Raw genomic sequence first — 55,153 nt, 5'->3', positions numbered from 1 at the left:
ATATTCAATACGCGCTGGACGAACTGGCCTATGCGCAGCAATTGCTGAACGGCCTTGTCGCCGAAGGCTTGCAGGCCTACCTGCCCGAACCGCTGGATGGCTGGACCATGACCATCGACCAGGAAGCGGGGCAAGGCATGGCGTTCATGGGCGGCGGCACCATCGCGCGCGGTGAATATACCGGGCCGGGGCGCGGATTTACCATCACGCTGATGGCCGATAACCCGATGGTCACCTCGATGGGGGCCATGTTGGGCAATTCGCAGATGATGGCCTCGATGGGTCAGATCGTGCGGATCAACCGCCAGAGCTTCCTCAACCAGGACGGCAACCTGTCGGCGCTGGTCGGCAACCGCATCCTGATTCAGGCCGAGGATGGCGACACCGACACCATGCAACAGACGCTGGAAAGCATGGACTTTCGCGAGATGATGTCTTTCGGCATGTGACCTTGGTCGCGGCCCGCCCCGTGGCGCGGCGGGCCGACCCGGTCATCAGGGCGCCAGCTGGATCTTTGCGTCCTTCGCCGCCAGGGCCTCGGGCAAGCGATCCAGCGCGTCGCGCAACGGCAAGACCGCCGAGATATCGGTGGTCCATTTGCCGCTGGCAAACCGTTCCTGCACTGCCGCGACAGCCTTGCCCACCTGCTCGGGCGGGGTGGTGGTGAACCACTTGGCCAGCCAGAATCCCTGCACCGATTTGTCCATGAAGATGAACTGCCCGATCTGGTCCAGACGGGGGGCCTCGGTCGACAGCCGCCCATAGGGAATCCAGCGCGCGCCGCGCGGCATGGCAAAGAACAGGTCGGCTGAAATCTGGTCGGCCACCGCATCCAACAGAATGCGGGGTCCATAGGTCTTCATCACGTCGGCCATCCGCTCGGGGAAATCGGGGTCGGTCGTGACCAGTACCTCGGCCGCGCCAAGTGCCTTGAGCGGGCCAACCTGCGCCTCGCGCCGGACCACCGGGATCGGGGCCACGCCACTATCTCGGCCAAGCGCAGTCAGGAATTTCCCCAGTTGCGAGCCCCCGGCGGTGAACAGGAAGCCGTCAGCCCCATCTTGCTGCACGATGTCGAACATCGCCATCGCCGTCAGCGGGTTCACGATCAGCCCGGCGGCATCTTCATCCGTCACATCCGGGCGCAGGGGGATCAGGCCGCTGACATCGGCCAGTGCATAATCCGCCCATGTGCCCAGCCCCGCGCCGGAAAAGCTGACCCTTTGCCCCATCAGCGGGGTATCGCCCGCGACGACCTCGCCCACGGCTTCGAACCCGGCGGGCTGGCCTGCCTTGCGGGGTTGCCCGTAAAGCCCGGCCACGAACATCACGTCGGACGGGTTCACCGCGGCCCGCGCCACCTTGATCAGGGCCTGCCCTGGCCCCGGCTGCGGCACGGGCACCTCTGCCAGCTCAAGGAAAGGCGACAGGTCTGTCGGCGTGCCGGTCGAGCGATCCTTGGCATAGCCATCATGGCGCAGGATCAGGGCGGTCATCGTATCGGGAAGGGGCATTGGGGGCCTCGCGTCGGTTCCTGTGAAGGTTCGATATAGGACCGCAGGCATTCCCGGAAAAGGAAACCCCCGGCCTGACATCACGTCAGCCGGGGGCAATCCGATGATGCGGGCAGAGCGGCCTTAGTGCAGGCGCGCGCCAACCTCGTCGATAGCAGCGTCGATCAGCTTGTTCTGATCGGCGGCGCTGGTTTTTGCGGCGATCACATCGGCGGCGGCTGCCACGGCGATGGAAACGGCACGGTCACGCACTTCGCGCAGCGCGCCAGCCTCGGCCGAGGCGATCTGATCCTCGGCGGCGGCCAGACGGCGCGCAATCGAGTCCTTCAGATCCTGCTTGGCCTGTTCGGCCGCCAGCGTCGCCTCTTCACGGGCATGGGCGATGATGCGGTCGGACTGGTCAGCCACTTCCCGTTGCTTGCGCTCATACGAGGCGAGGATGGTCTGGGCTTCTTCCCGCAGAGCGCGGGCTTCGTCCAGTTCGGTGCGAATCTGCTCGGCACGGGCATCGAGCATCTTCGTCAGCATGCCCGGCACCTTGAAGTAGAACAGCACGCCGATGAAGCAGAGGAACGCCAGCAACACCACGAAGTTGGTGTTGTAAAGCGAGAAGGACAGACCGGTCGCCGCCATGGCGGGCGAGGCGGTCAGTGCAAAGAGAACAGCAAGGCGTTTCATGGCACTTATCCTTTCAACCGCTCGGAAACGGCTGCCGCAAGCGCCGCGTCGTCAGAGGCGGTCGGCGCAAGCGCCGCAACCAGCTCGGACGCGGTGTCCTTGGCAACGATTTCGACTGCCGCGAGGGCGCCTTCACGGATTTCCGCGATGCGGGCCTCGGACTCGGCGGCCTTGGCTGCGATTTCTGCGTCGGCCTTCGCGGTGGCATCCGCCAGTTCCGCCATGATCTCGGCGCGGGCTTCGGCGGCGATGGTTTGCGCTTCCGACCGTGCTTCGGCGAGGGCCTTGTTATAGGCGTCCTCTGCCTCTGCGGCCTGACGCTTCAGGTCCTCGGCGGCGGCGATGTCATTCGTTATGGTTCCCTGACGCTCGGCCAGGACAGCCCCGATACGGGGCAGCGCGACGCGAGACAGGATCAGGTAGATCACCACGATGGTGACCACGAGCCAGAAGATCTGGTTCGGGAAGGTAGTAATGTCGAGCTGCGGCATGCCGGGGGCAGAAGCAGCTGCGTCGTGTGCGTCAACGGCCATCTTGTCCTCCGTGGAACCTGGTTACACCGGACCGCTCGCACGCATGGCAAGCGGCCCGGCCGTAAGGATGGTTCGCGAAAGGCTTAGACGGCGAACATCAGCAGCAGAGCGACGAGGAACGAGAAGATCCCCAGTGCTTCTGCAAATGCGATGCCGATGAAGAGAGTCGCGGTCTGACCGGCCGCGGCCGAGGGGTTGCGCAGGGCGCCGGCCAGGAAGTTGCCTGCCACATGGCCCACACCGATTGCCGATGCGCCCGAACCGATGGCTGCAAGGCCGGCACCGATGAATTGACCCAGTTGTGCGATATCGCCTTCCATTTCCGTTTCTCCTTACGTTGGAATTGGCTGTAGATTTCTATCCCGTCCGCCGCTCAGTGCGACGGATGCAGCGCGTCTTTCAGATAAACGCATGTCAGGATGGTGAAGACGTAGGCCTGAATGAAGGCCACAAGAATTTCGAGACCGTAGATCGCGGTGATGGCGGCGATCGGGGCGACGGCGCCCACGCCCAGCACACCCGCAAACCCGGCGAACACTTTGATCACGGCGTGACCGGCCATCATGTTGCCTCCAAGACGAATGGAGTGGCTGACAGGACGGACGAAGTAGGAAATCAGCTCGATGATTGCGAGGATCGGCCGCAGCGGCAGCGGCGCGGACGACACCCAAAAGAGCCCGAGGAACTTGGTTCCGTTCTTGACGAAGCCGACAATGGTCACGGTCAGGAACACGGCCAGGGCCAGCATCGCGGTAACGGCGATATGGGCGGTGGTCGTGAAGCTCATCGGCACAAGACCAAGGAAGTTGGCGAAGACGATGAACATGAACAGCGTCATGATATAGGGGAAGAAGGGCAGCGCATCCTTGCCTGCCACATCCTCGACCATCTTGCGCACGAAGCCATAGGCCAGTTCGGCGATCGACTGGAAGCGCGAGGGCACGATCGCGCGGCCACGGGTGCCGACAACCATCATCAGCGCGATCAGCAGAACGGCAATGGCCATCCAGAGGGTCACGTTGGTTGGGGTATACCAATGGATCGGGCCGTCGCCGAAGAGCGGGTGCACAACGAACTGATCCATCGGGTGAATCTGAAGACCGCTATTCGCGGAATGGGCCGCGTCGGCGCCATGCGCTGCTGCGGCATCCGCACCGGTTGCGGCCAGGGCGTCTTCACCGTGAGTCTCTGCTTCTCCAGACACGTCTCATTCCCTCTCATCGCGCGCGGCATTCGCCGCTTCGTTCTCTCGCTGCATTTCCTGCGCGGATCGCATCATCGTCTTGATGCCCGCCATGAAACCCAGCACCGTAAACACCACCATCAGCCAAGGCAGGGTTCCCAACAGGGTATCCAGCCCAAAACCTATGGCGAACCCGATCCCAAGACCGGCCACAAGCTCGATCACCATCCGCCAGGCGTGCTGCGCCATGGAATAGTGCTCCTCGGTATGGGGTTTCGCGGTGCCTTGGCCAGACTTCAGGCGGCTCAACCGAGCATCCAGGTCTTTCAGCCGGTCGGGATCAGGCCCATCGGACATCACAAAACGCACCCCTTCGAGGTTCGGGCGGAACCTAGGCAGGTCTCCCCCCTGAGTCAACGCGTAGTTTAACCGTGCGGGAAAGTTTTAAATAGTTGTTTTTAAATGATTTTATTTCCGTGCGACAATCGCGTCGCGGCCCATGGCGGCGCTGTGGGGCCATTTCCCATATTCAACCATATGGTTGATGATATAATCAACCGAACGGTTAAGTTTGCCCTGCCGACGGAGTCCCCCTGATGCCCGCCGATCTCGACACGGTCTTTTCGGCCCTCGCCGACCCTACCCGCCGCCGCATCCTGTCGATGCTGCTGGAAGACGACATGGCGGTCAGCGATGTGGCCGATCCTTTTGAAATGTCGCTGGCCGCGATTTCCAAGCACCTTGTCATCCTCGCGGGGGCGGGCCTGATAACCCAGGAAAAGCGCGGTCGGGTGAAATGGTGCAAACTGGAACCCGACGCCCTGCGCGACGCCTCGATCTGGATGCAAAGCTTTGGCCAGTTCGAAGCCGTGAACCTGGACGCGTTCGAGGCGTTTCTTGAACGCGAATTGCCAAGCGACGGGTAACACGCGCCAACGCCTCCACCCCTCGGTCGGGCCCTGGGCGGGGCGATCTCGGCGTCCCTAGGTCCGCTCATGCCCGCGCCGCAGCGATTTCTCCAGCCGCCGCAACCCGAGCGACAGCGTGATCGTCATCGTCAGGTAGATCAGCGCCACGACGTTATAGGTCTCGAAATAGCGGAAATTCCCCGCCGCCGTGACCTTGCCAAGTTGTGTGATATCCAGAACACCCACCACCGAAACCAGCGAAGAGTCCTTCACCATCGCCACGAAATCATTGCCGAGCGGCGGCAGGATAACCCGGATCGCCTGCGGAAACACGATCAGCCGAAAGCGTTGCCGTCGGTTCAGGCCAAGCGCCTCGGCCGCCTCGATCTGGCCCTTGTCAATGGATTGAAGGCCAGCCCGGAACACCTCGGCCAGAAAGGCGGAATAGCCGATGGACAGCGCCAGGATGGCCCGCCACAGCAGGCTGAAATCCCGTGTGCGGATCGTGCCAGCCCCGATGCTTTCAGCCACCCAATTGTAGGCCGCCACCAGTGCCGGCGCCAGAACGAAGGCCACGTAGAGCAGCAGCACAAGGATCGGGATGCCCCGTATGATCTCGACATAGACCCGCGCCGCCTGCCGCAGCACGCGCGAACGCGACAGCGCCGCCAGCGCAAGGCCAAGCCCGGTCGCGGCCGCAAGCCCGTAGGACACCAAGGTGACGAAGAGCGTGATCCACACGCCGCGTTTCAGCGTGGTCAGAACCTGCCGATACTGCTCATCGGCCAGCACTTGCCAAAAGGCGAACAGCCCGAGCGCGGCCACGATGACCAGCCACCACGGGAAGTCCTTGTCGGAATCGGGGGAATGCATCATGCGAAAACGGCGCCCGGCCCCACGCAATGCGGGCCGGGTGCCTGGCCTGTTACTGGCCCATGGAGTAATCGACGAACCAACGCTGGTTCAACTCATCCATCGTCCCGTCCGCCTGCATCGAGGCGATGGCGGCATTGATCGGCGCGACCAGATCCGATCCGCGCGGGAAGATGAAACCGAAATCCTCGGTGCCAAGCGGCTCGCCGATGATCTTCAGCCGATCGGGATACGACCGGACATAACCTTCGCCCCCGGTCGAGTCGGTCAGTACCATGTCCACATCCTCGGTCATCAGCCCCTGTACGGCTGCGCCGAAGGTTTCGAACAATTGAATGCGCGGGTTGGACTCGTTGCCGTCAAGGATGTCATAGACCGCGACATAGAACGGCGTCGTGCCCGCTTGGCTGCCAACGAGGAAATCCGCGTTCGCGGCAAAACCCTCGGCATCGGTGAATCGGTCTTCATCGGCCCGCACCAGCATCCGCATCTGGCTGGTCATGTAGGTGTCCGAGAAGTCCACCATCTCGGCACGATCCTCGCGGATGGTGATCCCGGTCATGCCCATGTCGAACTGGCCTTCCGACACCGCCGGGATCATCGCGTCCCACGAAATGTTCTGATAGCTCACGGTCATGTTCAGCCGCTCGGCGATGATCTCCATCGCGTCATATTCCCAGCCGATGGCCTCGCCCGACGCGGGATCGACGAATTGCAGCGGCGGATAGGCGTTCTCGGTGACGATCACCACCTCTCGCCCGCCCAGATCGGGCAGGCTCATGTGGCTGTCGGCATGGGCGGAAAGAGGCGCAAGCGCAAAGGCCAACGCGGCAGCAGCAAGGCGTTTCATTTGGTCAGGCTCCCTGTTCTGTTATTCTGGGCAGTATGGCGCGGCTTGTCGCAAGGGCAAGGGGTCACCCGGCGCAAACCCGGCGCGGGGCGAGGAATCGATCGGACCGCGCTCAACCAACCGCCCCGCAGACCGCGCAATCCGCAGCCCGCTTCAACGTGATCAGCCGGGTATCCGCATAAAGCGCATCATAGATCAGCATTCGCCCGGTCAGCGGCTCACCCGCGCCGGCGATCCACTTGATCACCTCGGTCGCCATCATCGCGCCCACCACGCCCGGCATCGCCCCGATCACCCCTGTTTCCGAACAGGTCGCCGCCATCCCCGGCGCGGGCGGTTCGGGAAAAACGCACGCCATGCAGGGCGCGCCATGGGCGGGGTCATAGATCGTCACCTGCCCTTCCCACGCCGAAATCGCGCCCGAGACCACGGGCTTGCCCGTTGCCACGGCGGCCCGGTTGATCAGGTCGCGGATTGGCCACGCATCGGTGCCATCGACGATCAGGTCATAGTCGGCAAACAGCGTTTCGGCGATCTCGGCGGTCAATTCGCGGTGATAGGGGCGCACCTCCACATGCGGGTTCAACGCCTTGATCCGCTGCTCTGCGGAAAACACCTTGGGCATCCCCTGCGACCCGTCGGTGTGAATGATCTGGCGTTGCAGATTGCTCAGGTCCACCACGTCATGGTCGATCACCCCGATCCGCCCCACGCCCGCGGCCGCCAGGTAGATCAGCACCGGCGAGCCAAGCCCCCCGGCCCCCACCACCAACACCTTGGCGTGTTTCAGCTTCTTCTGCCCGGGTCCGCCGATTTCCCGCAGGGTGATGTGGCGCGCATAGCGCTCCAGTTCCTCGCCCGAAAACGTCGCTGCCGGTTTCGGCGCGTCCGCCTCCCGCGCCGCGTCCACACCCTCGGCCCGCGCGCGCAACCGCAGCAACCCCGCGCGATAGACAGCCACCAGCGCGACCATGCCGCCCAGCACCAGCCATTGCGCCGCCGACCCGCCGGTCGCCTCGCGCAGCGGATGCCCTTCGGGCAGCGCCACCTGCACCACCAGCACAGCCGCATACAAAAGCAGCAGCATCAGCGCCCGCGTCCGGCCCGGCACCTTCATGACCCAGCCAAGGCCCCACAGCCCCGCTGCCATCGCCAGAACCAGCGCCATCAGCCCTGCCCCGTCGATCCGAAGCCACCGGCGCCGCGTGCACTGTCGGACAGGTCCACCCCCACGTCGAACGCCGCTTGCACCACCGGTGCGATCACCGCCTGCGCGATCCGCTCGCCATGCGTCACCCGGAACGGCTCTGCCCCGAGATTGACCATCAACACCCCAAGCGGCCCGCGATAGTCGCTGTCGATCGTCCCCGGCGTATTGACCAGCGTCACCCCGTGTTTGAAGGCCAGCCCCGAGCGCGGCCGGATCTGCATCTCGTAACCTTCGGGAATCTCCACCCGCAGCCCTGTCGCCACGATCCGCCGGTCCATGGGGGCCAGAACGATCCCCTCCGCCCGCTCTTCGGGCCGCAGGTTGGCGCGCAGGTCCGCCCCCGCCGCCCCGGTCGTTTCATAGCGCGGCAGGGCCACCTCGGGGTCGGCCCAGTCTTCCTGCATCACCTTGATGGTCAGCACCATCCCGATCCCCTTCTTCTTGGCAAAAATACTCCCGCCTGCGGCCCCGCTCTCAGCCAGAGATCGCCTCGGCAATGCGGATGGCCAGCCGCCGGGCGGTCTCGTCCTTGGACAGGCGCGGCCAGTCCTCCACCCCGTCCGCCGTCACGATCGAAACCTTGTTCTCTGCGCCGCCCATGATGCCGGTCGCGGGCGAGACATCGTTGGCCACGATCCAGTCACAGCCCTTGCGGGCGCGCTTGGCGGTGGCGTTGGCCTCGACATCGTGGGTTTCGGCGGCAAAGCCCACCACAAGGCCGGGCCGCCCCACCTCCATCTGCGCAACGGTCTTCAGGATGTCGGGGTTCTCGGCGAACTCCAGCGCCGGGCTGCCTGCGCCCTCGGTCTTTTTCATCTTGCGGTCGGCCGCATTGGCGACGCGCCAATCGGCCACGGCGGCGGCGAACACCGCCGCATCGGCGGGCAAGCCCGCCTCGACCGCCGCCAGCATCTCGCGCGCGGTCTCGACCTTTACCACCCGCACCCCCGCAGGCGGCGCGACAGAGGCAGGGCCGGTGACAAACGTCACCTTCGCCCCCAGATCGCGCAACGCGGCGGCAATCGCCGTGCCTTGCGCGCCGGACGAGCGGTTGGCGATATAGCGCACCGGGTCAATCGGCTCATGCGTCGGCCCCGAGGTCACCAGCACCTTGCGTCCCGAAAGCGGCCCGTCCGACAGCGCCGCGTCAATCGCCACCACGATCTCCGGCACCTCGATCATGCGCCCCGGCCCGAACTCGCCGCAGGCCATCGCGCCCTCGACCGGCCCCGCCACCAGCACACCGTCGCCCTGCAAGGTCGCTAGATTTCGCTGGGTCGCCGGATGGTCCCACATCTTCACGTTCATCGCGGGCGCGATCAGCACGCGCTTGTCGGTGGCCATCAGCAGGGTCGAGGCCAGATCATTCGCATGGCCCTGCGCCATTTTCGCCATCAGGTCGGCGGTGGCGGGCACCACCACCACCAGATCGGCAGCGCGGCTCAGCTCGATATGGCCCATCTCGGCCTCGTCGGTCAGGTCGAACAGATCGCGATAAACCTTGTGCGCCGCCAGGGCCGAGGCTGACAGCGGCGTCACGAACTCCTCCGCAGCCTTGGTCAGCACCGGGGTCACGCTGGCCCCGCGCTCGCGCAGGCGGCGGATCAGGTCCAACGCCTTGAAGGCCGCGATTCCGCCGCCGATGATCAAAAGAATGCGCTTGTCCGCCAGCATGGGGTCTCCGCCCTTGGGTCTCGTCCTGCCGGTCAACCTATTCCGCCCCGGTCAGCGCGACAAGCCACCGTCCCCCTGGGTTGGTCCCCAAAGCACCCGGCGTCAGGCAACGGGGCCGCGCCGGTCGGCGCGCGTCAGCGCGTCGAAACCACACTCACAAACCAACGTTAACGGTTTCTTCGGAAATCCGTGCCAAGATCACCCGCGGTATACCAAAGATCAGCGTGGCACGGTCTGCCCGCCGCCAAAGACCACCCGATGAGGGTGCAGGCAGCATCGGCACCGAAAGCTTTCGCAAATGACCACAGTCCGCGCGCCCCTGAAGCGGCGCCGCTTTTTTCCTGCGCAACGGGCCCTCTGGCCCCACCCGCACCGTCCCAGCCCGAGAATGCCTCAGCCCCGGCTGGTCCCGCCTTTTCCCGAAACGGCCCGACCGGCCCGGGACTCGTCGAAGACGGAACAAGGATCGTTGCGATCCACCGGGTCCGTCACTCGCCACTGATCGAATGGCACGGCCGCGTCAGGCGGTGTCTCGAATTGCCCGACGGCGATCACGTCCACCTCCGGCGCGGCCTGCCCGATCATGAAGGGCACCGCCCAATCCGTGCGCGCATGGCCGTTGCCGGTGATCAGCACCACCGGCCCGCCGGTCTCATCCAGGGCGCGCAGCACCGTCGCGGCAAAGGCGGCATCGCGCAGACGTTGCGCCTCGACCATACCGCCCAGCATTCCGTCGGGCAGCATCCCGCAATGGGCCGCGCGCTGCATCGCTTCGCGCTCGGCCTGTTGCGCGCCGGGCAGCGCCCGGTCCAGCCCGAACCGCGACGGATCGCCCGCGAATTGCGCCGCAGCGCCCGTGCCAATCGCCCCCCGCACGTCGTCTATCGGCAGCGCCGCGCCATAGACCTCCGCCGCTCCCAGTGCCGCGAACACCGGGCGGTAGAGCGCATAGTCCGGCCAGCCCGACCCGGCCCAGCCAACGGCCACGCCCAGCGCATCGGGGTCGTCACGCAACGCGGGGGTGATCCGCGCCGCCTGATCGGGCGTCAGCATCTCGACCACCACCGCCGCCGGGGTCAATGCGCGCAGCATCTCTGCCTGCCAGACATGATGCGCGGGATTGTCATGCACTTCGCCCAGAACCACCACATCCGCGCCACGCAATTGATCCACGGACGAAAAAGGCCCCGCCGCCGCAATCGCGGGGGCAAGGGCCAGACAGGTTGCAAGGATTTTCAACATGCACGCACTCAAACGGCAATCGGCAGCAGGGACAACCGCCTACGCCATCAATGCGCGCAATTCCTCTTCTCGGGGCGACAATTGGCGACGCAGCTTTTCCAATGCGGCGGCCTCGATCTGGCGCACCCGTTCTTTCGACAGGTTCAGCTCTTCGCCAAGGCTTTCCAGCGTGCGCGCGGGCGTCGTCAGCTTTCGCGCGGTCACGATCCGGCGCTCACGCTCGGTCAGCACGTCAAACGCGTCGCCCAACCATTCCCGCAGCCGCGCGGTGTCGCGGGCACGTTCGAAATGCTCGCTGGCCTGTTCCGAGTCGTCTTCCAGAAGCTCGATCCACTCGCGCCCGTCCTCGCCATCGCCTTGCACAGCGTTAAGCGAGAAGTCGGTGCCGGCCAGTCGGCCCTCCATCATCTCAACATCCTTGAGCGCAACGCCGATCTCGCTGGCGATCATCTCTCGCACCTGATGCGAATCAAGCTCTATGCCATCGGTTGCGGCCTCGGCCTCGATCCGGGCGCGCACCCGGCGCATGTTGAAAAACAGGCTCTTCTGCGAAGAGGTCGAGCCGGTGCGCACCATCGACCAGTTCCGCATCACGAAATCCTGCATGCCCGCGCGCACCCACCACACCGCGTAGGTGGAAAACCGCACCCCCCGGTCGGGGTCAAAGCGGTCGGCGGCCTTCATCAGGCCAAGCCCCGCCTCTTGGATCAGGTCATTCATCGAAGCGCCATAGCCCCGGAATTTCCATGCAATCGAAATGGCGAGACGCATATAGGCGGTGATCAATCGGTGCAGCGCCGCTTCGTCGCGGTGGTCACGCCACGCGATGGCAAGATCACGCTCCGTCTCCGCGTCAAGCAATTCCGCCGCGCGGGCGTGGCGGGAAAGTGACTGGCCAGGGTCTAGGTCGAGTGCCATAACGCCCTCCTGTTGGCTGGTTTTTTAAGGTTACGGGCGGGCCGCTTGCCCGGATCACTTTCAAGGAGGAAAAAGATGGCGGACCCTTCCCTGACACTGGTGATCGGCGGCGCGGCCTCGGGCAAATCGGCCCATGCCGAGGCGCAGGTGCGGGCAATGCCGGGGGCGCGGGTCTATATCGCGACCGCGCAGGCCTATGACGATGAAATGCGGGCCAAGATCGCCCGCCATCAGGCCGACAGGGCCGCCCACGGCTGGCGCACGGTCGAGGCGCCGCTGGACGTGGCGGGGGCGCTGACCGGGGCCCGCGCGGGCGAGGTCGTTCTGCTCGACTGCGCGACCTTCTGGCTGAGCAACCTGCTGTTGGCCGAGCGCGACTGGCGGACCGAAGCCGCGGCGTTGCTGACGGCGTTGGAAACCTGCGCCGCGCCGGTGGTCGTCGTCAGCAATGAAACAGGCCAGGGAATCGTCCCCGAAAACGCGCTCGCACGGCGGTTCCGGCAGGCACAGGGCGAGCTGAACCAGATGCTGGCCGCCCGCGCCGACCGGGTGATCGCGGTGATCGCGGGGCTGCCCTTGGTGTTGAAGGGACCGGCCGAATGATCGTGGCCTGCGCGGGTCCATTCCGGGTTTCGTCGCCTTCGGCGCCGACCGGCGGGGGCGCTGCCCCCGTCGCCTTGCGGCGACTCCCCCAGAGTATTTTCACCAAGAAGAAGGGGGCGGCATGACCACGTGGCACTGGGTGCGGCACGGGCCGACGCATGAAAAGACGTTCGTGGGCTGGCGCGACGTGCCCGCCGACCTGTCCGATACCGCGCAGGTCGCGCGGCTCGACGCAGCGCTGCCGCGCCCCGCGCTGCTGATCGCGTCTGATCTGATCCGCGCCAGCGCCACGGCGGATGTGCTGGGCGAGGGCCGCACGCGCCTGCCCGATGCGCATGGGCTCAGAGAGTTCGACTTCGGGGCGTGGGACGGGTTGCATTTCACCGAGGTTTCCGCGCGCGACCCCGACCTCAGCCGCCGCTACTGGGAAGACCCTGGCGAGGTGGCCGCACCAGAGGGCGAAAGCTGGAACGCCGCCGCCAACCGCGTCCGCGCGGTGGTGGATGCGCTGAACGCCGTCTACCCGAAAGCCCATATCGTCGCGGTGGCCCATATCGGGGTGATCCTGACGCAGGTGCAGCGCGCCTCTGGCGGCTCGGCTTATGCCGCGCTCGGGCACAAGATCGACAACCTTTCGGTGACCCGACTTGCCCATGAGTCAGGCACATGGCGGGTCGAAGCGATCAATCACCGCCCGTGATGCGCCGCGTCAGAAAATGGCATTGGACAGGCCGCGCAGGGCAGGCTTAGCTGGCGGTCATGACCCATATCCTCTTGATTGCCGACAAATCCTATTCAAGCTGGTCGCTGCGCGGCTGGCTTGCCTTCCGCGCCTTCGACATTCCCGTCGAGGTGCGGACCACGCGCATGTATTGCGACCAGTTCCGCAAGGATCTGGCCGCCTTCGCCCCCGACACCCGCACCGTGCCCATCGTCAAGACGCCGCAGGGCGGGGTGCTGACCGACTCGCTCGCCATCGCATGGCACCTGTCCGGGGCGTTCCCCGATCACGGCCTGTTGCCCGAAGACCCCGCCGCGCGCGCCGAGGCGATGAGTCTTGTGGCCGAGATGCATTCCGGCCTGACCGGGCTGCGCGGCGCCTGTCCGATGAACCTGCGCACCGGGTGGGCGGGGTTTGCGCCGGAGGATGCGGTGACCGCCGACCTTGCCCGGCTCGACCTGCTGTGGTCCCGCGCGATGGACCGGTTCGGGGGACCATGGCTGTGTGGGGCCTATTCGCTGGCCGACGTGTTCTTCGCCCCGGTGGCGACGCGGATTTTGACCTATGACCTGCCGGTTTCGAGCGCGGCGCTGGCCTATGCCAAGGCGCATGTGGCGCACCCGGCGTTTCGCCAGTGGCGTGCCATGGGCCTGGTCGAGGGGCCGGAGCAGCCGTTCTACGACATGGCGCTTGACCGACGCCCCTTCCCCGCGCCGCCGCCGTTGGCGGCACAGGCGGTCGAGAGCGGCCCCTCGGAAAACGCGACCTGCCCCTATTCCGGCGCCCCCGTGACCCACTTCCTTGAGATGGATGGCCGCGTCTTCGGCTTTTGCAACGCCTTTTGCCGCGACAAGACCGTGGCCGATCCCGCAGCGTGGCCCGCCTTCATGGATATTTACCAATCGTAAAGGGTTTTCGGGCAAGCGTTTACCATGCTGGACGCCGCCCGACCCGAAAGCCTCGCGCGCACCTATACCGTCGCCTTCGAAGGGTTGGAGGCGCGCCGGGTCGAGGTGCAATGCGCCGTCACGCCGGGCCTGCCCGCCTTTTCCATCGTCGGCCTGCCCGACCGCGCCGTGGGCGAGGCGCGCGACCGGGTGCGCACGGCGTTGTCGACCATGGCCATCGCGCTGCCCTCGAAACGCGTCACCATCAACCTGTCGCCCGCCGATCTGCCGAAAGAGGGGTCTCACTTCGATCTGCCGATTGCACTGGCCTTGCTGGCCGCGCTCGGCGTGGTGCCCCGCGACGCGGTGGAAGGCGCGATGAGCCTTGGGGAAATGTCGCTCGACGGGGCGCTGGTGCCGGTGATCGGGGCACTGCCCACGGCGCTGGCGGCGGGCGAGGATGGCCGCGCGCTGTATTGTCCCGCCGCCTGCGGGGCCGAGGCGGCATGGGTCGGCGCGACACCGGTTTACGCGGGCCGGACCCTGACCGACATCATCAACCACCTGACCGACCGCGCGCCCCTGCCCCCGGCGGAACCGGGCGAAGTGCTGGGCGAGGTCACGACCAAGGATCTGAGCGAGGTGCGCGGGCAGGAACGGGCCAAGCGCGCGTTGGAAATTGCGGCCGCCGGGCGCCACCATTTCCTGATGGTGGGCGCGCCGGGATCGGGCAAATCCATGCTGGCAGCGCGGTTGCCCGGCCTGATGCCGCCGTTAACGGCGACCGAGGCGCTGGAAACCTCGATGATCCATTCCCTTGCCGGGTTGCTGGACGAGGGCGGGATTTCCCGCACAAGACCCTACCGCGCGCCGCATCACACGGCCTCGATGCCTGCCATTGTCGGCGGCGGGCGCAGCGCGAAACCGGGCGAAATCAGCCTGGCCCATAACGGGGTGCTGTTCCTCGACGAGTTCCCCGAATACCCTCGGCAGGTACTGGAAACCCTGCGCCAGCCGATTGAGACCGGCGACGTGGTGATCGCGCGGGCCAATGCGCATGTGACCTATCCCTGCCGGTTCCTGCTGATCGCGGCGGCCAACCCGTGCCGCTGCGGCCACCTGTATGAGGCCGACCAGGCGTGTGGCCGCGCGCCCGCCTGCGGAGAAGACTACCTGGGGCGCATATCCGGGCCGCTGATGGACCGGTTCGACCTGCGGCTGGAGGTGCCGCCAGTGACATTCACCGATCTCGACCTGCCCGCATCGGGCGATACCAGCGCCACCGTGGCCGCCCGGATCAAGGCCGCGCGGGACCGGCAAAGCGCCCGGTTCGAGGCGCTCGGGGCCGCCGCACGGATCAATGCCGATGCGGAAGGCGCGTTGCTGGACCAGATCGCTGCGCCCGATTCCGAAGGACGCGACATGCTGATCAAGGCCGCCGAGCGGTTTCGCCTGTCGGCACGCGGCTATCACCGGGTGCTACGGGTGGCGCGCACCATTGCCGATCTGGACGGCGCGGCGGATGTGCGCCTGCCGCATGTGGCAGAGGCGCTCGGGTTTCGGCTGATTGCCGGCAAGAATTAGTGCTCCCCTCCAACGCATGGGCCCCGCACAGGGCCCATGGCGGCATAAGGCGGCGGGCGGTATCTTGCCACTGGTCGGGAACCCTCGCAGGGTCAATCGGCATCCTGGCCCAACGGCAACGTGGCCCGGATTTCCGCGCCCATCTGGTCCAGCGTTCTTTCGGCCTCGGGCAGCAGCCAGCCGGGGAACAACGGCCAGACATGGGGCAGGTTGTGCTCGACCGTCAGCGACGTGTCGATCCCTTGCGCGGTCAGGCGAGAGGCCATGCGGCGGCTGTCATCCAGCAACATCTCGCCATCCCCGACCCAGATCCGCACCGGCGCGGCTCCGGCGAAATCGGCGAAAAGCGGGCTGGCCAGCGGGTCGGCGGGATCGGCCCCCGCGAGATAGACGTCGCGCGATTCGGTGATCCCGCCGGCGGGCAGCAGCATTTCGGTTTGGTCGTTCGTGGCAAAGCTGCTGCCCGACAGGCTCAGGTCCGTCCACGGCGACAGAACCAGCGTTGCCAGCGGTTGCGGCAAGGTGGGATCGGCGCAGATCTGCGCCAGAAGCGACAGGGCCAGCCCACCCCCGGCGCTGTCCCCGGCAAGGATCACGGGTGCTTCCGTCACCATCTGGCGATAGAGCCGCAGCACCGCGGCGGGCGCGGCGGGGAAGGGATGCTCCGGGGCCATCGGGTAATCCGGCACGACCGCGCCGATCCCGGTGCGGGCGGCCAACCGGCCCGCCAGCCCCTTGTGTGTGCGCGGGCTGCCGAAGACATAGCCGCCGCCATGCAGATAAAGCAGGCGCGCGCCGTCTGTCGGCCCGATTTCGAACACGGGCATCTCCGCCCGATCTGTCCAGCGCCAGGCCTGCCCCCTTGGCAGCGGAAACAGCATCCGCGCCTGCCATTCGAACCGTCGCCGAACGCGGGCCAGATCCTCGACATTCAGCCGCGCCAGAGCGGGGCGTTCCACCAGCCGCAGCCAGGTGTTGAGGATCGCGGCCCGGCGGCTCATGCCAGGCGCGCCTCGATCGCTTGCCAGATTGTCTCGGCCACGTTGATGCCATCGAAGCGTTCAAGTTCCTGAATGCCGGTGGGCGAGGTCACGTTGATCTCGGTCAGCCAGCCGCCGATCACGTCGATGCCGACGAAAATCTGCCCCTTTTCGCGCAGAAGCGGCCCGATGCGGGCGCAAATCTCGCGGTCACGGTCGGACAAAGCCACCTTTTCGGGGCGCCCGCCCACATGCATGTTCGAGCGGGTTTCACCGCTGGCCGGCACCCGGTTGATCGCGCCCACGGGCTCGCCATCCACAAGGATCACCCGCTTGTCGCCCGCCGACACGTCGGGCAGGAATTTCTGCGCGATCAACGGTTCACGGTTGATGCCCGCAAAAAGCTCATGCAGCGAATTGAGGTTGCGGTCATTGGGGTCCAGCCGGAACACCCCGGCGCCGCCATTGCCGTAAAGCGGTTTGAGGATGATATCGCCATGCTTGTGCTTGAACGCCTTCAGCGTTTCGAGGTCGCGGGCGATGGTGGTGGGCGGCGTCAGGTCCGGGAAATCGAGGACCATCAGCTTTTCGGGGTAATTGCGCACCCAGAACGGATCGTTCACGACCAGCGTGTCGGGATGAATGCGGTCGAGGATATGCGTCGTGGTGATATAGCCCATGTCGAAGGGCGGATCCTGCCGCAACCAGAGCACGTCTACATCCGCGCCAAGGTCGATCTCCTGCATCTGGCCAAGGGAAAAATGGTTGCCCTTCTCGCGGCGGACGGTCAGCGGCCAGCCACGGGCAGTGACACGGCCTTCCTGATAGGCCAGCATGTCGGGCGTGTAATAGAACAGCTCGTGCCCGCGCACCTGCGCTTCTTCGGCAATTCGAAAGGTGCTGTCGGCGTCGATGTCGATCGGGCCGATGGGGTCCATCTGGATGGCAACCTTGAGCGGCATAGGGGCGTCTCCATTCCCGGGCTTTGGTCCTACATGGCCCGCGGCGGGAAAAGGTGCAATGCCGTCACTGTGCCGTCATGCACACAGCACATTCGGAAGAATGTCGATCTGGCCCGCATCGTCGAGCAGCGCCACATCCACCCGGCAGGGCGTGTTGGCACCGGCGGGCAGGTGGCCAAGGTAGTCTTCGGCAGACAGGAAGATGCGGCTCAGTTGCCGGGGCGAGACACGGGCAGCAGCACGGGCATGGCTGCGGCTTTTCTTGACCTCGATGAAGATCACGTCGCCATCCTTTTGCGCGACGAGGTCGATCTCGCCACCCCGTCCCCGCCAGCGGCGCGACAGGATCACATGGCCGTTGCGGGCATAGCGCCGCGCCACCTGATCTTCCGCCGAAAGCCCCGCGTAGTAGCTGACCGATCCGCTCATCTCTTCTTCTCCAGTTGCAGCGCAGCCTGATAGACATCGCGCTTGGGCAGGCCCATTGTCTTGGCGACCTCTGCCGCCGCGTCCTTGACCGAGAGGGTTTCCAAGGCCGCGCGCAAGGCATCATCGACACGCTCGGCGGACACCGCTTGTGGGGTGCCCTTGCCAACCACCAGCACCACCTCGCCCTTCAGGCTGCGATCCGCGATGGCATTTCGTACGTCAAGGACGGATCCACGCAAGACCTCTTCGAAGCGTTTGGTTAATTCCCGGCAGAGCGCAATTTGCCGATCATCTCCCAAGGTTTCGCCCAAAACATCTAACAAACGGTGAACGCGGCGCGGAGATTCATAGAGAATCAGCGTGGCCTCGACCGGGGCAAGCTCCGCCAGCCATTTCGTCATCGCGCCCTTGGCCTGCGGCGGGAAGCCGGCGAACAGGAACCGGTCGCTCGGCAGGCCCGAAACCGACAGCGCCGCCAGCACCGCCGACGCCCCCGGCGCGGACCAGACCGGCAGCCCCGCCTCGATCACCGCGCGACCCAGTTGATAGCCCGGATCCGCCACCAGCGGCGTGCCCGCCTCGGACACATACGCAACACTCTTGCCCTCGGCGATCAGCGCCGCGATCTTGTCGCGGGTGCCGGGGCCGGAATGGTCGTGATAGGCGATCAACGGGCGGCCTGCCGTAGCAACCCCATGAATTTCCATCAATTTTCGCGCAGTTCGGGTGTCTTCGGCGGCAATCGCATCGGCCCCGGCGAGGATATCGAGCGCGCGCAGGGTGATGTCGCGGGCGCTGCCGATGGGGGTGGCCACGAGGTACAAACCGGCGGCAAGCCGGGCGGCACCGGCGGGGGAGGGCTGATCGGACATGGGCTGGGCCTCTTGGCGTTTACTTGTTTCGCGCGACCGCGTAGGGTCCGCTCGATCCATTTCTTGCGCCTTCTGGAGACGGCCCTTCATGTTCTCTTCTTTCCGCATTCTTCGCAAGTCGCGGCGCGCTGTGCTGCTGTGTCTCACGGCCGGATTGCTGGCCGCCTGCCAGGCCGGGCTGCCCATCGGCGGCGGCCCGCAGGTGCGTAGTGGCGCGCCGGTCAACGTGGCCCTGCTGCTCCCCTATGGCTCGGGCAGCCCGGGCGATGAGATCGTTGCGCGCAGTCTGGAAAACGCGGCGCGGCTGGCCGCTTCGGAGATCGAGGGCGTGCAGCTGAACGTGACCGTCTACAACACCGCCGCCGACCCGGCACAGGCCGCAACCGTCGCGCGGCAGGCCGTGCAGCAAGGGGCCCGCGTGATCGCGGGGCCGCTGCGCTCGGATGCGGCGGCTGCCGTTGGCGTGGCGGTTTCCAACAGCAATATCAGCGTATTGAGCTTCTCCAACAACACCGAGATCGCCGGGGGCAACGTCTTCGTTCTGGGCCACACCTATGCCAACAGTGCCGCCCGGATCGCGCGCTATGCCGTGGCCAATGGCCGGGACAGGATCATGATCCTGCACGCGCAGAACCTGTCGGGCGAGGTCGCGCGCGACGCGGTGGCCAGTGCCGTGCGGGCGGCGGGCGGCACCGTCGCGGGCGTTGCCAGCTACGAATTCTCGCAACAGGGCGTGGTGCAGGCACTGCCCGAGATCATGGCGCAGGTGCGCAGTTCCGGGGCGAACGGGCTGATCTATACCTCTGACGCCTCGGCGGCGCTGCCGCTTTTCGCGCAGCTTTTGCCGGAAAACGGGCTCGACACCGAGGAGGTGCAGGTCATGGGCCTGACCCGGTGGGATGTGCCGTCGCAAACGCTGGAACTGTCGGGCTTGCAGGGGGGCTGGTTCGCCCTGCCCGACCCCGATGCCACCGCCGCCTTCAACGCCCGCTATACCGCCGCCTATGGCGACGGACCCCATGTGCTGGCCCCCATCGCCTATGACGCGATGCGCGCGATTGCAGAGACCGCCGCCGATGCGGGGGCCCTCGGGGCCGCCGATCTGACCGCCTCGCCCGGCTTTGCCGGGGCCAACGGGGTTTTCCGCCTTCGCCCCGATGGCACCGTGGAACGCGCCATGGCCATCGCCGAGGTCTTAGACAATCAGGTTTCCATCATTGACCCTGCCCCAGGACGCCTTGGCGCCGCCGGCTTCTGAGAACCAGCCGCGCCTACCGAAAACCGGGTCTGCCTCGGGGGAGTTGATCCTTCCCGAGGGGGACATTTTCGACGTCGCGGGCGTGCGCGCGCGGCTGGATTCCGTTTTGATCGGCAAGACCGACCCCGGCACGATCCGCGCCGCGACCGTGGCCGAATTGTCAGCGGCCCAAAAGGCCGGGCGGGCGGCGATCGAGGCGGCGTTCGACGCCTCGCCGCTGCTGGCGCGGCGGGTCACGCGGGCCTATGCCTACCTGACCGACGGGATGGTGTGCGAGGCGCTCCGGATCGCCACCACCTACCTGCATCCCAACCCCAACCCGACCGAGGGCGAGCGCATGGCGGTGATGGCCGTAGGCGGCTATGGCCGGGGCGAGATGGCGCCGTTTTCCGATGTCGATCTGCTGTTCGTGCTGCCATGGAAGATGACCGGATGGGCCGAGAGCGTCATTGAATCCAGCCTCTACATCCTGTGGGATCTGCATCTGAAGGTCGGCCATGCCAGCCGCTCGATCCCCGATTGCCTTCGGTTGGCCAAGGGCGACTACACGATCCGCACCTCGTTGCTGGAGATGCGGTTCCTGACCGGCGACGCCGAGATCGGCGACGCGTTGCAGACCACCCTGCGCGAGCAGCTGTTCCGGGGCACCGCCAGCGAATTCATCGAGGCCAAGCTGGACGAACGCGCCGAGCGGCACCGCAAACAAGGCGGCCAGCGCTACATGGTCGAGCCCAATGTGAAAGAGGGCAAGGGGGGCTTGCGCGATCTGCAAACGCTCTACTGGATCGCCAAGTATGAGCATGGCGTCGACAAGGTCGCGGATCTGGTGCGCATCGGCGTGTTCACGCAAGAGGAGTTCGACGAGTTCGACGCTGCCGAGCGGTTCCTCTGGGCGGTGCGTTGCCATATCCACCTGCTGTCGGGCCGGGCGCAGGACCAGTTGACCTTCGACCTTCAGGTCGAGGTGGCCAACCGGATCGGCTATTCCGACCGGGGCGGGCGCCGCGCGGTCGAGCATTTCATGCAGGATTACTTTCTGCACGCCACGCAGGTGGGCGAGTTGACCCGCATCTTCCTGACCGCGATGGAGGCCGCGCATGTCAAGCCCGAGCCGCTGCTGATCGGGCTGCTGAAGGGGCGCCGCCGCCGCAAGAAGCTGAAACCGGGCTACGAAGTGCGGCAGGGGCGGCTGGATATCTCGGACGAGGCTGAATTCCTGTCGGACAAGCTGAACCTGCTGCGGCTGTTCGAGGAGGGCCTGCGCACCGGACTACTGATCCACCCCGACGCGATGCGGCTGGTGACGGCCAATCTGGACCTGATCGACGACGACATGCGCAGCAACAAGGTGGCGACGCGGATCTTTCTTGACCTGCTGCTGAAACACGGCAATCCCGAACGTGCCCTGCGGCGGATGAACGAGCTTGGCGTCCTGGCCGCCTTCATTCCCGAATTCGGCCCGGTCGTGGCGATGATGCAGTTCAATATGTATCACAGCTACACCGTGGACGAGCACACCATTCAGGTGATTTCGACCCTTGCGCAGATCGAGCGCGAAGAGTTGATCGAAGAACTGCCGATCGCCTCGCGCATCCTCAGGAACGGGGTCAATCGCAAGGTGATCTACCTCGCCTGCCTGATCCACGACCTCGGCAAGGGCCGGGACGAGGACCATTCGATTTTCGGCGCGCGTCTGGCGCGGGTGATCTGCCCGCGTCTGGGGTTGAAACCCGACGAGTCCGAGACCGTCGAGTGGCTGGTGCGCTATCACCTGCTGATGTCGGACATGGCCCAGAAGCGCGATCTGTCCGACCCGCGCACGGTGCGCGATTTCGCAAAGGCGGTGAAGACGAAGACACGGCTCGACCTGCTGACGGTGCTGACGGTTTGCGACATTCGCGGCGTCGGGCCGAGCGTCTGGAACAACTGGAAGGCCACCTTGCTGCGCGGCCTTTACCGGGCGACGGCGACGGCGCTGGAAACCGGGTTGGAAGACCTGAACCGCGACAAGCGCCAGAATGAATCCAAACGCGCCCTGCGCGAGCGGCTGGCAGATTGGGAGCGCAAGGCCCTCAAGGCCGAGACCGACAGGCATTACGGGCCCTATTGGCAAGGGCTGGACACTGACAGCCAAGTGGTCTTCGCGGGCCTCTTGCGCGGGATCGCGGATAACGAGATCAGGATCGACACCGATCAGGACATCGACCGCGACGCGACGCGGGTTTGCTTTGCCCTGGCCGACCACCCCGGCATCTTCTCGCGACTCGCGGGGGCGCTGAGCCTTGTGGGCGCAAACGTGGTCGATGCCCGCACCTATACTTCGAAGGACGGTTTCGCCACGGCTGTGTTCTGGGTGCAGGACGCCGAAGGCCACCCCTACGAGGCCAGCCGCCTGCCACGGCTCAAGGGCATGATCGAAAAGACCCTGAGCGGCGAGGTGGTGGCGAGCCACGCCCTCGACAAGCGCGACAAGATCAAGAAGCGCGAGCGGCCGTTCAACGTGGCCACCAACATCACCTTCGACAACGAAGGTTCGGAAATCTACACGATCATCGAGGTGGATACCCGCGACCGGCCCGGCCTGCTCTATGATCTCGCCAAGACGCTGGCGGCCAGCAACATCTATATCGCCAGCGCCGTGATTGCGACCTATGGCGAACAGGTGGTCGACACCTTCTACGTCAAGGACATGTTCGGGCTGAAACTGCACGCGAGGCACCGGCAGGAGGCGCTGGAGAAAAAACTGCGCGACGCGGTGGCGCGGGTTGCAGAACGGGCGGGCGCATGACGCCGCGCCCTATCCGGCTGGTCGCCGGGTTCGTGACCGTCGGCGGCTGGACCATGGCCAGCCGGATTCTCGGGTTCGTGCGGGAAATCATGATCACCGCGTTGATCGGGCCGGGGCCGTTGATGGATGCCTTCGTGGCCGCCTTCCGCCTGCCCAACCTGTTCCGCCGGTTCTTTGCCGAAGGCGCGTTCAACGCGGCCTTTGTGCCGATGTATTCCAAGAAGGCCGAAGCGGACGAGGACACCGCGGGGTTCGCCCGCGACGCGCTGTCGGGGCTGGGGGCGGTGGTGCTGGCTCTGGTGGCGCTTGGCATGATCTTCATGCCCGCGCTGGTCTGGGCCACGGCGGGCGGATTCGTCGGCGATGCGCGGTTCGATCTGGCCGTGGGCTTTGGCCATGTCGTCTTTCCCTACATCTTCTTCATGTCGCTGGCGGCGCTGTTTTCGGGCGTCCTGAACTCTCACGGGCGCTTCGCGGCGGCGGCGGCGGCGCCGGTGATGCTGAACATCCTGGTCATTGCCGCGATGCTGACCGGATACCTGCTGGGGCAGGCCGTGATCCTCTGGCTGGTCTGGGCGATCCCGGTGGCCGGGGTGGCGCAGTTGGCACTGGTCTGGACGGCAACGGGCCGCGCCGGGGTGCATATCCGCCCCGGACGCCCGCGCTGGACCCCCGAGATGAAGCACCTTGTCGCCGTGGGCCTGCCGGCGGCGCTGGCCAACGGCGTGGCGCAGATCAACCTCGTGGTGGGGCAATTGGTGGCGTCGAAGACCGAGGGCGCGATCAGCTGGCTTTTTGCCGCCGACCGCCTGTACCAATTGCCGCTTGGGGTGGTGGGCATCGCCATCGGCATCGTGTTGCTGCCGGAATTGTCCCGGCGGCTGAAGGCCGGGGATGCCGCCGGTGCGCGGCATTCGCTGTCGCGCGCGCTGGAATTCGCCCTGATCCTGACCGTGCCCTGCGCCGTGGTGTTCCTGCTGGTGCCGCTGCCCATCGTGTCGGTGCTTTACGAGCGCGGCCAGACCGACGCGGGCGACGCGGCAAATATCGCCAGCGCGGTGGCGATCTATGGGCTGGGGCTGCCGGCCTTCGTGCTGCAAAAGCTGCAACAGCCGGTGTTCTTCGCCCGCGAGGACACGACAACACCGTTTCGCTTCGCACTGGTGGCCATGGTCATCAACGCCGTGCTGGCCTTTGGGCTGATGCCAATGATCGGCTGGCTTGCGCCCGCCGTGGCCGCAACCACGGCGGCGTGGACAATGACCGGCCTGCTGTGGCTGGGCGCGCGGCGCTTTGGCGATGCGGTCAAGCTGGATGCCAAGGCGCGGCGGTCCAGCCCGCGCATCCTGCTGGCCTCGTTGATCATGGGCGCGGCGGTCTGGGGGGCGGCGCTTGGGCTGCAAGGGGCGTTGGCGACAGGCGGGCTGCGCTACCTGGCTTTCCTTGGCCTCGTGGGGGTCGGGGTCGTCGTCTACGGTGGCGCGGCACAGGTGACCGGGGCGTTCCGGTTGTCGGACCTGCGCAAGGGGATGCGGCGCGGCGGGTAAAGCGCGTGATCGCCGCCGCTTGGGCGCGCGCCGTGGCCGCTCAGTCGTGGCGGTTACCGCCGCCGCAAACGCACCAAAAGGCGATGCCAACCGCCGGGGCTGACCACGAAGGACAGCAGGAACCCGGCAGCGAAACCGCTGAGATCGGCGACCACATGGCCGTAATTGCCCTGCAACACCGCGAACACCAACTGGATGCCCAGAAGCATCCCGATCAACCCGAACGCCGAGGCCTGGTTCTGGCCTGTCTGGGCAAGGCTGACCCATCGCAGGAAGGAAAACGCCCCGATCAGCCCGTAGACGCCGGGATAGCCGCCAAGCAGCGGATAGGGCGAGTTCAGGAACAGAACAAAGGCAAACGCCCCGAAAACGGCCGAGACCCAGAATATCGCGAGGAAGGCGAGCGACGAAAACACCTCGGCCACCATCTTGCCGATGGCGAGGATGAAAACCACGACGAAGGCCGCGTGGACAAAGCCGCTATGGATCAGCGGATAGGTGACGAAACGCGCCATCTGTTGCAGCGGGAAGCTGCGGTTGGCCAGCATCCATTCCCACACGGAGTCGAGAACCGCGTAGTCCTGCAACGCCGCCAGACGCCAGCCGACGCCGCCCTGCCCGCCCAGAAAACCAGCGGTGGCAAGCTGGAACATGACCTCTAGCCCGCCGATCACGACAGCGAGCGCCACCACCACCGGCGGCAAGGCGTTGAATGGAGAACGGCTCTGCTCCATGCTGCGTCTTTCCCTCTAGGTTGACGGGCCTGCCCCCCGTGGGTAAGCGAAGCGCGCGCGGATGACCAGACGCCCTTTTCGCGCAGGGGCAGGCAAAGGTGACAGCGATGAGCGACACGACTTTCAAGCCGCGGGTCTTTTCCGGCATTCAGCCCTCTGGCGGGCTGACGCTTGGCAATTACCTCGGTGCAATGAAGCGCTTCGTGGACATGCAGGATGCGGGAACGCATGAGACGATCTATTGTATGGTCGATCTGCACGCGATCACTGTCTGGCAAGACCCCGCGACGCTGACCCGCAACACGCGAGAGCTTTGCGCCGGTTTCATCGCCGCCGGGATCGACCCCGAAAAGAGCATCCTGTTCAACCAAAGCCAGGTGCCCGAGCACGCACAACTGGGCTGGATCTTCAACTGCGTGGCGCGCATGGGCTGGATGGGCCGCATGACCCAGTGGAAGGACAAGGCGGGCAAGAATGCCGAGGCGGCGTCGCTGGGGCTGTTCGCCTATCCGGCGCTGATGGCGGCAGATATCCTGATCTACCACGCGACGCATGTGCCCGTGGGCGAGGACCAGAAACAGCATCTGGAACTGACGCGGGACGTGGCGACGAAGTTCAACCATGACTTCGGTGTCGATTTCTTCCCGATCACCGAACCGGTGATCGAAGGCGCCGCGACGCGGGTGATGAACCTTCAGGACGGCACCAAGAAGATGTCGAAATCCGACCCGTCGGACCGCACCCGCATCAATATGACCGACACCGCCGACGAGATCGCCAAGAAGATCAAGAAGGCCAAGACCGACCCCGACCCGCTGCCCGAAACCGCCGAAGGGCTGGAAGGCCGACCCGAGGCGCGCAACCTGGTGAATATCTGGGCCGGGCTTGCCGATCAGACCGTCGAGGACGTGGTGGCGCAGAACGCGGGCAAGATGTTTGGCTATTTCAAGCAAGACCTCGCGGAGCTGGCGGTCGAGAAGCTTGCCCCGATCTCGACCGAGATGGCGCGGCTGATGGAAGAGCCTGCCGAGATTGACCGCATTCTTGGCCGCGGGGCCGAGCGTGCGCGCGAAATCGCAACGCCGATCCTGGAAAAGACCTACGACATCGTTGGCATGGTGCGCAGCTAAGCGCGGATACTTGTCGACAGCACGGTCTGGGCCGGGCCCCGCGTGGGCCCGGTCCGATTCCGCGCCTGCCGTTGCGTCACATCTCTTGATCGTGTCGCCTGCACGCATATTTATGTGAAGCGCGGTTCATATTTCCTTAACAACCGCGCGCCATACACGTGACCACCCAAGGCGCGTATTTTTCTGAAAACCTGATATCGAAGGAGATGCCATGCAAAAGGCAACGTCCGCTTCACTGCCCGTTCAGGGAAAAGGTCAGGGCTCCACGCCTAAACCCGAGGCACCGGAACGTCCGGTGACGATGGGATACCAGCTCGGGTTTACGTCTGGACCTCTGACCTAAAACGACGCATGTTGGTCGCCAAAGATCAGGAGGACTCAATGGCGACCGGCACCAATATCCGCACCTATTTCGAAGGCAAATGGCATGACGGCAACGTGCCGATCATGCACGCCGCCGACCACGGCGCGTGGCTGGGGGGGACTGTGTTCGACGGCGCCCGCTATGCGCATCGGCTGGCCCCTGACCTGATGGCCCATTGCGAACGGATCAACCGCTCTGCCCGCGCCCTGATGATGGAGCCGACCCATAGCGCAGAGCAGATTTTCGACATCGTGTGGCAGGGTATCCGCCTCTATGATGCCGATACCGCGCTGTATATCCGGCCAATGTACTGGAGCATCGACGGCGGCCCCTCGGCCATCGTTCCCAAGTCCGACTCCACCGGGTTCTGCGTCTGTCTGGAAGAAATCCCGCTGTCGTCGCCCGACGCGACGGCGCGCCTGTGCAGCACCCAATTCCGCCGCCCCGTGCTGGCCGACAACGTGACCAACGCCAAGGCGGGCTGCCTCTACCCCAACAATGCCCGGATGCTGGCCGAAGTGCGGGCCAAGGGGTTCGACAATGCGCTGGTGGCCGATGCCATGGGCAATGTCGCCGAAAGCGCCACCGCCAACGTCTTCATCGCCAAGGACGGCGTCGTGCAGACCCCGATCCCCAACGGCACTTTCCTGTCGGGCATCACCCGCGCGCGCCATATCAAGAACCTGCGCGCCGCCGGGTACGACGTGCAGGAAAAGGTGCTGAGCTTTGACGATGTGCGCGACGCGGACGAGGTTTTTCTGTCGGGCAACATGACCAAGGTCACGCCGGTGGTGGAATTCGACGGCACCTCTTACCAGGTCGGCCCCGTCGCCCGTGACGCCTTGAAACTGTATTGGGACTGGGCCAAGAGCGAAGGGTAAACACAATGATTGCCTGCGCCGCCGACCTCGGTCATGATGTGCGCCGGTGAACCGAGGACCCTCACATGCGCAAATTCCTTGTCGTCCTCGACGACTCCCGCGAATGCCTGAACGCCATGCGCTTCGCTGCGATGCGCGCGGCGCATACAGGGGCCGGGGTGCAAATCCTGTCGGTCATTCCGCCCGATGAATTCAACCATTGGATCGGTGTTGGCGAGGTCATGCGGGCCGAGGCGCGCGAGCGGATCGAGGCGCATTTCGACGTCTTCGCCAAGTGGATGCGCGACAAGCAGAATATCGACCCGGAACTGGTGATCCGCGAGGGCGAGCCGCTGGACGAGATCCTGAGCCAGGTCTCGGACGATCGGGAAATCGGGGTGTTGGTTCTGGGCGCGGGCACCGAGCGCAAGGGGCCGGGGCCGCTGGTGACAGCCCTGACCAAGAACGCCGGCACCCTGCCCGTTCCCATCACGATCGTGCCCGGAGAACTGTCGAAGGAACAGCTGGAAGCGATCACCTGATCCTTTAGAACGGTTCTAAATCTTGACTTCGCCGGTCAGGAACCGCATATCACGGCAGAGCCGCGAAGGAGCTTTCCCATGTTCATCCAGACCGAATCCACGCCGAACCCCGCGACGCTGAAATTCCTGCCGGGCCAGCAAGTGCTTGAGTCCGGCACTGCCGACTTCCCCGCCGCCGACACCGCCGGGACGTCGCCGCTGGCGAGCCGCATCTTTGGCGTGTCCGGTGTTGCGGGCGTCTTCCTCGGCACCGATTTCGTGACCGTGACCAAGGCCGAGGCGGTGGAATGGGACCATGTGAAACCCGCTATCCTCGGCGCAATCATGGAGCATTTCCAATCCGGCGCCCCGGTGATGGAAGGCAGCGACGCCGCTGGCGGCCATGCCGCGCATGAGGGCGAAGATGCGGAAATCGTCGGCCAGATCAAAGAATTGCTCGACACCCGCGTGCGCCCCGCCGTGGCGCAGGATGGGGGCGACATCACCTTTCACGGCTTTGATCGCGGCATCGTCTACCTGCATATGCAAGGTGCCTGTGCGGGTTGCCCCTCGTCCACCGTAACGCTGAAGATGGGCATCGAGAACCTGCTGCGCCACTATATCCCCGAGGTGATCGAGGTGCGGCCCGTTGCCGTCTGACCCGCTGATCCTTGGCTTTGACACATCGGCCGCGCATTGCGCGGCCGCTTTGCTGTCGGGCGACACGGTCCTGGCCGCCGCCCACGAAGAGATGGCCAAGGGGCAGGCCGAGCGGCTGATGCCGCTTGTTCAACAGGTTCTGGCAGAGGCCGGGGTTGCGCTGAGCGAACTGGGCGCCGTTGGCGTCGGCGTCGGGCCGGGCAATTTCACCGGTATCCGCATTTCCGTGGCCGCCGCACGGGGGCTGACGTTGGCGCTTGGCATTCCGGCTGTGGGCGTGTCGCTGCTGGAGGCGTTGACGCTCGGGGCCGAAGGCTCGGTGCTGGCCTGCCTTGATGCGCGGCGCGATCACCTCTACCTGCAACGCTTTGCCGACGGGGCAGACAAGGGGCCTGCGCTGGTGCCGTTCGCCGAGGTCGATGAATGGGCCCTGCCCGGCCTGACCTGCATTGGCCAACGGGCAGACGAGGTGGCCAACGCGCTTGGCGCCACCGCGGCGCAAGCGGTCTTCGGCCCGGCCGAGGCCATTGCCCGCATTGCTGCCACCCGCTGGCACAATGCCCCCGCGCGTCCGGCGCCCCTTTACCTGCGCGCGCCCGATGCCGCACCCGCCCGCGCCCCGGGGCCGGTGATGTTGCCGTGACGCCAGACGCCCTCGCCCATCTGCATGGAAGTTGCTTCACCTTTCCCCGACCATGGAGTGCAAAGGAATTCGCCGGGCTTCTGGCCTCGGATTTCTGTGATCTGGTAAGCGCCGAGGCCGGGTTCGCCCTGATCCGCACCATTGCCGGCGAAAGCGAGTTGCTGACCATCGCGGTCGCGCCCGAGGCGCGGCGGCAGGGGCTGGGGCGGGCGGTGCTGGGGCAGGCCGTGCAGGCAGCGCGGGCCAAAGGCGCCGACGAGATGTTTCTGGAGGTCGCCGCCGACAACCGCCCGGCCATTTGGCTTTATGAATCATCCGGGTTTTCCGCAGTGGGACGCCGCGCGGGATACTACCGCCAGCCAGACGGGCAGCGCGTCGACGCGGTGCTGATGGCGCGGGCGATCTAGGGCCTTTGCGGCCAGCCCCAAACGCCCCCGCGACGATTATCGCACCGAGATCACCCCGCCCGAGAAAGTTTACGCGAGAAGACGGTTGACCCTGCGACCGGCCTTTGCCCTAATTCCCGGTGGGGATCTACTGATCTTTTTTTCAGGCAAGGCGCGCCCATTGGCACATAACAGCCTGCCGATATCCAACCGGGAGAGATAAACATGACTCTTTTCAAGAAACTGTTCGGGGCTGCTGCGGCCTTGACGCTGACGGCCACGGCAGCCGCGGCGCAAGATCCTGCCATCATTTTCGACCTCGGCGGCAAATTCGACCGTTCGTTCAACGAAGCGGCCTATAACGGCGCGGAACGGTGGGCGGAAGAATCCGGCGGCAGCTATCGTGAAATCGAACTGCAATCCGACGCACAGCGCGAACAGGCGATGCGTCGTCTGGCCGAAGCAGGGTCGAACCCGATCGTGATGGCGGGCTTCAGCCAGGCCTCGGCGCTGTCGGTGGTGGCCCCCGACTATCCCGACACGACCTTCGTCATCATCGACGGCGTGGTCGATGAGCCGAACGTGCGCTCGATCATCTTCGCCGAGCACGAGGGGTCTTACCTCGTCGGGATGCTGGCTGGCATGGCCTCCGAGACCGGCGTTGTCGGCTTTGTCGGCGGCATGGACATTCCGCTGATCTCGCGCTTTGGCTGCGGCTATGCGCAGGGTGTGCGCGCTGTGAACCCCGATGCGACCATCATCCAGAACATGACCGGCACCACGCCCGCCGCATGGAACGACCCGGTGCGCGGCGGTGAACTGACCCGCGCCCAGATCGCACAAGGGGCAGACGTGGTCTTTGCCGCTGCTGGCGGCACCGGCCTTGGGGTTTTGCAGACCGCGGAAGATGAAGGCATCTTCTCGATCGGCGTCGATTCCAACCAGAACTACCTGCACCCCGGCTCGGTCCTGACCTCGATGCTCAAGCGCGTCGACGTGGCCGTTTATGATGCCTTCACCAATGGCATGGACGGCACGCTGGAAACCGGCATCGTCACCCTTGGCCTCGCCGAGAACGGCGTTGGCTATGCGTTGGACGAAAACAACGAGAGCCTGATCACCGAAGAGATGATGGCGCGTGTCGATGCAGCGCGGGACGCAATCATCGCGGGCGAGATCGAGGTGCACAATTATTCCGATGACGGCGCCTGCCCGGTGCAATAATCGCTCGGACGACAGATGACACGACGGGCCGCCCGACCGGCGGCCCGTTTCATTTCGGCGGGCCTCTCTGGACAGATGCCCGCGCTTTGGTCACAGTTTTCCCAATCGCGCGCCCGCACGGCCCGCGACAAGAACAAGCGACAGGGACGGGCTGCACCCCATGACAGAGACAGCGACCGACGCCGCGCCTTTCGCCATCGAGCTGAAGGGCATTTCCAAGGCCTTCGGGCCGGTTCAGGCCAACAAGGACATCTCGCTTCAGGTCCGCAAGGGCACGATCCACGGGATCGTAGGCGAAAACGGGGCGGGAAAGTCGACGCTGATGTCGATCCTCTACGGCTTTTACAAGGCCGACGCGGGCGAGATCCTGATCAATGGCACCCCCACGACGATCCCCGACAGTCAGGCCGCGATCAGCGCCGGGATCGGCATGGTTCACCAGCATTTCAAACTGGTCGAGAATTTCACCGTGGTCGAGAACGTGATTCTGGGCGCGGAAGATGGCGCGATGCTGACCCCGTCGGTCAACAAGGCGCGCAAGCTGCTGAAACAACTGGCCGAGGAATACCAGTTGCATGTCGATCCCGATGCCGTCGTCGAAGACCTGAGCGTCGGCCATGCGCAGCGGGTGGAAATCCTGAAACAGCTTTACCGGCAGGCCGATGTACTGATCCTCGACGAGCCGACGGGCGTATTGACCCCGTCCGAAGCCGATCACCTGTTCCGCATCCTCAATGGGCTGAAGGACGAGGGCAAGACCATCATCCTGATCACCCACAAGCTGCGTGAGATCATGGAAGTGACCGATACGGTCAGCGTGATGCGCCGGGGCGAGATGACGGCGACGGTCAAGACCGCCGAGACCAGCCCCGAGCAACTGGCCGAGCTTATGGTGGGCCGCAAAGTGCTGTTGCGGGTCGACAAGCAGCCGGCCAGGCCCGGCGACGTGGTGCTGGACGTGACTGACCTGAAGGTCATCGACGAGCACAAGGTCGAAAAGCTGCGCGGCATTTCCCTGCATATCCGGGCCGGAGAAATCCTTGGCGTGGCGGGCGTGGCGGGCAACGGGCAGTCGGAACTGTTGGAGGTGCTTGGCGGGATGATGACGGCCCAAGGCGGCAGCATCAGCGTGAACGGACAAGAGATCGACCTGAGCGGCAAGCATTCAGACGGCCAAAGCCGCCGCGCGCGCGGCATTGCCCATGTGCCGGAAGACCGGCAGCGCGAGGGGCTGATCATGCCCTTCATGGCGTGGGAAAACATCGCCTTCGGCTATCATCACGATCCGGCCTACCAGAAAAACCGGCTGTTCATGGACAACGCGGCGCTCAAGCGGATCACCGCGACGGAAATGGAAAGCTACGACGTGCGCCCCCCGAACCCGATGTTGCAGGCCAAGAACTTTTCCGGAGGCAACCAGCAGAAGATCGTCGTCGCGCGCGAAATCGAGCGCAACCCGGACCTGTTGCTGGTCGGCCAGCCGACGCGGGGCGTCGATATCGGCGCCATCGAGTTCATTCACAAACAGATCATCGCTCTGCGCGATCAGGGCAAGGCAATCCTGCTGGTCTCGGTCGAACTGGATGAGATCATGTCGCTGAGCGACCGCATCGCCGTCATGTTCGACGGCAGAATCATGGGGGAACGCCTGCCCGACGAGACGGATGAAGGCGAGTTGGGCCTGCTGATGGCCGGTGTCACCAAGGGGGCCGCGTAATGGACAAGATGCCAAGATGGGCGGATATCGTCCTGATTCCCTTCATCAACCTGCTGCTGGCACTGGTCGTGTCGGGGCTGGTCGTCCTGTATATCGGGGAAAGCCCGTGGGAAGCGATGAAGATCATGGTGCGCGGCTCGGTCGGCAGCCCCTATGGCTGGGGCTATACGCTGTTTTATGCCACCAACTTCATCTTCACCGGGCTTGGCGTCGCGGTCGCCTTTCACGCCAAGATGTTCAACATCGGCGGCGAGGGGCAGGCGGCGCTTGGCGGGCTTGGCGTGGCAATGGTCTGCTTGCTGATCCCGTGGCCGCATTGGTCCATCGCGCTGCTGGCCGCCGTGATCGGCGCGGCGGCCTTTGGCGCGGCTTGGGCGGCGATCCCGGCCTATCTGCAAGCCAAGCGTGGCAGCCACATCGTGATCACCACGATCATGTTCAACTTCATCGCCTCGGCGCTGCTGGTTTATCTGCTGGTCAACGTGTTTCGCGTGCCCGGCTCGATGGCGCCGGAAACCGCGCGCTTTGCGGAAGCCGCGCGCCTGCCCAATGGCTATGACATCGCGCCGTGGCTTGGCTTCAGCCGGTCGACGCCGCTGAATGTATCGTTCCTGCTGGCCATCGCTGCCTGCGTTTTTGTCTGGCTGCTGATCTGGAAAACCCGGTTGGGCTATGAAATTCGCGCCTATGGCCATTCCCAGACCGGGGCGGTCTATGCCGGGATCAACCCGGTGCGGATCATCATGATCTCGATGCTGATTTCCGGCGGGCTGTCGGGAATGATGGCGATCAACGGCGTGATGGGCGAAGCCGAACGGCTGGTGATCGACCCGGTGCAGGGGGCGGGCTTCGTCGGGATCGCGGTGGCCCTGATGGGCCGCTCGCACCCGGTGGGCGTGTTCCTTGCCGCGCTGCTGTTCGGGATGCTTTACCAGGGCGGGGCCGAACTGGAATTCGAAATGCCTGCGGTCAGCCGCGAAATGCTGTTGGTCATTCAGGCGCTTGTCATCCTCTTTACCGGCGCGCTCGACAACATGGTGCGGATGCCGGTGGAACGTCTGTTCCTGAGCCTGCGGAAAGGAAGCTGAGCCATGGATCTTGCAATGCTGCTGCAACTGCTCGACTCCTCTGTCCGACTGGCGACGCCCCTTTTGCTGGCCTGTCTGGCAGGGCTGTTTTCCGAGCGGGCCGGGATTTTCGACATCGGGCTTGAGGGCAAGATTCTGGTCTCGGCCTTTTTCTCGGCTGCGGTTGCGGCCTTTACCGGGAGTGTTTGGATCGGGCTGCTGGCGGGGATCGGATCGTCAATCGTTTTTGCCCTGTTGCACGGGTTGGCCTCTATCACGTTCCGCGGCAACCAGTTGATTTCCGGCGTGGCGATCAATTTCCTCGCGTCGGGGATGACGGTGGTTCTGGGCGACAGTTGGTTCCAGATCGGCGGGCGCACCCCGCAATTGGAAGGGCACGCGCGGTTTCAGAACCTGACCCTGCCCTTTGCCGAGCAGGTGCGTGACGTGCCGGTGCTTGGCGCGATCTATCACGACCTACTCTCGGGGCACTCGATCCTCGTCTATGTGGGGTTCCTTTTGGTGCCGCTGACATGGTGGGTGCTGTTCCGCACCCGGTTCGGCTTGCGCCTGCGCGCGGTCGGCGAGAACCCCGCGGCAGTGGACACGGCGGGCATCTCGGTTGTGCGGATGCGTTATACGGCAGTGATCATCTGCGGCGTGCTCTGCGGGATTGCCGGCGCCTACCTGGCCACCGGCCTGTCGGCTGGCTTTGTGCGAGAGATGAGCGCGGGCCGTGGCTTTATCGCGTTGGCGGCGCTGATCTTCTCGAAATGGCGGCCGTGGTATGCGCTGATGGCGTGTTTTCTGTTCGGCTTGCTTGATGCCACCGGCAGCCTGTTCCAGAACATCCATGTCGCGGGCATCAGTGTTCCGGTCCAGTTCATGCAGGCCCTGCCCTACATCCTGACCGTGGTGATCCTTGCAGGCTTCGTCGGCAAGGCCATTCCACCGCGCGCAGGAGGCGAGCCGTATGTTAAGGAACGTTAACTGTTCCGATCTGTCGCAGGCGCGGCACGGCGGCATGACCTAGAAAGCGTCACAAGAGCGCAGTAAGGAAACTCAGCAAGTCAAGAGAGTCCGCCGATGCAAATCTACCTGCCCATTGCCGAAGTCAGCGTGAACGCGTTTCTGCTGTTCGGAATCGGTGGGCTGGTGGGCATCCTGTCGGGCATGTTCGGGGTCGGCGGCGGGTTCCTGATCACGCCGCTTCTGTTCTTTGCGGGCATACCGCCGGTGGTTGCCGTGGCGACCTCGGCCAACCAGATCGTTGCATCGTCCATTTCCGGCGTGATCGCCCATTTCCAACGCAAGACGGTCGATCTGAAGATGGGGATCGTGCTGTTGATCGGCGGCCTCGTCGGCGCGGCGCTTGGGGTGCAGGTCTTTGCCGCGCTGGAACGGATCGGGCAGGTCGATCTCTTGGTTCGGCTTTGCTATGTCGTCTTCCTCGGCATCATCGGCGCGATGATGCTGATCGAGAGCATCCGCGCAATCCGGGCCTCGAAGCGGTCGGGCGGCGCACCGGCCCCACGGCGGCAACGGGGCTGGGTCCATGCCCTGCCCTTCAAGATGCGGTTCCGCAGTTCCGGCCTCTATATCTCGGCCATTCCACCGCTTTTGGTGGGGCTGGCCGTGGGGATCCTGTCGGCGGTCATGGGCGTGGGCGGCGGCTTTATCATGGTGCCCGCGATGATCTATCTGCTGGGGATGCCGACCAAGGTCGTTGTCGGCACCTCGCTGTTCCAGATCATCTTCGTCACCGCCTTCACCACGCTGATGCACGCCATCACCAGCCAGAGCGTCGACATGGTTCTGGCGTTGATGCTGATCCTTGGCGGGGTCATCGGCGCGCAGTTCGGCGCCCGCATCGGGGTCAAGCTGAAGGCCGAATACCTGCGCGTGCTGCTGGCAAGCCTCGTGTTGATGGTCAGCGGCAAGATCGCACTGGAGCTGGTGCTGCGCCCGGCCGAACTCTTCGGTCTGTCATGATCGGGGGCGGGGGCATGATGGTGCGTCATATCACACCGGCCGGGCTGCTTCGCGGGCTGCTGGTGCTGTGCGCCCTGATCTGGGCCGAAACCGCCGCGCGGGCCGAGTCTGTCGTGGCGGGGCTGAGCCAGAACGAGGTGTCGATCACCGCGAATTTCAACGGTTCGTCGATCCTGATCTTCGGGGCGGTCGAACGCTACGCGCCCTTGCCCGTCGGCGGCGACCCGCTGGAGGTCATCATCACCGTGGAAGGCCCCGACCACCCGGTCACGGTGCGCCGGATGGATCGCCAATATGGAATCTGGATGAACACCGAGGAGGTGCAGATCGACGCGGCCCCGACCTTCTATGCCGTGACCACGACCGCGCCGTTCACAGACATCGTCAGCGACACCGAGGATTTACGGCATCGCATTTCCATCCCGCGCGCGATCCGGGCCGTCGATACGGCCACCGCGAACCAGCGCGATTTCACGCAGGCCGTGATCCGCATCCGCACCCATGAGGGGCTGTATCAATTGCTGGAAGGCGCCGTGACCCTGCGCAACCAGACCCTGTTTGATACGTCGATCCGGCTTCCCTCGAACCTGGTCGAGGGGGACTACACGGCGCGGATTTTCCTGACCCGCTCGCGCGAAGTGGTGGCCAGCTACGAGTCGCATATCGCCGTGCGCAAGGTCGGGCTGGAGCGGATGCTCTACAATCTCGCCTACGAACAGCCGGTGATCTACGGGCTGCTGTCGATCGTCATTGCCGTCATCGCCGGGTGGATGGCCTCGGCCGTTTTCCGCTACATCCGCGCCGGGTAAGGCGGATCGGGGCGCATGTGGTTGCGGTGTGGCGCGGCACGCCTCCTGTCTCGATCTGACATGTCCGGAAAGCGCGACCCCGGCACCGCATCCGTGCAGATTCGACCTAGCCGCGCCCGATGAAGGGCATTTCGTTGGCCATGACCGTCAGGCTCGGCACGTTGGCCTCGGGCGGCAGGTTGGCCATGTACCAGACCGCGTCTGCCACGTCGCTTGCCTCCATCACCGCTTCGGCGCGAATGCTGCCATCGGCCTGCCGCGCCCCCTGTGCGATGCCCGTGGTCATCTCGGTCGCGGCGTTGCCGATGTCGATCTGCCCGGCGGAAATGCCAAGGCGCCGCCCGTCAAGGTTGAGCGTCTTGGTCAGCCCGCTGACGCCGTGCTTGGTCGTCGTGTAGCAGACCGATCCGGGGCGGGGCACATGGGCGGAAATCGAGCCGTTGTTGATGATCCGCCCGCCCGCTGGCGATTGCGCCCGCATCTGCGCAAACGCCGCGCGGGCACACAGGAACATGCCGGTCAGGTTCACATCCAGCACCGAGCGCCAATCCCTCAGGCTGATCTCGTCGATCGGGCCAGAGGGGCCGAAGCTGCCCGCGTTGTTGAACAGCGTGTCAATCCGCCCGGCCGTCTTGACGACGTCCGCGAAGGCGCCGGCCACCTCTTCTTCGTTGGTAACGTCGCAGGGCAACGCCAGTGCGCGCTTGTGCGCCTTGGCCAGATCCTGCAACGGCGCGGCGCGCCGGGCCAGCAGGGCCACGGTCCAGCCCCCGTCCAGGAACCGTTCGGCCACCGCGCGGCCTATACCGGCGCTGGCGCCGGTGACAACGATCACCTTGCTCATATCCCGTCCTCCTCGGCTTCCAGTGTCAGCGGCGCAGCCGGGGCTTGCAAGTCCGCGGTGGTCAGCGGCTCTTGCGGCTTGGACAGGCGATAGCGCGTGATCCAGATCAGCCGCTCCTCGGCGCGGGTGATGGCCACATAGGCCAACCGCTTCCACAACGCCTGCCCCGCTTCGATCCGGCCCGCTCGGCTGGCGGCATAGATATCAGGCGCAAAGACCTGCACATCCCGCCACTGCGAGCCTTGCGCCTTGTGGATCGTCACCGCCGCCCCGTGCAGGAAGGCCGCCCCCATGCGCGCCGCATAGGGAATGAAGGGCTCTTCCTCGTCCGGCTTCTCGATCTTGACGATCGAGGCCGCCGAGAACCGCGGGGCCTCTGCCCCGACAACGTGCAAGCGGGAAAATCCGGGTTTGCGACCGGGGCCCAGATAGACCACCTGCGCGCCCTTGATCAGGCCGCGCGCCTCTAGGTCGATGCGCTTCTTGCGGTGTTTCACGGGCAGTTCGATCCCGTCACAAACCAGCGGCTCGCCGGGCAACAGGGCGTCTTCCGGCGCGCCATGGGCAACACGAAATGCGCGGATCAGCCGGATACGGGTGGCATTGCGCCAGACCAGAACCGGGCTGCGCGCCATCAGATCGCTATCGGCGCGGCCACTGATGACGATACGGCTGTCACGAGTCGCAGCCTCTTCCACCATTCGCTCGAACTGCTCGAAACGCAGCTCGGGGTCGGACAGGGCATGGGCCAGGTCAAGGATCGGGTTGTCCGCTTCTTGCCGGTGAATGCGGCGCAACATCAGCCGGGCGGGCTCGGCCAGCTTGTCAAAGACCATCTCGCCCGACTGTCCAACCGGGGCCAACTGCGCGGGGTCGCCGAACAGCACCAGCATCGGGAAGATCTCGCGCAGGTCGTCGAACTGACGCTCGTCCAACATCGAGCTTTCATCGACGAACCCGATATCGAGCGGGTCTTCACGCCGTTTCCAGCCGGTAATGAAATCCGACCCCCGCAAGCCTGCCGACGCCAAGGCCGCGGGCACCGATTTATGCGCCTCGTAAACCGCCTTGGCCCGGTCCAGTGCCGCGTCGGTCAGCGCCTCGATCTCGGGCCGCTCGCCCTGCCCCGCCAGCCATTCCGCCACCTTCTCGTATTCCGGGTCATAGACCGGGGTGTACAGGATGCGGTGGATGGTGGTCGCGGGCACGCCCCGGCGGCGCAGCACACTGGCGGCCTTGTTGGTCGGTGCCAGCACGGCCAGCGTGCGCCGGTCCTTGCGGCGCTTGCCCTCCCAATCGGCCGAAACGATATCGACGCCGGTTTCTTCCAGCGCCTTAACAAGCTCGGCCAGCAGCATGGTTTTGCCACTACCCGCCTTGCCGATCACCGCCAGCACCTGCGCCTTGCCTTCGGCGGCGGGCACCAGCGTTTCGGCATCCAGATCCACGCCCATGCCGCGCAATGCTTCGGTCAGACGGTCAAAGGCCGCGGCCTGATCCTCGGAATATGTAATGGGCTGCTTTTCCATGTGTGCACCCTACTTTGGGCCGCAAACGGGCGCCACGCGAAATGCGCGCCTGTCGCTCTTCCCGCCCCGAATACCCCCGCCGAACGCCCTTTGCCGAAGCGCCTTTGGCGAGAAGGCCGACCAGACAAAAGAAAACCGCCCCGGGACTCCTCCTCCCCGGGGCGGTCGCGCGGGCGCGGACAGGGCCTTACTTGGTCGGCCCGGCTTCCAGCACATCCTCCAGCGTCAGCAGCCCGGTGCGCGGCGCCTGTACCAGAACCGACATGTTGCCGGGCTTGTGCTGGTTGCGCAGCATCTTGAGATGCGCGTCGGGCAGTTCGGCCCAAGGGAAGACTTCCGACATGCTGGGGTCGAGACGGCGCTCGACCATCAGCTTGTTGGCCGCCGCCGCCTGTTTGAGATGCGCGAAATGGCTGCCTTGCAGGCGCTTTTGGTGCATCCACATGTAGCGCACATCGAAGGTGCAGTTAAAGCCGCTGGTGCCCGCGCAGATCACCACCATGCCGCCCTTCTTGCAGACGAAGGTGGAAACCGGGAAAGTCGCTTCGCCGGGATGTTCGAATACGATGTCAACGTTGTTGCCTTTGCCGGTGATGTCCCAGATCGCCTTGCCGAAGCGGCGCACCTCCTTGAACCACGCGGCATATTCGGGGGTGTTCACCGTGGGCAACTGGCCCCAGCAATCGAAATCCTTGCGGTTGATGACACCCTTGGCGCCAAGGTCCATCACGAAGTCGCGCTTGTCCTCGTCCGAGATCACACCGATGGCATTCGCGCCCGCGGTGTTGATCAACTGGATCGCGAAAGACCCCAGCCCGCCAGACGCGCCCCAAACCAGCACGTTCTGGCCTGGCTTCAGTTCATGAGGGTGGTGGCCGAACAGCATCCGGTAGGCGGTGGCCAGCGTCAGCGTGTAGCACGCGCTTTGTTCCCAGGTCAGGTGCTTGGGGCGCGGCAATAGCTGCTGTGCCTGCACGCGGGTGAACTGGGCGAAAGAGCCATCCGGCGTCTCATAGCCCCAGATCCGCTGCGAGGGGGAATACATCGGGTCGCCGCCGTTGCACTCCTCGTCATCGCCATCGTCCTGGTTGCAATGGATCACGACCTCGTCGCCGACCTTCCAGCGTTTGACCTTGTCTCCCACGGCCCAAACGATCCCCGAGGCATCGGACCCCGCAATGTGATAGGGTGCCCCATGGCCGTCGAACGGGCTGATCGGCACACCGAGACCCGCCCAGACACCGTTGTAATTGACACCTGCGGCCATCACCAGAACCAGCACTTCGTGGCTGTCGATCGCTGGCGTGTCCACGACCTCGACCTGGAACGCCTTGTCCGGCTCGCCATGACGCTCGCGGCGGATCGCCCAGGCATGCATCTGCTTCGGCACGAACCCCATCGGGGGCATTTCGCCCATGGCATAAAGGTCTTTTTCGGGCGCGTCGTAGCTGGTGATTGCGGGGTTGCTGTCCAAGGCCATCAGCTCCTCCAGGATCAAATTTCTGCAGCGCGGAACTGTTCCGTGCTCTTGCAGCAAGTCGTAATATTGGCCACGCAACTATGCAACCCTGAAAAGGGGTATTTGGGAAATATTATGTCGTGACGAATTCCGAGGTCGCGATTTCAGGGGGTAAATCGCCCAAAACAGAAGTTACGGACCGCGCATAGAAGGCCACCAGCGCCTCGCCTTCTTCGGTCAAGGTGAAGGAATCATCCTGCAGGTGCAGAATCTTTCGCCCCGCGAGGGTCTTCAATGCGGCCTCGATCGTATAGGCGAGATCGCGTTTCGGCAGGAAGACCGGCGCACCCGCCTCCAACGCCCGTGCGAACCGGTCCTCGATGGCCGGCAATAGCGCCGATTGGCTGCGCAAGCCCGAAGCCATGGCATGGGCAATCACTGGGAATGGCAGCACAGGCATGACATGGTCGATCCGGGCCATCAGGTCGGCGCCAAGCTCTTCTGTCCGTCCGTCGTGCTGGGCCAGAAGGTCGGACAAGCTGACAGGCGCACCGAAGCTGACCGCAGCGATGCCGTGGCGGTGCGCCTGCCGGGTGATCTTTTGCCAGACCAGTTGGCGCAGGTAGCGAAAGATCGGCTTCAGCGAAAACCGAAAGCTGCGATTGCCCTCGGTCTGCGCCCGGATCAGGGTCCGGTCCTCCATCACCCGGTCATAGTTCAGCGCGACCGGAACAAAGACCACCTCACGGCTTTTGCCGGGCGTGTAGCCGTCGATGATGTAGGACAACAGCCCGAGCTTGGGGTCACGCAAAGCGCCGGTACGGCTGAGCCCCCCTTCGGGAAAAACCGCCTGCGTGACGCCGTTTTCCGTCGCCATCTGCACATAGCGGGCCAACACCTTGCGGTAGAGCGCGTTGTTGTGGCGGCGGCGGATAAAGTAGCCGCCGAGCATCCGGATGAGCGGCTGCAACGGCCAGACCCGCGCCCATTCCCCCACCGCGTAGGCCAGTGCGGTGCGGTCAGCGGCCAGCCATGTGACCAGCACATAATCCATGTTCGAGCGGTGGTTCATCACGAAGATCACCGTCTTGTCGGTGCCGATCGCCTCTAGTGCGGCGACGTTCTGTGCCCCCACCCGCACCCGGTAGAGCGAGCGCGACAAGAAGCGCGCGGCCCGGATGGCGAACCCGAAATAAGTAAAGGCCGAGAAGGAGGGCACGATCTCGCGGGCGTATTTCTCGGCCAGTTGGGCGGCGACGTCCTCGCGCATCCCGCGCTCGGTCGCATGGTCGACGATGGCCTGCGCAACCTCGGGGTCATAGCGCAGCCGCAGGATGGTATCGTTCCGCCGCGCCAGCTTGAAGGGCTGGATCGGAAAGGACAGCCGTTCATTCAATCGTTCGACCGCCCGTTCCAACCGCCGCCGCAGATACCAGCGGACCGAGGGCATCAAGACCCGGTCAAGCGCCGTGACAGCCGCAAACAGCATCACGAGGATCAACAGCCAAGCCGGTATTTCGATCAGGGTGGTCATCCGAGGGACGGTGGCAGGAAATCCCCGGCCGATCAATCTGCTGAATCCGGGCCGGGGGTTGACCCTTGGCCGCAACCGCCGGGTAGACTGACACAAAGACAGGAGACTCCGATGCCCAAACCAGATCTCGACAGTGCCTATAACCTTGCCGGAGCCGAAGAGACGCAGGCGTTCTACAGGGACTGGGCCGAAACCTATGACCAGACCTTTGCCGAAACCCGCGGCTACCGGTCACCGGCCGAAGTGGCGCGGGTGTTTCGTGCATCGGCCAAAGAGAACGAGCCAGTGCTGGATATCGGCGCGGGCACCGGCCTGCTGGGACAGGAACTGACGGGGTTCACCGTGGACGCGATCGACCTCTCGCCGGACATGCTGTCGGTGGCGGCGCGCAAAGGCGTCTACCGCAGCCTGATCACCGCCGATCTGACCAAGCCACTCGACATTCCAAACGGCACCTATGGCGGGCTGGTGTCCTCGGGCACCTTCACCCACGGCCATGTCGGGCCGGAGTGCCTGCCCGAACTGATGCGCATCGCGCGGTCCGGCGCGCTGTTTGCGGGCACGGTCATACCAGAGATCTTCGACAGTGCGGGGTTCGGCTCGGCCCTTGCGCTGTTGGTGGCCGATGGCACGATCAGCCCGATCCGCTTTCACCGCTTTGCAATCTACGACAAGGCGGATGACGACCACGCGGATGCCGAGGCGCTGATCATGGCGTTCACACGGCTCTGACCCCGCTTGCAGGTGCAGAATAGCAGCGCAGCATCTTTTCGCCTCGCCGCATTGCAGCGAGTTGACAGGGTATTATTATTCTCAATATACCCACCTGAGCGAAATAAGATTGCCGAAGCGAAACCGGAGGCCCGAGATGACCGAGACCCAGAAAGACCGCTTTGCCCAAACGGCCACTCGCCAGGCCGACCGGCCGTGGTTGATCCGCACCTATGCCGGGCACTCGACCGCGGCAGCGTCGAACGCGCTCTATCGCTCGAACCTCGCCAAGGGGCAGACGGGTCTGTCCGTGGCCTTCGACCTGCCCACGCAGACGGGCTATGACAGTGACCACACCCTGGCGCGCGGCGAAGTGGGCAAGGTCGGCGTGCCGGTCGGCCATCTGGGCGACATGCGGGCGTTGTTCGATCAGATCCCGCTGGAACAGATGAACACCTCGATGACGATCAACGCGACCGCGCCGTGGCTGTTGTCACTCTACATTGCGGTGGCCGAAGAACAGGGCGCGGATATTTCCAAGCTGCAAGGCACCGTGCAGAACGACCTGATCAAGGAATACCTGTCGCGCGGCACGTATGTCTGCCCGCCCAAGCCATCGCTGCGAATGATCGCGGACGTGGCCGAGTATTGCTATACCAACGTGCCCAAATGGAACCCGATGAACGTGTGTTCCTATCATTTGCAAGAGGCAGGCGCGACGCCGGAACAAGAGCTGTCATTCGCATTGGCCACCGGTATTGCCGTTCTCGATGCCTTGCAACCGCGCGTTCCGGCCGAGGATTTTCCAAAACTGGTCGGGCGCATTTCCTTCTTCGTGAACGCGGGCATTCGGTTCGTCACCGAAATGTGCAAGATGCGGGCCTTTGTCGATCTGTGGGACGAAATCTGCCGCGACCGGTATGGCGTGGACGATCCGAAATACCGCCGCTTCCGCTATGGCGTTCAGGTGAACTCGCTTGGCCTGACCGAGCAACAGCCGGAAAACAATGTCTACCGTATCCTGATTGAAATGCTGGCGGTGACGCTTTCCAAAAAAGCCCGTGCGCGCGCGGTGCAATTGCCCGCGTGGAACGAAGCCCTTGGCCTGCCCCGGCCATGGGATCAGCAATGGTCGATGCGGATGCAGCAGATCATGGCCTATGAAACCGACCTTCTGGAATACGGCGATCTTTTCGACGGCAACCCGGTGGTGGATGCCAAAGTCGAGGCCTTGAAGACGGGCGCGCGGGCCGAACTGGCCAATCTCGACTCGATGGGCGGGGCCATTGCGGCCATCGACTATATGAAAGGCCGCCTCGTGGACTCGAACGCCGACCGGGTAAACGCCATCGAGCGCGGCGAAACCGTGGTCGTAGGCGTCAACAAATACACCGAGAGCGAGCCGTCGCCGCTGATGGACGCGGATGGCGGCATCATGACGGTCGATCCCGGTGTCGAGGCCGACCAGATCGCCCGGCTGGAGGCGTGGCGGTCCGCGCGAGACGCCGAGGCCGTCACCGCCGCGCTGGAGGAATTGCGCCGCGTGGCCGACGCAGGCGAAAACGTGATGCCCGCGTCAATCGCGGCGGCCAAGGCGGGGGCCACGACCGGCGAATGGGCCGACGTGATGCGGCAGGTCCATGGCGAATACCGTGGCCCCACCGGCGTCGCGCGGGCGGTGTCGAACAAGACCGAAGGGCTGGACGAGATCCGCGCAGCCGTGGACGCCGTGTCGGACAAGTTGGGACGCCGGTTGAAGTTCCTTGTCGGCAAACCCGGTCTGGACGGCCATTCCAATGGCGCCGAGCAAATTGCGTTTCGGGCGCGCGATTGCGGCATGGATATCTCCTACGAGGGAATTCGCCTGTCCCCCGATCAAATTGTGAATGCCGTGAAATCGGAAGAGCCCCATGTGATCGGGCTTTCTATACTTTCGGGTAGCCACATTCCCTTGATCCACGATGTGATGGATCAACTTGCCGCTGCCGGGTTGGGGCATATCCCGGTGATGGTGGGCGGCATCATTCCGGAAGACGACGCAAAAACGCTGCTCTCCATTGGCGTGACCCGCGTCTACACCCCAAAGGATTTCGAACTGAACCGGATCATGATGGACATCGTGCACCTGCTCGATGCCCCGTCGGTCGCTGCCGAATAACGCTTTCCCCTAGTCAGGTCAGGGCACCCCGTCTGGAAACAGAACGGGGTGTTCTTTTTTATGGACTTATACTTTTAGACAGGTCTTCATTTTATCAATTGATTCTCGATACCGTTAGGAATAGTCAATTTGGTTACAAAAGTCGGGAGAATAAAATGACAATCGACCTTGATTCCATGACCAAGGAAGAATTGACCGCCCTTCGCAAGGGTGTTGAAAAGGCTCTGGCCAGCTTCGAAAAGCGCCAGAAGGAAGCGGCCCTTGCCGCAGCCCAAAAGGCGGCACAGGAACATGGGTTTTCACTGGATGAAATCCTTGGCCGCAAGGCCGCTGGCAAAACCTCGGTTCCGAAGTTCCGCAATCCGGAAGACCCCTCGCAAACCTGGAGTGGCCGCGGTCGCCAACCGGCTTGGTATAAAGCGGCCATCGCAGCGGGTAACTCGCCCGCCGACCTGGAAATCTGAGCACCGAGCACAGCACTCCGACAGCAGCCCCGGCAGGACATCTCCTTCCGGGGCCGCTTTGTTTTTCAGCCCGCCGCAGGGTCGCCCCTTCCCCATCGCGCCGGCCTCGGGCAGGATAGCCATGAACCGCGACGAGATGAGGCCCCAATGACCATTCATATCAGTGCCGCCCCCGGCGAAATTGCCGAAACCGTTCTCATGCCCGGCGACCCGCTGCGCGCGAAATGGGCGGCCGAGACGTTCCTGGAAAATCCGGTTTGCGTGAACCAAACGCGCGGAATGCTGGGATTTACCGGCGAATGGAATGGTCACCGGGTCACCATTCACGGCTCGGGCATGGGAATGCCGAGCCTGTCGATCTACGCCAATGAACTGATCCGCGACTATGGCGCCAAGACGCTGGTGCGGATCGGGTCTGCTGGCGCGATGCAGCCTCAGGTCAAATTGCGTGACGTGGTTCTGGCAATGACCGCGTCCAGCCTGTCGACCCCGTCGCGCGGGTTCTTCAAGGAATTGAACTACGCGCCCTGCGCCGATTACGGGCTGTTGCAAGCGGCCTTTTCAGCGGCCGGCAAGCTGGATTGCGGGGTGCATGTGGGCGGCATCTACTCGGCGGACGTGTTTTACGACGAACGGCCCGACCTGAACGACCAGATGACGCGCCACGGCATCCTGGCAGTCGAGATGGAGGCGGCAGAGCTATACACCGTCGCCGCCCGCTATGGGTGCCGCGCGTTGGCGGTGCTGACCGTTTCGGATCACCTGCTGACGGAAGAGGCCCTGCCGTCGGAAGACCGCCAGTCCAGCTTTGCCGATATGGTGCAGATCGCGTTGGAGGCGGCCTTCGCCTGAAGCCCGCCCCTGAACGCAGATCAGATCACGACAACATCCAGCGGCGGGAAGCCGTTGAAGCCGATCGAGGCATACGTCGTGGTATAGGCACCGCAGCAACGGATCACGATCCGGTCGCCCGCGCGCAGGCTTTGCGGCAGGAAAACGGGACGCTTTTCATACAACACGTCGGCGCTGTCGCAGGACGGCCCGGCAAGGATACAGGCGCCCATGGCATCGTCGTCGCGGTCGGTCAGAAACTGGTAACGGATCGCCTCGTCCATCGTTTCGGCCAGGCCCGAGAACTTGCCAATGTCGAGGAACACCCAACGGTGCAGATCGTTCTCCGATTTACGCGAGACCAGCAGAACCTCGGCGGCGATTGCGCCCGCTTCGGCCACCAGCCCACGGCCCGGCTCTGCCATGACCACCGGGGTTTCGCCGAACCGGGAGGCGATCAGGCGGCGCACCTCGCGGCCATAGGCCTCGGGGCCATCGACCGCTTCACCGTAGAAGGCCGGGAAGCCGCCACCGATGTTCAGCAACCACGGCGCGTAGCCTGCCATTTCCAAGGCCGACCAGCTTTCGGACACCTCGTCGAGGATCCCCGCCCACATCGCGGCGCGGCGCGTTTGCGAGCCGACATGGAAGGACAGGCCCACGGGCTCCAATCCCAGTTCGACGGCGCGGGCAAAAAGCGGCAGCAGAGACGCGCGCGCGCAGCCGAATTTGCGGGTCAACGGCCAGTCGGCTTGCGAGAATTCCACGATCAGGCGGATGTAGACCTGCGCGCCGGGGGCATGTTCGGCGATTTTTTCCAGCTCTTCTTCCGCGTCTGCGGCAAACAGGCGAATGCCTTGTGCGTGGGCATAGGCAATGTCGCGCGGCTTCTTGACGGTGTTGCCGAACGACACCTGCGACGGGTCTGCGCCCTGCTCAAGGCACAGCTCGATTTCGGCGCGGCTGGCGGCGTCGAAGCCCGAGCCAAGCGCCACGAGGCGCGACACGATGGCCGGTTCCGGGTTGGCCTTGACGGCATAGTGGATGCGGGCGTCGCCCAGACCGCGCGACAGCGCGCCGAAGCGGTCGGCCACGGCCTCGGTATCGACGACGAGGGTCGGACGGTCGAACTCATGCGCGGCAATATAGGCTTCCGCGCGCGAGCGGTTTGCAACGACGAAGGGTTCCGAGAAATCGGTCAGCATAGCGGTCATGGTCATCTCCAACAGACCTGGCCCATCAAAGGGCGGCAAAGTTCACGTTCGGAGACGTTACCGTCGCTACGTAACTGCGGTGGAAGGAACCACCCATGACAGAGGCGCGTGCGTTGGCGTCTTGTGGGCGGGCATTTGGAGGTTTTGCCGAGTCGTTGCAAGGAATTTTTCCCCACACGGCAAAATAATTTCCGGGCTGTCAGACGCGGTTTTTGATCAAGTTTTCAAGGGGCGCCGCTCAGCGCCCGTGGCTGCGGTCATAGCCGTTGAGCGGTGGCGTCAACCAATCGGGCGTCAGGGCGGTTTCGAACACTTCGACCAGCAGCGGATAGCAGGCCGCACTGTCCGACGAATGCTCGGCGCTGCAATCCCCGCCGGGGCAGGCCGACAGCGCGCCAAGCAGGTCGATCTCGGCCAGAAAATCGAGGTGATCGCCGGGGCGCACGGGGCTGGCCTTCATGAAATACTGACCGGTGTCGCGGGTGAACCCGGTGCACATAAAGACGTTCAGAACGTCATGCACATGGTGTTCCGCTTCGGCAAGGCTTGCCCCGGTCGCATCGGCAAAGGCGCGGGTCAGGTTGGAATGGCAGCAGTGGTGATACTGCCCCCCCGCCAGCAGGTTGTGGGTATAAGGATCGCAGCGGGTGCCGATCACGTCATGGACCGAGCCGCCAAAGCCATCCATTCCGTACCAGTCCAGACTGTCGGCAAGGATCGTCGCCATCGGCCGAAGCGCCGGGAACGACGACCACAGCCGGTCCCCCGTGGTCACATGCGTGCCATGCAGGGCGCGGGTTTTACCGGAATAGAACCGCTCGGAAAAATTGGTCAAATTCCACAAATTGAGGTCACCCACCTGCGGACCGTCAACCGAGGAAATCCGAAAGGCCTGCCCGGCCTGGACTTTGAAACTGGCCGCCTCGCGCGGTGGAACGACGACCTCGTCGACCTTTTGCCATGCCTCCCGCGCGCGGGCTGCCTGCGCATCGGGCAGGCGCGGCAAGGTCTCGGTCGGATAGCAGATCACCGGCGCAATCGCGCGGCGGTGGGCGGCATCGGCTGGTTCGCTCATGGCAATCTCCTCGCTCTTGGGTCCGGGCCCTTGGGGCAGGGCATCGCCCCTCGTCTGCACTGCATATCGTCCTGCACCCGGCGGGTCACGCGCCACGCTCTGGGGTGTTCACGGGTTTTCAGGGCGGGCAAACCCTACCGGCCCGCCACCGCAACCCGATCAATCAGGGCCTCGACCGGTGGGCCAAGCGCCGCCACCACGACCGCCACGCCCGTTGCATTGGGGTGCAGGCCGTCGGCCTGCATCAACAACCGAGGGTCCGGGGCGTCGATGATCGGGGCGAGGAAGCTCTCGACGTAAAGCGTGTCATATTCCGCCGCCAGATCGGGATAGATCGCATCGAAGGCGGCCTTGTAGTCGGGGCCGTAGTTCAGGGGGGCCTGCATTCCCACCAGCAGCACCTCCACCCCGCGCGCAGTTGCTGCATCCAGAATACCCCTCAGGTTTTCGCGCGCCGCCTCGGGCGGCAACCCGCGCAGCAGGTCATTTCCCCCGAGTGTCACGATCATCCCGTCCACGTCATCACTCAGCGTCCAGCCCACCCGCGACAGGCCGCCGGCGGTGGTATCGCCGGACACGCCCGCATTGATCAGCCGCACGTCATGGCCCCGTTCCTGCAACCAGCGTTCCAGTTGCGGCACCAACCCCTCTTCGGCAGGCAGGCCATAACCTTGGGTCAGGCTGTCGCCCAAGGCGGCGATCACCACCTCGTCCGCCTGCGCGGCAGGCGCGGCCAACAGCCCCAGTGCCAGCACCACCGCCTTGCCGATCCGCCCGCCGGTGCCATATCGAAGAGAGACCACGCCGCGGAGGCCCCGGATGACCGACCCGATCCTGTCCCTGAGGGACGCAAGCCTGACCCTCAACGGCAATGCCGGGCGGGTCGATATCCTGCGTGGCATCACCTTGCAGGTCAGGGCGGGTGAAACGCTTGGGCTGGTGGGGCCGTCTGGGTCTGGCAAGTCGTCACTCCTTATGCTGATGGGCGGGCTGGAACGTGCCACGGGCGGCGGGGTCAACGCCCTCGGCCAAGACCTGACGGCCCTGTCCGAAGACCGGCTCGCGCGCCTTCGCAGGGACAATATGGGGGTGGTGTTTCAAAGCTTCCACCTGATTCCGACGATGACGGCGCTGGAAAACGTGGCCACCCCGCTGGAACTGGCGGGCCGCAGCGATGCCTTTGACCGCGCGGCAGAAGAGTTGCAGGCCGTGGGGCTTGGCGACCGCATGGGGCATTATCCCGGCCAGCTTTCGGGTGGCGAACAACAGCGCGTGGCGCTGGCCCGTGCCGCGGCCCCCCGCCCCCGGCTTTTGCTGGCCGATGAACCCACCGGCAATCTAGACGAGGCCAACGGCCGCGCGATCATGGACCTGCTTTTCGCGCTGCGCGACCGGCACGAGGCGACGCTGGTCATGGTCACCCACGCACCGGACCTTGCCGCGCGCTGCGACCGGGTGATCCGCCTGCGTGATGGCCGGCTGGACACCAGCCCGTTGTCGGACGCCGCTGAATGAGGGCCGCCCTGCGCATCGCTCTGCGCGACCTTCGCGGCGGGCTGCGCGGCTTTCGCATCTTCCTTGCCTGCCTGACGCTTGGGGTTGCAGCCATCGCAGCCGTCGGCTCTGTCCGAGAGGCGGTGCAGACCGGCCTGTCGAACCAGGGCGCGGTGATCCTTGGCGGCGATGCGGAACTGAGCTTTACCATGCGCATGGCCAGCGAGGCCGAGGCGCGCTGGATGGCCAACCACGCCAACGCCGTCTCGCAAACCGTCGATTTCCGCTCCATGGCCGTGGTGGCACAGGGGGGCGAAACAGCGCGCGGCCTGACACAGATCAGGGCAATCGACGGCCTCTATCCGCTCTACGGGCAGGTGGGCCTCGACCCGGCCATCCCGCTGGGACAGGCCCTGGCCACAACCGATTACCCCGGCGCGGTGATGCACCCGACCCTTATTGCGCAGCTCGGGCTGGACATTGGCGATACCTTCACCCTTGGCACCCAAACCTTTGCCCTGCGCGCCGCGCTGACGAATGAACCCGACATGGCAGGTGGCAATTTCGGCCCCGGTCCGCGCACCCTGGTGCGGCTTGAGTCGCTGCAAGACTCCGGTCTGGTGGCCCCCGGAACGCTGTATACCAGCCAATACCGCCTGCGCCTGCCGCCCGAGGCCGACCTGGCCGATCTGAACCGTCAGGCGGCGCGGCGCTTTGGCGACGATGGCCTGCGTTGGAAGGACTCGCGCAACGCCGCCCCGTCCCTTGGCCGCTTTGTCGACCGGATCGGGGCATTTCTGGTGCTGGTCGGTCTGGCCGGGCTTGCCGTGGGCGGGGTCGGCATTTCCGCAGCCGTGCGCAGCTATCTGGCGGGCAAGACCGAGATTATCGCCACGCTCAAGACGCTCGGGGCCACGCGGCGCACCCTTTTTACCGCCTATTTCTTTCAGATCGGCGCGATGTCGCTGCTCGGGGTCTTGCTCGGCCTGATCCTCGGCGCGGTTCTGCCCTTGGGGCTGGCCCCGCTGATCGCGGCGAACCTGCCGATCCCGGCTGACGTCGGCCTGACCCCCGGCCCGCTGGCCGAAGCCGGGCTTTATGGGCTGCTGACCGCGTTGATCTTTACCCTCTGGCCACTGGCGCGGGTCGAACAGATCCGCCCTGCCGCGCTTTACCGGGACGCCGCAGAGCATCGCAAACGCTGGCCCCGCTGGCCGGTCCTGCTGATGACGGCTCTGCTTGTCGGTGGCTTGGTCGGGGCCGCGGCATGGCTGTCCGGCCTGCCGGAACTGGCCCTGTGGACGGCGGCGGCCATCGGGGTGGCGTTGCTGGTTCTGTCGTTTTCGGCGCTGCTGTTGCGCCTTGTCGCCCGGCGGCTGTCGCGCAGCCGGTGGGTCCGGGGCCGCAGCGCCCTGCGCCTTGCCCTTGGCGCGGTCGGCGCACCGGGGTCAGAGGCGGCCAGCGTCGTGCTGTCGCTTGGCCTCGGCCTGTCGGTTCTGGCCGCCGTGGGCCAGATCGACACCAACCTGCGCGCCGCGATCCAGCGCGATCTGCCGCAGGTTGCCCCATCTTTCTTCTTCATCGACATCCAGCCCGACCAGTTGCAGCCGTTCCTCGACCTTGCCGCCGCCGACCCGGATGTGACGCGCGTCGAAACCGCCCCGATCCTGCGCGGCGTCATCACCCGGATCAACGACCGCCCGGCGCGCGAGGTGGCGGGCAACCACTGGGTGCTGCGCGGCGACCGGGGCCTGACCTATCGCGATACGGCCCCGCCCGCGTCCGAAATCACCGCAGGACAATGGTGGCCCGACGACCATGACGGCCCGCCGCTGATGGCCTTTGCCGCCGAAGAGGCGCGGGAAATGGGCCTCGGCCTCGGCGACACCATCACCGTCAACGTGCTGGGGCGCGAGATCACGGCCACCATCGCCGCCCTGCGCGAGGTCGATTTTTCGAACGCGGGCATCGGCTTTATCATGACGATGTCGCCCAATGCCCTGCGCGGCGCGCCGCACACCCATATTGCCACGGTCTACACCACGCCCGAGGGCGAGGGCCGTATCCTGCGCGCCGTGTCGGACCTTGCCCCGAACATCACCGCGATCCGGGTGCGCGACGCCATCGACCAAGTGGCCAGTGCCCTCTCTGGCATCGCGGCGGCGACGGCATGGGGCGCGGCGGCAACGCTTGTGACCGGTTTCATGGTGCTGATCGGCGCGGCGGCGGCGGGCGAGCGCGCCCGCGCCTACGAGGCCGCCATTCTCAAGACCCTCGGGGCGACGGGCCGCCATGTCCTGCTCAGCTTCGCCCTGCGGTCGCTGCTGTCAGGGGCGGCGGCCGGTCTGGTCGCCGTGGCCGCCGGGGGCCTTGGCGGATGGGCCGTCAGCCATTTCGTAATGGAGACCGCCTTTGCCTTCCATCTGCCCTCGGCTCTGGCCATCGTGGCGGGCGGGGCGCTTGCGACCCTTCTGGCCGGGCTTGCCTTTGCCCTGCGCCCACTGGCACAACGCCCTGCCTCTGTCCTGCGCGCGGGGGGGTAGAGCCAGGATGCAGTGCCGCAGCCTGTTCACGGCCTCTTGTTTTTCCAGGCGCACCACCGCAAGTGCTAGAACATGATCCGCAGACTCGGCCATGTCTTTTCCCGTGCCGCACCCGCCGCGGCCACGGGCCCCGCTCGGGACGAACGCCCGCATCCCGACTTTCCCACCTACGTGGTGGGGGATCTGCACGGCCGTTCCGACCTGCTGGAGCGTGCCCTCGACAAGATCGACGAACATGTGGGCCGGATCAATGCGCGCAATCCGCATGTGGTCTTCGTCGGGGACTATATCGACCACGGACATGACAGCGCCACGGTGCTGACTCGGGTTTGGGAACTGTCCAAGGAATTGCCCCAGAACGTGACCTGCCTGATGGGCAACCACGAACGCATGTTGCTCGATTTCCTCGCCGATCCCGCCATTCGCGGGCCGCGTTGGCTGCGCAGCGGCGCGCGGGCGACGCTGGACAGTTTCGGCCTGCACACCAGCCAGCTCGAACCCGGCTGCCCGCCCGACCTGTTCCGCCACGAGGCGCAGGAGCTGACCCGGCACATGGCCCCGGCCCTGCGCGAGTGGATGGCCGATCTGCCGCTGTCCTGGTCGTCCGGCAATCTCTGGGTGGTCCATGCCGGGGCCGATCCGCAGCACCCGATGGACCAGCAGTCACCACGCGTCCTGCTCTGGGGCCACCCCGAGTTCGACAGCCGCCCCCGCGCCGATGACACATGGGTCGTGCATGGCCATGTGCCGGGCAGCGGGCCGGTGCTGGAAGACGGGCGCATCTGTGTCGATACCGGCGCTTGGGAAACCGGCTTGCTGTGCACCGCCGCGATCCTGCCCGACGGGGCGATCGAATTCCTCTACGCCTGACGATCAGAAAACCGGGGACTGCGGCCGTTGCGCCGTGGACAGCCGCGCGGTTCGGTCTCTACAGTCACGGGAACCGGCATTGAAAGGGTGGGGAACCGCCGATGAAGGACCTTGGAGAAGAGCAGCATCTGGCCGCCGCCGATCTTCTGGCCCTCGTGCAGGACAGCCTGACCCGTGCCGGCCTTTCCCGATCCGCCGCAGATGCCGTTGCCCGAAACGTGCTGGCCACCGAGCGGCGCGGGCACCGCCGGATCGGGCTTGGCCTTTTGCCCCACATGATCGAACACTTGCGCTGTGGCCGGGTCTCGGGCGGGGCCGCGCCGCGCCTGACCGACATCGCCCCCGGCGCGATCACCGTTGACGCGGGCGGCGGCTTTGCCTGCCCCGCCGTGGCGCTTGGCCTGATTGACCTGATCGACCGGGCGCGCCAGCTTGGGGTGGCGACCTTGGCGATCCACAACGCCTATCCGCTGGCCAGCCCTGCCAGCGGATTTGACAGGCTCGCGGTCGCAGGCCTGCACGGCATTGCCATTGTCGCCGGATTGACGCCCTGCCCCAACCCCAATGGCACCCTGCGGCTGGAAATCGCGCATCGGACCCACGGGCTCGGGGCCTCGGACCCGCGCCTGCCGGGCGCGCTGCACCGGACCGGCGCCGATGGCGGCACGGTCCCGCCCTTCGAAGGCCCCCTTGGCGCGCCCTTTCGCCTGAGCCACCGGATCATCGCCCTGCGCGCCGACCTGCCGGTCCCCACGGTCTCGCCCCTTCCGCCCGTGGCGGACGAGAAAGCCGGTATCGCGGTGCCCCTCGGCCTGCTAGAAAAAATCATAACAGCCTGAGGCCGCGCGCCCGGGCCACAGGAAATGGCAAGGCATGGGCGGCGTTCTGAAAGGTGTCTCCATTCGCGGCCTCGAAGTGTTCGAGGCACTCGCGGAAACCGGATCGGTCGGCGAGGCTGCCCGCCGCCTGGGGATGAGTGCGCCCGCCGTTTCGCAACAGCTCAAGAACCTCAATCAGGCCGTGGGCCTGCCGCTGGTCGATCAGGGCCGCCGCCCGATGACGCTGACCCCGGCGGGCCGCCAGTTCCTGCGCCATGTCGAGGCGGCGCTCGGCGCGTTGCGCACCGGGCAACGCGACCTGACCACGCTTGACCTGTCGGCGGTCTCGGCCCTGCGGCTTGGCGTGATCGAGGATTTCGAGAACGAAGTGACCCCGACCCTGACGGCACGGCTGGCCGAAACCATGCAGAACTGCGTCTTTCGGCTGAACACCGGCCCCAGCCACACGCTGTTGGCAATGATCGGGCGCAGCACGCTCGACATGGCCATCTGTGCCGAGAGCCGCGACTTGCCCAATGGCGTCACCCTGCATCCACTGGTGGAAGATCCCTACATCCTTGCTGTTCCGCGCGGCACCGACATTTCGGGCGGCGTGGCGGCGCTGTCGCATCTGCGGTTGTTGCGCCGCGATCAGGATCAGGTGATGGGCCAGCAGATCGAAGCCTCGCTGATGCGGCAGGGGCTGTCGATCCCGAACCGGTTCGAACTGGACAGCAATCAGTCGATCAGCGCTCTTGTGGCGGGCGGGACCGGCTGGACAATCACGACCCCCGTCAGCCTGATGCGCGCTGGCCGCTTTCTCGAGTCCATTGACGCCCACCCGCTGCCCTTCGAAGGGTTTTCGCGCCGCATCGTTCTGTGCGCGGCAGGGGACTGGACCGGCGATGTACCAGAACAGATTGCCGCCATTGCCCGCGACCTGATCGACCACCACTTTACGGAACCGGGGCTGCTCAAGATGCCGTGGCTTGAAGGCCGGTTCCGGCTGCTGTCCGAGGTCTGACGGCCCCGCGATTCCATGACAGCCATGCAAACCGGTAGCGCAAACAGACTTGGCAACGGCAATCGCCGCACCGCACCGGCGCGGCATGACGCAATATTTTCAAAAGCATATCCTTTGTATGCCATATTCCTACTCCTTGATATTACGAAATATTCAACGAAAAATGTAAACATTTTTACAACTGCCGCTGCGTCATTAGAAAAACTCTTACAGAACACCGCCCGCCCCCAAGGCAACAGTTCCCGCGCTCACGAAATTTTGTAA

56 protein-coding genes (1 of these 56 only partly in view) are annotated in these 55,153 nt (G+C 65.0%); 31 read left to right on the top strand and 25 right to left on the bottom strand.

All coding sequences use genetic code 11. The annotated features are described in order from the left end of the window. A protein-coding gene (locus BKY27_RS07910; RefSeq protein WP_071673906.1) for a hypothetical protein crosses the window boundary here: on the top strand, positions 1-449 show its 3' portion. Its footprint begins 127 nt before the window's first position; only the last 449 of its 576 coding nucleotides appear in the window; its start codon lies beyond the left edge, outside the window; the stop codon is at positions 447-449. A 45-nt stretch (positions 450-494) separates the two neighbouring features. Here the strand turns inward: BKY27_RS07910 and BKY27_RS07905 are convergent, their stop codons facing one another. The 6 genes from BKY27_RS07905 to BKY27_RS07880 all read right to left on the bottom strand — a co-directional run bounded on the left by BKY27_RS07905 (position 495) and on the right by BKY27_RS07880 (position 4,265). Further along, positions 495-1,496, bottom strand: a complete 1,002-nt coding sequence (locus BKY27_RS07905) for an alcohol dehydrogenase catalytic domain-containing protein (RefSeq protein ID WP_233491798.1) — start codon at positions 1,494-1,496, stop codon at positions 495-497. Between the two features lie 141 nt (positions 1,497-1,637). Next, on the bottom strand, positions 1,638-2,192 hold the full coding sequence (locus tag BKY27_RS07900) for a F0F1 ATP synthase subunit B (protein WP_071673904.1): 555 nt from the start codon (positions 2,190-2,192) through the stop codon (positions 1,638-1,640). A gap of 5 nt (positions 2,193-2,197) precedes the next feature. Next, on the bottom strand, positions 2,198-2,725 hold the full coding sequence (locus tag BKY27_RS07895; RefSeq protein ID WP_071673903.1) for a F0F1 ATP synthase subunit B': 528 nt from the start codon (positions 2,723-2,725) through the stop codon (positions 2,198-2,200). Positions 2,726-2,808: 83 nt separating this feature from the next. Next, positions 2,809-3,045: a F0F1 ATP synthase subunit C gene (locus tag BKY27_RS07890; RefSeq protein WP_071673902.1), complete on the bottom strand. Its 237-nt coding sequence runs from the start codon at positions 3,043-3,045 to the stop codon at positions 2,809-2,811. A 53-nt stretch (positions 3,046-3,098) separates the two neighbouring features. Further along, the gene (locus tag BKY27_RS07885) at positions 3,099-3,818 is read right to left on the bottom strand and encodes a F0F1 ATP synthase subunit A (RefSeq protein WP_267888890.1); all 720 of its coding nucleotides are present in this window, start codon (positions 3,816-3,818) and stop codon (positions 3,099-3,101) included. Positions 3,819-3,932: 114 nt separating this feature from the next. After that, positions 3,933-4,265 (bottom strand): AtpZ/AtpI family protein, encoded by a 333-nt coding sequence (locus BKY27_RS07880; protein WP_071673901.1) that lies wholly within the window; start codon positions 4,263-4,265, stop codon positions 3,933-3,935. Between the two features lie 239 nt (positions 4,266-4,504). Here BKY27_RS07880 and BKY27_RS07875 point away from each other — a divergent pair, with 239 nt between their 5' ends. Continuing rightward, positions 4,505-4,834: a metalloregulator ArsR/SmtB family transcription factor gene (locus tag BKY27_RS07875; RefSeq protein ID WP_071673900.1), complete on the top strand. Its 330-nt coding sequence runs from the start codon at positions 4,505-4,507 to the stop codon at positions 4,832-4,834. Positions 4,835-4,891: 57 nt separating this feature from the next. Here the strand turns inward: BKY27_RS07875 and BKY27_RS07870 are convergent, their stop codons facing one another. The 7 genes from BKY27_RS07870 to BKY27_RS07840 all read right to left on the bottom strand — a co-directional run bounded on the left by BKY27_RS07870 (position 4,892) and on the right by BKY27_RS07840 (position 11,583). Further along, the gene (locus BKY27_RS07870) at positions 4,892-5,692 is read right to left on the bottom strand and encodes an amino acid ABC transporter permease (protein ID WP_407668410.1); all 801 of its coding nucleotides are present in this window, start codon (positions 5,690-5,692) and stop codon (positions 4,892-4,894) included. 49 nt (positions 5,693-5,741) lie between these two features. After that, entirely contained in the window at positions 5,742-6,539 is a 798-nt protein-coding gene (locus BKY27_RS07865; protein WP_071673899.1) for a transporter substrate-binding domain-containing protein, read from the bottom strand. A 112-nt stretch (positions 6,540-6,651) separates the two neighbouring features. Beyond that, a complete protein-coding gene (locus BKY27_RS07860) occupies positions 6,652-7,707 on the bottom strand; it encodes a HesA/MoeB/ThiF family protein (RefSeq protein WP_071673898.1) in 1,056 nt (351 codons plus the stop codon). Next, complete coding sequence (gene dut / locus BKY27_RS07855) at positions 7,707-8,174, bottom strand: dUTP diphosphatase (RefSeq protein ID WP_071673897.1); 468 nt, start codon at positions 8,172-8,174, stop codon at positions 7,707-7,709. The genes BKY27_RS07860 and dut overlap by 1 nt, the downstream gene beginning before the upstream one ends. Positions 8,175-8,223: 49 nt before the next feature. After that, on the bottom strand, positions 8,224-9,423 hold the full coding sequence (gene coaBC, locus BKY27_RS07850; protein WP_071673896.1) for a bifunctional phosphopantothenoylcysteine decarboxylase/phosphopantothenate--cysteine ligase CoaBC: 1,200 nt from the start codon (positions 9,421-9,423) through the stop codon (positions 8,224-8,226). 393 nt (positions 9,424-9,816) lie between these two features. Further along, positions 9,817-10,665: a ChaN family lipoprotein gene (locus BKY27_RS07845; protein WP_071673895.1), complete on the bottom strand. Its 849-nt coding sequence runs from the start codon at positions 10,663-10,665 to the stop codon at positions 9,817-9,819. A 39-nt stretch (positions 10,666-10,704) separates the two neighbouring features. Continuing rightward, positions 10,705-11,583 (bottom strand): RNA polymerase factor sigma-32, encoded by an 879-nt coding sequence (locus tag BKY27_RS07840; RefSeq protein ID WP_071673894.1) that lies wholly within the window; start codon positions 11,581-11,583, stop codon positions 10,705-10,707. Between the two features lie 75 nt (positions 11,584-11,658). Here BKY27_RS07840 and cobU point away from each other — a divergent pair, with 75 nt between their 5' ends. The 4 genes from cobU (at position 11,659) to BKY27_RS07820 (ending at position 15,378) form a co-directional block, all read left to right on the top strand. Then, positions 11,659-12,186, top strand: coding sequence for a bifunctional adenosylcobinamide kinase/adenosylcobinamide-phosphate guanylyltransferase (cobU, locus tag BKY27_RS07835; RefSeq protein WP_071673893.1), 528 nt, complete (start codon positions 11,659-11,661; stop codon positions 12,184-12,186). 121 nt (positions 12,187-12,307) lie between these two features. Then, on the top strand, positions 12,308-12,886 hold the full coding sequence (locus tag BKY27_RS07830) for a histidine phosphatase family protein (protein WP_071673892.1): 579 nt from the start codon (positions 12,308-12,310) through the stop codon (positions 12,884-12,886). A gap of 59 nt (positions 12,887-12,945) precedes the next feature. Then, a complete protein-coding gene (locus tag BKY27_RS07825; RefSeq protein ID WP_071673891.1) occupies positions 12,946-13,815 on the top strand; it encodes a glutathione S-transferase in 870 nt (289 codons plus the stop codon). Between the two features lie 24 nt (positions 13,816-13,839). Next, complete coding sequence (locus BKY27_RS07820) at positions 13,840-15,378, top strand: YifB family Mg chelatase-like AAA ATPase (RefSeq protein ID WP_071673890.1); 1,539 nt, start codon at positions 13,840-13,842, stop codon at positions 15,376-15,378. Between the two features lie 92 nt (positions 15,379-15,470). Here BKY27_RS07820 and BKY27_RS07815 read toward each other — a convergent pair whose 3' ends face one another. From BKY27_RS07815 to rsmI, 4 genes are all read right to left on the bottom strand, one after another. Next, entirely contained in the window at positions 15,471-16,379 is a 909-nt protein-coding gene (locus tag BKY27_RS07815) for an alpha/beta hydrolase (protein WP_071673889.1), read from the bottom strand. Next, the gene (gene gshB / locus BKY27_RS07810) at positions 16,376-17,320 is read right to left on the bottom strand and encodes a glutathione synthase (protein ID WP_071673888.1); all 945 of its coding nucleotides are present in this window, start codon (positions 17,318-17,320) and stop codon (positions 16,376-16,378) included. The genes BKY27_RS07815 and gshB overlap by 4 nt, the downstream gene beginning before the upstream one ends. 75 nt (positions 17,321-17,395) lie before the next feature. Next, positions 17,396-17,749: a YraN family protein gene (locus BKY27_RS07805; protein ID WP_071673887.1), complete on the bottom strand. Its 354-nt coding sequence runs from the start codon at positions 17,747-17,749 to the stop codon at positions 17,396-17,398. Further along, complete coding sequence (rsmI, locus tag BKY27_RS07800) at positions 17,746-18,621, bottom strand: 16S rRNA (cytidine(1402)-2'-O)-methyltransferase (protein ID WP_071673951.1); 876 nt, start codon at positions 18,619-18,621, stop codon at positions 17,746-17,748. The genes BKY27_RS07805 and rsmI overlap by 4 nt, the downstream gene beginning before the upstream one ends. An 88-nt stretch (positions 18,622-18,709) precedes the next feature. Here rsmI and BKY27_RS07795 point away from each other — a divergent pair, with 88 nt between their 5' ends. From BKY27_RS07795 to murJ, 3 genes are read left to right on the top strand one after another with little or no spacing between them, the layout of a single operon-like run. After that, positions 18,710-19,879: a penicillin-binding protein activator gene (locus BKY27_RS07795; RefSeq protein WP_071673886.1), complete on the top strand. Its 1,170-nt coding sequence runs from the start codon at positions 18,710-18,712 to the stop codon at positions 19,877-19,879. Next, positions 19,839-22,667, top strand: coding sequence for a [protein-PII] uridylyltransferase (locus tag BKY27_RS07790; RefSeq protein WP_071673885.1), 2,829 nt, complete (start codon positions 19,839-19,841; stop codon positions 22,665-22,667). Before BKY27_RS07795 ends, BKY27_RS07790 begins: the two co-directional genes overlap by 41 nt. Further along, complete coding sequence (gene murJ / locus BKY27_RS07785) at positions 22,664-24,214, top strand: murein biosynthesis integral membrane protein MurJ (protein ID WP_071673884.1); 1,551 nt, start codon at positions 22,664-22,666, stop codon at positions 24,212-24,214. Before BKY27_RS07790 ends, murJ begins: the two co-directional genes overlap by 4 nt. A 53-nt stretch (positions 24,215-24,267) precedes the next feature. On the opposite strand, the gene BKY27_RS07780 is transcribed toward murJ, so the two are convergent. Continuing rightward, positions 24,268-24,948 carry a rhomboid family intramembrane serine protease gene (locus BKY27_RS07780; protein ID WP_071673883.1) on the bottom strand — a complete coding sequence of 227 codons (681 nt, stop codon included), beginning with the start codon at positions 24,946-24,948 and terminating at the stop codon, positions 24,268-24,270. 107 nt (positions 24,949-25,055) lie between these two features. Between BKY27_RS07780 and trpS the strand changes: the two genes are divergently transcribed. From trpS to BKY27_RS07720, 12 genes are all read left to right on the top strand, one after another. Next, on the top strand, positions 25,056-26,078 hold the full coding sequence (gene trpS / locus BKY27_RS07775; RefSeq protein WP_071673882.1) for a tryptophan--tRNA ligase: 1,023 nt from the start codon (positions 25,056-25,058) through the stop codon (positions 26,076-26,078). A gap of 381 nt (positions 26,079-26,459) precedes the next feature. Further along, on the top strand, positions 26,460-27,323 hold the full coding sequence (locus tag BKY27_RS07770; protein WP_071673881.1) for a branched-chain amino acid aminotransferase: 864 nt from the start codon (positions 26,460-26,462) through the stop codon (positions 27,321-27,323). Between the two features lie 65 nt (positions 27,324-27,388). Continuing rightward, positions 27,389-27,844, top strand: a complete 456-nt coding sequence (locus tag BKY27_RS07765; protein WP_071673880.1) for a universal stress protein — start codon at positions 27,389-27,391, stop codon at positions 27,842-27,844. Positions 27,845-27,922: 78 nt separating this feature from the next. Further along, the gene (locus BKY27_RS07760; protein WP_071673879.1) at positions 27,923-28,483 is read left to right on the top strand and encodes a NifU family protein; all 561 of its coding nucleotides are present in this window, start codon (positions 27,923-27,925) and stop codon (positions 28,481-28,483) included. Then, entirely contained in the window at positions 28,473-29,126 is a 654-nt protein-coding gene (tsaB, locus tag BKY27_RS20330) for a tRNA (adenosine(37)-N6)-threonylcarbamoyltransferase complex dimerization subunit type 1 TsaB (protein ID WP_071673878.1), read from the top strand. The genes BKY27_RS07760 and tsaB overlap by 11 nt, the downstream gene beginning before the upstream one ends. Continuing rightward, a complete protein-coding gene (locus BKY27_RS07750; RefSeq protein WP_071673877.1) occupies positions 29,123-29,533 on the top strand; it encodes a GNAT family N-acetyltransferase in 411 nt (136 codons plus the stop codon). The genes tsaB and BKY27_RS07750 overlap by 4 nt, the downstream gene beginning before the upstream one ends. 204 nt (positions 29,534-29,737) lie before the next feature. Then, positions 29,738-30,736: a BMP family lipoprotein gene (locus tag BKY27_RS07745; RefSeq protein WP_071673876.1), complete on the top strand. Its 999-nt coding sequence runs from the start codon at positions 29,738-29,740 to the stop codon at positions 30,734-30,736. A gap of 160 nt (positions 30,737-30,896) precedes the next feature. Next, positions 30,897-32,453 (top strand): ABC transporter ATP-binding protein, encoded by a 1,557-nt coding sequence (locus BKY27_RS07740; RefSeq protein WP_071673875.1) that lies wholly within the window; start codon positions 30,897-30,899, stop codon positions 32,451-32,453. Next, positions 32,453-33,541, top strand: coding sequence for an ABC transporter permease (locus BKY27_RS07735; protein WP_071673874.1), 1,089 nt, complete (start codon positions 32,453-32,455; stop codon positions 33,539-33,541). Before BKY27_RS07740 ends, BKY27_RS07735 begins: the two co-directional genes overlap by 1 nt. Before the next feature lie 3 nt (positions 33,542-33,544). Then, entirely contained in the window at positions 33,545-34,510 is a 966-nt protein-coding gene (locus BKY27_RS07730) for an ABC transporter permease (RefSeq protein WP_071673873.1), read from the top strand. 96 nt (positions 34,511-34,606) lie between these two features. Further along, positions 34,607-35,512 (top strand): sulfite exporter TauE/SafE family protein, encoded by a 906-nt coding sequence (locus tag BKY27_RS07725; protein ID WP_071673872.1) that lies wholly within the window; start codon positions 34,607-34,609, stop codon positions 35,510-35,512. 14 nt (positions 35,513-35,526) lie between these two features. Then, positions 35,527-36,321: a TIGR02186 family protein gene (locus BKY27_RS07720; protein WP_233491797.1), complete on the top strand. Its 795-nt coding sequence runs from the start codon at positions 35,527-35,529 to the stop codon at positions 36,319-36,321. A gap of 106 nt (positions 36,322-36,427) precedes the next feature. Here the strand turns inward: BKY27_RS07720 and BKY27_RS07715 are convergent, their stop codons facing one another. From BKY27_RS07715 to BKY27_RS07700, 4 genes are all read right to left on the bottom strand, one after another. Beyond that, positions 36,428-37,165 carry an SDR family oxidoreductase gene (locus BKY27_RS07715; protein WP_071673871.1) on the bottom strand — a complete coding sequence of 246 codons (738 nt, stop codon included), beginning with the start codon at positions 37,163-37,165 and terminating at the stop codon, positions 36,428-36,430. Then, positions 37,162-38,694 carry an ATP-dependent DNA helicase gene (locus tag BKY27_RS07710; RefSeq protein WP_071673870.1) on the bottom strand — a complete coding sequence of 511 codons (1,533 nt, stop codon included), beginning with the start codon at positions 38,692-38,694 and terminating at the stop codon, positions 37,162-37,164. The genes BKY27_RS07715 and BKY27_RS07710 overlap by 4 nt, the downstream gene beginning before the upstream one ends. Positions 38,695-38,881: 187 nt before the next feature. Then, positions 38,882-40,174, bottom strand: a complete 1,293-nt coding sequence (gene ccrA / locus BKY27_RS07705) for a crotonyl-CoA carboxylase/reductase (RefSeq protein ID WP_071673949.1) — start codon at positions 40,172-40,174, stop codon at positions 38,882-38,884. A 112-nt stretch (positions 40,175-40,286) separates the two neighbouring features. Then, positions 40,287-41,687 (bottom strand): 1-acyl-sn-glycerol-3-phosphate acyltransferase, encoded by a 1,401-nt coding sequence (locus tag BKY27_RS07700; RefSeq protein ID WP_071673869.1) that lies wholly within the window; start codon positions 41,685-41,687, stop codon positions 40,287-40,289. A gap of 111 nt (positions 41,688-41,798) precedes the next feature. Between BKY27_RS07700 and BKY27_RS07695 the strand changes: the two genes are divergently transcribed. The 4 genes from BKY27_RS07695 to deoD all read left to right on the top strand — a co-directional run bounded on the left by BKY27_RS07695 (position 41,799) and on the right by deoD (position 45,872). Next, the gene (locus BKY27_RS07695) at positions 41,799-42,419 is read left to right on the top strand and encodes a class I SAM-dependent DNA methyltransferase (RefSeq protein WP_071673868.1); all 621 of its coding nucleotides are present in this window, start codon (positions 41,799-41,801) and stop codon (positions 42,417-42,419) included. 136 nt (positions 42,420-42,555) lie between these two features. Beyond that, positions 42,556-44,556 carry a protein meaA gene (locus BKY27_RS07690; protein WP_071673867.1) on the top strand — a complete coding sequence of 667 codons (2,001 nt, stop codon included), beginning with the start codon at positions 42,556-42,558 and terminating at the stop codon, positions 44,554-44,556. A 98-nt stretch (positions 44,557-44,654) separates the two neighbouring features. Further along, the gene (locus BKY27_RS07685; RefSeq protein ID WP_324609988.1) at positions 44,655-45,020 is read left to right on the top strand and encodes an H-NS histone family protein; all 366 of its coding nucleotides are present in this window, start codon (positions 44,655-44,657) and stop codon (positions 45,018-45,020) included. A 147-nt stretch (positions 45,021-45,167) separates the two neighbouring features. Next, positions 45,168-45,872 (top strand): purine-nucleoside phosphorylase, encoded by a 705-nt coding sequence (gene deoD, locus BKY27_RS07680; protein WP_071673865.1) that lies wholly within the window; start codon positions 45,168-45,170, stop codon positions 45,870-45,872. Positions 45,873-45,892: 20 nt separating this feature from the next. Here the strand turns inward: deoD and BKY27_RS07675 are convergent, their stop codons facing one another. The 3 genes from BKY27_RS07675 to BKY27_RS07665 form a co-directional block, all read right to left on the bottom strand. Beyond that, complete coding sequence (locus BKY27_RS07675; protein WP_071673948.1) at positions 45,893-47,065, bottom strand: type III PLP-dependent enzyme; 1,173 nt, start codon at positions 47,063-47,065, stop codon at positions 45,893-45,895. 238 nt (positions 47,066-47,303) lie between these two features. Then, positions 47,304-48,140 (bottom strand): urea carboxylase-associated family protein, encoded by an 837-nt coding sequence (locus BKY27_RS07670; protein ID WP_071673864.1) that lies wholly within the window; start codon positions 48,138-48,140, stop codon positions 47,304-47,306. 134 nt (positions 48,141-48,274) lie between these two features. Next, the gene (locus tag BKY27_RS07665) at positions 48,275-48,943 is read right to left on the bottom strand and encodes an arylesterase (RefSeq protein ID WP_233491796.1); all 669 of its coding nucleotides are present in this window, start codon (positions 48,941-48,943) and stop codon (positions 48,275-48,277) included. A 16-nt stretch (positions 48,944-48,959) separates the two neighbouring features. On the opposite strand from BKY27_RS07665, the gene BKY27_RS07660 reads away from it, so the two are divergent. From BKY27_RS07660 to BKY27_RS19900, 6 genes are all read left to right on the top strand, one after another. After that, on the top strand, positions 48,960-49,655 hold the full coding sequence (locus tag BKY27_RS07660) for an ABC transporter ATP-binding protein (RefSeq protein ID WP_071673863.1): 696 nt from the start codon (positions 48,960-48,962) through the stop codon (positions 49,653-49,655). Next, positions 49,652-52,177 (top strand): ABC transporter permease, encoded by a 2,526-nt coding sequence (locus BKY27_RS07655; RefSeq protein ID WP_071673862.1) that lies wholly within the window; start codon positions 49,652-49,654, stop codon positions 52,175-52,177. The genes BKY27_RS07660 and BKY27_RS07655 overlap by 4 nt, the downstream gene beginning before the upstream one ends. 72 nt (positions 52,178-52,249) lie before the next feature. Further along, the gene (locus BKY27_RS07650) at positions 52,250-53,047 is read left to right on the top strand and encodes a metallophosphoesterase (RefSeq protein ID WP_071673861.1); all 798 of its coding nucleotides are present in this window, start codon (positions 52,250-52,252) and stop codon (positions 53,045-53,047) included. 101 nt (positions 53,048-53,148) lie between these two features. Beyond that, positions 53,149-53,886, top strand: a complete 738-nt coding sequence (locus tag BKY27_RS07645) for an Ldh family oxidoreductase (RefSeq protein ID WP_071673860.1) — start codon at positions 53,149-53,151, stop codon at positions 53,884-53,886. A gap of 34 nt (positions 53,887-53,920) precedes the next feature. After that, a complete protein-coding gene (locus tag BKY27_RS07640) occupies positions 53,921-54,889 on the top strand; it encodes a LysR family transcriptional regulator (protein ID WP_071673859.1) in 969 nt (322 codons plus the stop codon). A gap of 15 nt (positions 54,890-54,904) precedes the next feature. Next, a complete protein-coding gene (locus BKY27_RS19900; protein WP_146636205.1) occupies positions 54,905-55,153 on the top strand; it encodes a hypothetical protein in 249 nt (82 codons plus the stop codon).

Source organism: Nioella nitratireducens (assembly GCF_001879715.1).
In the GTDB taxonomy this organism is placed as follows: Bacteria; Pseudomonadota; Alphaproteobacteria; order Rhodobacterales; family Rhodobacteraceae; genus Nioella; species Nioella nitratireducens.
Note: the sequence above shows the minus strand (reverse complement) of the source record. Positions and strands in the feature narration are given on the sequence as shown.

What these genes read in the sequence shown, in the direction of transcription:
- BKY27_RS07905 (WP_233491798.1), bottom strand. Translation starts at nt 1,496, where the DNA reads ATGACCGCCCTGATCCTGCGCCATGATGGCTATGCCAAGGATCGCTCG.
- BKY27_RS07900 (WP_071673904.1), bottom strand. Translation starts at nt 2,192, where the DNA reads ATGAAACGCCTTGCTGTTCTCTTTGCACTGACCGCCTCGCCCGCCATG.
- BKY27_RS07895 (WP_071673903.1), bottom strand. Translation starts at nt 2,725, where the DNA reads ATGGCCGTTGACGCACACGACGCAGCTGCTTCTGCCCCCGGCATGCCG.
- BKY27_RS07890 (WP_071673902.1), bottom strand. Translation starts at nt 3,045, where the DNA reads ATGGAAGGCGATATCGCACAACTGGGTCAATTCATCGGTGCCGGCCTT.
- BKY27_RS07880 (WP_071673901.1), bottom strand. Translation starts at nt 4,265, where the DNA reads ATGTCCGATGGGCCTGATCCCGACCGGCTGAAAGACCTGGATGCTCGG.
- BKY27_RS07875 (WP_071673900.1), top strand. Translation starts at nt 4,505, where the DNA reads ATGCCCGCCGATCTCGACACGGTCTTTTCGGCCCTCGCCGACCCTACC.
- BKY27_RS07870 (WP_407668410.1), bottom strand. Translation starts at nt 5,692, where the DNA reads ATGATGCATTCCCCCGATTCCGACAAGGACTTCCCGTGGTGGCTGGTC.
- BKY27_RS07865 (WP_071673899.1), bottom strand. Translation starts at nt 6,539, where the DNA reads ATGAAACGCCTTGCTGCTGCCGCGTTGGCCTTTGCGCTTGCGCCTCTT.
- BKY27_RS07860 (WP_071673898.1), bottom strand. Translation starts at nt 7,707, where the DNA reads ATGGCGCTGGTTCTGGCGATGGCAGCGGGGCTGTGGGGCCTTGGCTGG.
- dut (WP_071673897.1), bottom strand. Translation starts at nt 8,174, where the DNA reads ATGGTGCTGACCATCAAGGTGATGCAGGAAGACTGGGCCGACCCCGAG.
- coaBC (WP_071673896.1), bottom strand. Translation starts at nt 9,423, where the DNA reads ATGCTGGCGGACAAGCGCATTCTTTTGATCATCGGCGGCGGAATCGCG.
- BKY27_RS07845 (WP_071673895.1), bottom strand. Translation starts at nt 10,665, where the DNA reads ATGTTGAAAATCCTTGCAACCTGTCTGGCCCTTGCCCCCGCGATTGCG.
- BKY27_RS07840 (WP_071673894.1), bottom strand. Translation starts at nt 11,583, where the DNA reads ATGGCACTCGACCTAGACCCTGGCCAGTCACTTTCCCGCCACGCCCGC.
- cobU (WP_071673893.1), top strand. Translation starts at nt 11,659, where the DNA reads ATGGCGGACCCTTCCCTGACACTGGTGATCGGCGGCGCGGCCTCGGGC.
- BKY27_RS07830 (WP_071673892.1), top strand. Translation starts at nt 12,308, where the DNA reads ATGACCACGTGGCACTGGGTGCGGCACGGGCCGACGCATGAAAAGACG.
- BKY27_RS07825 (WP_071673891.1), top strand. Translation starts at nt 12,946, where the DNA reads ATGACCCATATCCTCTTGATTGCCGACAAATCCTATTCAAGCTGGTCG.
- BKY27_RS07820 (WP_071673890.1), top strand. Translation starts at nt 13,840, where the DNA reads ATGCTGGACGCCGCCCGACCCGAAAGCCTCGCGCGCACCTATACCGTC.
- BKY27_RS07815 (WP_071673889.1), bottom strand. Translation starts at nt 16,379, where the DNA reads ATGAGCCGCCGGGCCGCGATCCTCAACACCTGGCTGCGGCTGGTGGAA.
- gshB (WP_071673888.1), bottom strand. Translation starts at nt 17,320, where the DNA reads ATGCCGCTCAAGGTTGCCATCCAGATGGACCCCATCGGCCCGATCGAC.
- BKY27_RS07805 (WP_071673887.1), bottom strand. Translation starts at nt 17,749, where the DNA reads ATGAGCGGATCGGTCAGCTACTACGCGGGGCTTTCGGCGGAAGATCAG.
- rsmI (WP_071673951.1), bottom strand. Translation starts at nt 18,621, where the DNA reads ATGTCCGATCAGCCCTCCCCCGCCGGTGCCGCCCGGCTTGCCGCCGGT.
- BKY27_RS07795 (WP_071673886.1), top strand. Translation starts at nt 18,710, where the DNA reads ATGTTCTCTTCTTTCCGCATTCTTCGCAAGTCGCGGCGCGCTGTGCTG.
- murJ (WP_071673884.1), top strand. Translation starts at nt 22,664, where the DNA reads ATGACGCCGCGCCCTATCCGGCTGGTCGCCGGGTTCGTGACCGTCGGC.
- BKY27_RS07780 (WP_071673883.1), bottom strand. Translation starts at nt 24,948, where the DNA reads ATGGAGCAGAGCCGTTCTCCATTCAACGCCTTGCCGCCGGTGGTGGTG.
- trpS (WP_071673882.1), top strand. Translation starts at nt 25,056, where the DNA reads ATGAGCGACACGACTTTCAAGCCGCGGGTCTTTTCCGGCATTCAGCCC.
- BKY27_RS07770 (WP_071673881.1), top strand. Translation starts at nt 26,460, where the DNA reads ATGGCGACCGGCACCAATATCCGCACCTATTTCGAAGGCAAATGGCAT.
- BKY27_RS07765 (WP_071673880.1), top strand. Translation starts at nt 27,389, where the DNA reads ATGCGCAAATTCCTTGTCGTCCTCGACGACTCCCGCGAATGCCTGAAC.
- BKY27_RS07760 (WP_071673879.1), top strand. Translation starts at nt 27,923, where the DNA reads ATGTTCATCCAGACCGAATCCACGCCGAACCCCGCGACGCTGAAATTC.
- BKY27_RS07745 (WP_071673876.1), top strand. Translation starts at nt 29,738, where the DNA reads ATGACTCTTTTCAAGAAACTGTTCGGGGCTGCTGCGGCCTTGACGCTG.
- BKY27_RS07740 (WP_071673875.1), top strand. Translation starts at nt 30,897, where the DNA reads ATGACAGAGACAGCGACCGACGCCGCGCCTTTCGCCATCGAGCTGAAG.
- BKY27_RS07735 (WP_071673874.1), top strand. Translation starts at nt 32,453, where the DNA reads ATGGACAAGATGCCAAGATGGGCGGATATCGTCCTGATTCCCTTCATC.
- BKY27_RS07730 (WP_071673873.1), top strand. Translation starts at nt 33,545, where the DNA reads ATGGATCTTGCAATGCTGCTGCAACTGCTCGACTCCTCTGTCCGACTG.
- BKY27_RS07725 (WP_071673872.1), top strand. Translation starts at nt 34,607, where the DNA reads ATGCAAATCTACCTGCCCATTGCCGAAGTCAGCGTGAACGCGTTTCTG.
- BKY27_RS07720 (WP_233491797.1), top strand. Translation starts at nt 35,527, where the DNA reads ATGATGGTGCGTCATATCACACCGGCCGGGCTGCTTCGCGGGCTGCTG.
- BKY27_RS07715 (WP_071673871.1), bottom strand. Translation starts at nt 37,165, where the DNA reads ATGAGCAAGGTGATCGTTGTCACCGGCGCCAGCGCCGGTATAGGCCGC.
- BKY27_RS07710 (WP_071673870.1), bottom strand. Translation starts at nt 38,694, where the DNA reads ATGGAAAAGCAGCCCATTACATATTCCGAGGATCAGGCCGCGGCCTTT.
- ccrA (WP_071673949.1), bottom strand. Translation starts at nt 40,174, where the DNA reads ATGGCCTTGGACAGCAACCCCGCAATCACCAGCTACGACGCGCCCGAA.
- BKY27_RS07700 (WP_071673869.1), bottom strand. Translation starts at nt 41,687, where the DNA reads ATGACCACCCTGATCGAAATACCGGCTTGGCTGTTGATCCTCGTGATG.
- BKY27_RS07695 (WP_071673868.1), top strand. Translation starts at nt 41,799, where the DNA reads ATGCCCAAACCAGATCTCGACAGTGCCTATAACCTTGCCGGAGCCGAA.
- BKY27_RS07690 (WP_071673867.1), top strand. Translation starts at nt 42,556, where the DNA reads ATGACCGAGACCCAGAAAGACCGCTTTGCCCAAACGGCCACTCGCCAG.
- deoD (WP_071673865.1), top strand. Translation starts at nt 45,168, where the DNA reads ATGACCATTCATATCAGTGCCGCCCCCGGCGAAATTGCCGAAACCGTT.
- BKY27_RS07675 (WP_071673948.1), bottom strand. Translation starts at nt 47,065, where the DNA reads ATGACCGCTATGCTGACCGATTTCTCGGAACCCTTCGTCGTTGCAAAC.
- BKY27_RS07670 (WP_071673864.1), bottom strand. Translation starts at nt 48,140, where the DNA reads ATGAGCGAACCAGCCGATGCCGCCCACCGCCGCGCGATTGCGCCGGTG.
- BKY27_RS07660 (WP_071673863.1), top strand. Translation starts at nt 48,960, where the DNA reads ATGACCGACCCGATCCTGTCCCTGAGGGACGCAAGCCTGACCCTCAAC.
- BKY27_RS07655 (WP_071673862.1), top strand. Translation starts at nt 49,652, where the DNA reads ATGAGGGCCGCCCTGCGCATCGCTCTGCGCGACCTTCGCGGCGGGCTG.
- BKY27_RS07650 (WP_071673861.1), top strand. Translation starts at nt 52,250, where the DNA reads ATGATCCGCAGACTCGGCCATGTCTTTTCCCGTGCCGCACCCGCCGCG.
- BKY27_RS07645 (WP_071673860.1), top strand. Translation starts at nt 53,149, where the DNA reads ATGAAGGACCTTGGAGAAGAGCAGCATCTGGCCGCCGCCGATCTTCTG.
- BKY27_RS07640 (WP_071673859.1), top strand. Translation starts at nt 53,921, where the DNA reads ATGGGCGGCGTTCTGAAAGGTGTCTCCATTCGCGGCCTCGAAGTGTTC.
- BKY27_RS19900 (WP_146636205.1), top strand. Translation starts at nt 54,905, where the DNA reads ATGACAGCCATGCAAACCGGTAGCGCAAACAGACTTGGCAACGGCAAT.